The organism is Streptomyces silvae, assembly GCF_016745505.1.
GTDB lineage: Bacteria > Actinomycetota > Actinomycetes > Streptomycetales > Streptomycetaceae > Streptomyces > Streptomyces silvae.
In genome coordinates this window covers 1-46514 of record NZ_JAERUC010000083.1, presented here as the reverse complement: position 1 = coordinate 46514, position 46514 = coordinate 1, and the positions used below count along the sequence as shown (strand labels likewise).

Annotated in this window: 41 protein-coding genes and 1 pseudogene; 23 read left to right on the top strand and 19 right to left on the bottom strand. The window is 72.0% G+C overall.

From position 1 onward, the window contains the following. Positions 1–266: 266 nt before the first annotated feature. On the bottom strand, positions 267–1070 hold the full coding sequence (locus JKV81_RS36925) for an AraC family transcriptional regulator (RefSeq protein WP_129266558.1): 804 nt from the start codon (positions 1068–1070) through the stop codon (positions 267–269). A gap of 55 nt (positions 1071–1125) precedes the next feature. Between JKV81_RS36925 and JKV81_RS11965 the strand changes: the two genes are divergently transcribed. After that, complete coding sequence (locus tag JKV81_RS11965) at positions 1126–1716, top strand: class I SAM-dependent methyltransferase (RefSeq protein ID WP_202075785.1); 591 nt, start codon at positions 1126–1128, stop codon at positions 1714–1716. On the opposite strand, the gene JKV81_RS36700 is transcribed toward JKV81_RS11965, so the two are convergent. Beyond that, positions 1688–2329, bottom strand: a complete 642-nt coding sequence (locus tag JKV81_RS36700) for a TetR/AcrR family transcriptional regulator (protein WP_202075782.1) — start codon at positions 2327–2329, stop codon at positions 1688–1690. The genes JKV81_RS11965 and JKV81_RS36700 overlap by 29 nt on opposite strands. Positions 2330–2467: 138 nt before the next feature. Between JKV81_RS36700 and JKV81_RS11955 the strand changes: the two genes are divergently transcribed. The 5 genes from JKV81_RS11955 to JKV81_RS11935 all read left to right on the top strand — a co-directional run bounded on the left by JKV81_RS11955 (position 2468) and on the right by JKV81_RS11935 (position 5515). Further along, the gene (locus JKV81_RS11955; protein WP_164992736.1) at positions 2468–2623 is read left to right on the top strand and encodes a hypothetical protein; all 156 of its coding nucleotides are present in this window, start codon (positions 2468–2470) and stop codon (positions 2621–2623) included. 97 nt (positions 2624–2720) lie between these two features. Next, positions 2721–3158, top strand: a complete 438-nt coding sequence (locus JKV81_RS11950; RefSeq protein ID WP_202075767.1) for a hypothetical protein — start codon at positions 2721–2723, stop codon at positions 3156–3158. Continuing rightward, positions 3155–3943: an NAD(P)-binding domain-containing protein gene (locus JKV81_RS11945; RefSeq protein ID WP_202075764.1), complete on the top strand. Its 789-nt coding sequence runs from the start codon at positions 3155–3157 to the stop codon at positions 3941–3943. Before JKV81_RS11950 ends, JKV81_RS11945 begins: the two co-directional genes overlap by 4 nt. 192 nt (positions 3944–4135) lie before the next feature. Beyond that, positions 4136–4495 (top strand): UBP-type zinc finger domain-containing protein, encoded by a 360-nt coding sequence (locus JKV81_RS11940; protein ID WP_202075760.1) that lies wholly within the window; start codon positions 4136–4138, stop codon positions 4493–4495. A gap of 60 nt (positions 4496–4555) precedes the next feature. Continuing rightward, positions 4556–5515, top strand: coding sequence for a DUF5996 family protein (locus tag JKV81_RS11935; RefSeq protein ID WP_307820525.1), 960 nt, complete (start codon positions 4556–4558; stop codon positions 5513–5515). Between the two features lie 200 nt (positions 5516–5715). Here the strand turns inward: JKV81_RS11935 and JKV81_RS11930 are convergent, their stop codons facing one another. Continuing rightward, on the bottom strand, positions 5716–6366 hold the full coding sequence (locus JKV81_RS11930) for a TetR/AcrR family transcriptional regulator (RefSeq protein ID WP_202075755.1): 651 nt from the start codon (positions 6364–6366) through the stop codon (positions 5716–5718). A gap of 151 nt (positions 6367–6517) precedes the next feature. Here JKV81_RS11930 and JKV81_RS11925 point away from each other — a divergent pair, with 151 nt between their 5' ends. The 5 genes from JKV81_RS11925 to JKV81_RS11905 all read left to right on the top strand — a co-directional run bounded on the left by JKV81_RS11925 (position 6518) and on the right by JKV81_RS11905 (position 13381). Continuing rightward, positions 6518–7276: an SDR family NAD(P)-dependent oxidoreductase gene (locus JKV81_RS11925; protein WP_202075752.1), complete on the top strand. Its 759-nt coding sequence runs from the start codon at positions 6518–6520 to the stop codon at positions 7274–7276. A gap of 519 nt (positions 7277–7795) precedes the next feature. After that, positions 7796–8278: a DedA family protein gene (locus tag JKV81_RS11920; protein ID WP_202075749.1), complete on the top strand. Its 483-nt coding sequence runs from the start codon at positions 7796–7798 to the stop codon at positions 8276–8278. 295 nt (positions 8279–8573) lie between these two features. Continuing rightward, positions 8574–8909 carry a hypothetical protein gene (locus JKV81_RS11915; RefSeq protein WP_236056366.1) on the top strand — a complete coding sequence of 112 codons (336 nt, stop codon included), beginning with the start codon at positions 8574–8576 and terminating at the stop codon, positions 8907–8909. A 276-nt stretch (positions 8910–9185) separates the two neighbouring features. Further along, positions 9186–9608 carry a hypothetical protein gene (locus JKV81_RS11910; RefSeq protein WP_236056364.1) on the top strand — a complete coding sequence of 141 codons (423 nt, stop codon included), beginning with the start codon at positions 9186–9188 and terminating at the stop codon, positions 9606–9608. A 263-nt stretch (positions 9609–9871) separates the two neighbouring features. Then, on the top strand, positions 9872–13381 hold the full coding sequence (locus JKV81_RS11905; protein WP_202075743.1) for an ATP-binding protein: 3510 nt from the start codon (positions 9872–9874) through the stop codon (positions 13379–13381). A gap of 33 nt (positions 13382–13414) precedes the next feature. Here the strand turns inward: JKV81_RS11905 and JKV81_RS11900 are convergent, their stop codons facing one another. From JKV81_RS11900 to JKV81_RS11880, 5 genes are all read right to left on the bottom strand, one after another. Further along, the gene (locus JKV81_RS11900) at positions 13415–15127 is read right to left on the bottom strand and encodes an aldehyde dehydrogenase family protein (protein WP_202075742.1); all 1713 of its coding nucleotides are present in this window, start codon (positions 15125–15127) and stop codon (positions 13415–13417) included. 63 nt (positions 15128–15190) lie between these two features. After that, on the bottom strand, positions 15191–16492 hold the full coding sequence (locus JKV81_RS11895; protein WP_129266548.1) for an MFS transporter: 1302 nt from the start codon (positions 16490–16492) through the stop codon (positions 15191–15193). A 112-nt stretch (positions 16493–16604) separates the two neighbouring features. Further along, a complete protein-coding gene (locus tag JKV81_RS11890) occupies positions 16605–17534 on the bottom strand; it encodes a TauD/TfdA dioxygenase family protein (RefSeq protein ID WP_202075740.1) in 930 nt (309 codons plus the stop codon). A gap of 196 nt (positions 17535–17730) precedes the next feature. Beyond that, entirely contained in the window at positions 17731–18333 is a 603-nt protein-coding gene (locus JKV81_RS11885) for a TetR/AcrR family transcriptional regulator (RefSeq protein WP_129266546.1), read from the bottom strand. 86 nt (positions 18334–18419) lie between these two features. After that, the gene (locus tag JKV81_RS11880; protein WP_129266545.1) at positions 18420–19988 is read right to left on the bottom strand and encodes a class I adenylate-forming enzyme family protein; all 1569 of its coding nucleotides are present in this window, start codon (positions 19986–19988) and stop codon (positions 18420–18422) included. A gap of 73 nt (positions 19989–20061) precedes the next feature. Between JKV81_RS11880 and JKV81_RS11875 the strand changes: the two genes are divergently transcribed. Together JKV81_RS11875 and JKV81_RS11870 are read left to right on the top strand one after the other, a co-directional pair. Further along, positions 20062–20682: a TetR/AcrR family transcriptional regulator gene (locus JKV81_RS11875; RefSeq protein WP_129266544.1), complete on the top strand. Its 621-nt coding sequence runs from the start codon at positions 20062–20064 to the stop codon at positions 20680–20682. Between the two features lie 26 nt (positions 20683–20708). After that, a complete protein-coding gene (locus JKV81_RS11870; RefSeq protein WP_202075730.1) occupies positions 20709–22367 on the top strand; it encodes an acyl-CoA dehydrogenase family protein in 1659 nt (552 codons plus the stop codon). 59 nt (positions 22368–22426) lie between these two features. Here the strand turns inward: JKV81_RS11870 and JKV81_RS11865 are convergent, their stop codons facing one another. Genes JKV81_RS11865 through JKV81_RS36695 form a run of 3 tightly spaced genes read right to left on the bottom strand, consistent with a single transcriptional unit; the run spans position 22427 to position 25778 of the window. Beyond that, the gene (locus JKV81_RS11865; RefSeq protein ID WP_236056363.1) at positions 22427–23452 is read right to left on the bottom strand and encodes a DUF389 domain-containing protein; all 1026 of its coding nucleotides are present in this window, start codon (positions 23450–23452) and stop codon (positions 22427–22429) included. Between the two features lie 46 nt (positions 23453–23498). Further along, complete coding sequence (locus tag JKV81_RS11860; RefSeq protein ID WP_129266541.1) at positions 23499–25391, bottom strand: alkyl/aryl-sulfatase; 1893 nt, start codon at positions 25389–25391, stop codon at positions 23499–23501. Positions 25392–25412: 21 nt separating this feature from the next. Continuing rightward, complete coding sequence (locus JKV81_RS36695) at positions 25413–25778, bottom strand: DUF2254 family protein (RefSeq protein ID WP_241748648.1); 366 nt, start codon at positions 25776–25778, stop codon at positions 25413–25415. On the opposite strand from JKV81_RS36695, the pseudogene JKV81_RS36690 reads away from it, so the two are divergent. Continuing rightward, a pseudogene (locus JKV81_RS36690) lies at positions 25713–26081 on the top strand (SpoIIE family protein phosphatase); the annotation flags it as partial. The gene JKV81_RS36695 and the pseudogene JKV81_RS36690 sit on opposite strands and share 66 nt — an antisense overlap. Positions 26082–26403: 322 nt before the next feature. Here the strand turns inward: JKV81_RS36690 and JKV81_RS11850 are convergent. Continuing rightward, a complete protein-coding gene (locus JKV81_RS11850) occupies positions 26404–26796 on the bottom strand; it encodes an SHOCT domain-containing protein (RefSeq protein WP_202075728.1) in 393 nt (130 codons plus the stop codon). A gap of 147 nt (positions 26797–26943) precedes the next feature. Further along, positions 26944–27957, bottom strand: coding sequence for a LuxR family transcriptional regulator (locus JKV81_RS11845; RefSeq protein ID WP_307820524.1), 1014 nt, complete (start codon positions 27955–27957; stop codon positions 26944–26946). A 121-nt stretch (positions 27958–28078) separates the two neighbouring features. Between JKV81_RS11845 and JKV81_RS11840 the strand changes: the two genes are divergently transcribed. Continuing rightward, positions 28079–30949, top strand: a complete 2871-nt coding sequence (locus tag JKV81_RS11840) for a M4 family metallopeptidase (RefSeq protein ID WP_202075724.1) — start codon at positions 28079–28081, stop codon at positions 30947–30949. Between the two features lie 148 nt (positions 30950–31097). Further along, positions 31098–32321, top strand: a complete 1224-nt coding sequence (locus JKV81_RS11835) for a metallophosphoesterase (RefSeq protein ID WP_202075721.1) — start codon at positions 31098–31100, stop codon at positions 32319–32321. A gap of 101 nt (positions 32322–32422) precedes the next feature. Here JKV81_RS11835 and JKV81_RS11830 read toward each other — a convergent pair whose 3' ends face one another. Further along, a complete protein-coding gene (locus JKV81_RS11830) occupies positions 32423–32905 on the bottom strand; it encodes a MarR family winged helix-turn-helix transcriptional regulator (RefSeq protein WP_129266536.1) in 483 nt (160 codons plus the stop codon). An 83-nt stretch (positions 32906–32988) separates the two neighbouring features. Here JKV81_RS11830 and JKV81_RS11825 point away from each other — a divergent pair, with 83 nt between their 5' ends. Together JKV81_RS11825 and JKV81_RS11820 are read left to right on the top strand one after the other, a co-directional pair. Beyond that, positions 32989–33915 (top strand): quinone oxidoreductase family protein, encoded by a 927-nt coding sequence (locus JKV81_RS11825; RefSeq protein ID WP_202075719.1) that lies wholly within the window; start codon positions 32989–32991, stop codon positions 33913–33915. 88 nt (positions 33916–34003) lie between these two features. After that, positions 34004–35227, top strand: coding sequence for an FAD-dependent monooxygenase (locus JKV81_RS11820; protein ID WP_202075717.1), 1224 nt, complete (start codon positions 34004–34006; stop codon positions 35225–35227). Here the strand turns inward: JKV81_RS11820 and JKV81_RS11815 are convergent. After that, positions 35154–36029, bottom strand: a complete 876-nt coding sequence (locus JKV81_RS11815) for a helix-turn-helix transcriptional regulator (RefSeq protein ID WP_202075715.1) — start codon at positions 36027–36029, stop codon at positions 35154–35156. The genes JKV81_RS11820 and JKV81_RS11815 overlap by 74 nt on opposite strands. Positions 36030–36191: 162 nt before the next feature. Here JKV81_RS11815 and JKV81_RS11810 point away from each other — a divergent pair, with 162 nt between their 5' ends. Next, positions 36192–36971 (top strand): SDR family NAD(P)-dependent oxidoreductase, encoded by a 780-nt coding sequence (locus JKV81_RS11810; RefSeq protein WP_202075712.1) that lies wholly within the window; start codon positions 36192–36194, stop codon positions 36969–36971. Between the two features lie 95 nt (positions 36972–37066). On the opposite strand, the gene JKV81_RS11805 is transcribed toward JKV81_RS11810, so the two are convergent. After that, positions 37067–37948, bottom strand: coding sequence for an alpha/beta hydrolase fold domain-containing protein (locus JKV81_RS11805; RefSeq protein WP_202075709.1), 882 nt, complete (start codon positions 37946–37948; stop codon positions 37067–37069). 133 nt (positions 37949–38081) lie between these two features. Further along, a complete protein-coding gene (gene asnB / locus JKV81_RS11800) occupies positions 38082–39629 on the bottom strand; it encodes an asparagine synthase (glutamine-hydrolyzing) (protein WP_129266531.1) in 1548 nt (515 codons plus the stop codon). Positions 39630–39708: 79 nt separating this feature from the next. Between asnB and JKV81_RS11795 the strand changes: the two genes are divergently transcribed. After that, the gene (locus tag JKV81_RS11795; protein ID WP_202075707.1) at positions 39709–40479 is read left to right on the top strand and encodes an IclR family transcriptional regulator; all 771 of its coding nucleotides are present in this window, start codon (positions 39709–39711) and stop codon (positions 40477–40479) included. Positions 40480–40650: 171 nt separating this feature from the next. After that, positions 40651–41307, top strand: a complete 657-nt coding sequence (locus JKV81_RS11790) for a YceI family protein (RefSeq protein ID WP_129266529.1) — start codon at positions 40651–40653, stop codon at positions 41305–41307. A 33-nt stretch (positions 41308–41340) separates the two neighbouring features. Here the strand turns inward: JKV81_RS11790 and JKV81_RS11785 are convergent, their stop codons facing one another. After that, complete coding sequence (locus tag JKV81_RS11785) at positions 41341–42360, bottom strand: GlxA family transcriptional regulator (protein ID WP_202075705.1); 1020 nt, start codon at positions 42358–42360, stop codon at positions 41341–41343. Positions 42361–42431: 71 nt separating this feature from the next. On the opposite strand from JKV81_RS11785, the gene JKV81_RS11780 reads away from it, so the two are divergent. Then, positions 42432–43784: an MFS transporter gene (locus tag JKV81_RS11780; RefSeq protein ID WP_236056362.1), complete on the top strand. Its 1353-nt coding sequence runs from the start codon at positions 42432–42434 to the stop codon at positions 43782–43784. Here the strand turns inward: JKV81_RS11780 and JKV81_RS11775 are convergent. Then, complete coding sequence (locus tag JKV81_RS11775) at positions 43761–45080, bottom strand: aminotransferase class I/II-fold pyridoxal phosphate-dependent enzyme (RefSeq protein ID WP_202075701.1); 1320 nt, start codon at positions 45078–45080, stop codon at positions 43761–43763. The two genes, JKV81_RS11780 and JKV81_RS11775, sit on opposite strands and share 24 nt — an antisense overlap. Positions 45081–45127: 47 nt before the next feature. On the opposite strand from JKV81_RS11775, the gene JKV81_RS11770 reads away from it, so the two are divergent. Further along, the gene (locus JKV81_RS11770) at positions 45128–46429 is read left to right on the top strand and encodes an MFS transporter (RefSeq protein WP_202075698.1); all 1302 of its coding nucleotides are present in this window, start codon (positions 45128–45130) and stop codon (positions 46427–46429) included. Positions 46430–46514: the final 85 nt, after the last annotated feature.

The window sequence follows — 46514 nt, the reverse complement described above, 5'->3', positions numbered from 1 at the left end:
CCTCCTGGTCTCGTACAGCCCGAAGAAGCTCGGCTTCTTCCAGGGATGGAAAAGGGGCGCCGACACCGGTCCGTCGCCGGTCGACCGGCAGAAGGCGGGCAGCAAACACCAGCTGATCTGCGACGGACCCGGCACCCCGCACCGGCCTCCTCGTGGGGCGCAAGAAGCTCCGCTCCGCGGGCTGCGGCGGCCTGCCGGCGACCGCCGCCATGCTGGACTTCTACGCGGACCACGACATCACGGCGGACACGGAACTACTGCCGTCTTCACCGGTGCACGAGGCCCTGACGCGCCTGCGCCGCCACGGCAGCCTTCTGTCGGCCCACGCCGAAGTACGCTCCCGGCGTGGTGCCGGTCTCGCGCCGGAACGCCGCGACGAACGCACTGACCGTCTCGTATCCGACGGAGTGTGACACCCGCTGGAGCGGCTCACCCGCGGCCAGCGCGGGCAGCGCCGCCTGGAGGCGGACGAGGGTGCGCCAGCGGCCGAACGTCATGCCCGTGTCGGCCAGGAACAGTCTGGCGAGGGTACGCCGCGAGGTACCGACCCGGCGTCCCCACGCGTCCACCGCGAGTGCGCAGGCCGGATCGTCGAGGAGTTCCAGAGCGACCCGGCGGGCGCGAGGGTCGGCAGGGAGAGGGGTCTCCAAGGCGGTGGCCGTCACCGGCCGGAGCAGGTCGAGGAGCAGTGCCTCGCCGCGTGACCGAGATCCGGAGCCGAGGTCCGGATCTCCCAGATAGCCGATCAACTCCGCCAGCAATACCGGAACGTGAACTGCCTGGACCGCAGCCCACCGCCCCGTGTCCTCAGACGGGGACGTCGGCAGATAGAGCGAGGTCATCGTCGCGCGACTCGTCGAGACGACTTCGTGCGGCACCCCGAGTGGGATCCACAGGGCGCGCGTAGTGGGCAGTACCCACCGTCGCGCCTCCACGTCGACCGTCAACGTGCCGCATGAGGCCCAGGCCAGCTGATGGGTCGGGTGCGTGTGTTGCGTGAAACGAGTTCCCGCGGGCATGGCATACGTCCCGATGGAGACCAGCACACCGGCCTGTCTGTTTCTCGACATGGGTTGGAAGGCTACGGCCTGTCGGACAAGCGTGCCGCTCCCTAGCGTCTACGTCATGAACACAGACCACGCTGAACTGTGCGCGAGCCCCGGGTGGGCCGCCCATCTGCACGACGAGATGCTGCCGTTGGCCATCGGGCGGCCCGAGCTCGGTGAGGAGCTGCTCGAAGTCGGCCCCGGTCCCGGAGCGGCGACCGACTGGCTGCGCACCAGGGTCAGCCGCCTGGTGGCCGTGGAGATCGAGACGGAAGCAGCAGCACGCCTGTCCGAACGATTCGCGGGGACGAACGTGGAGGTCCGCCAAGGAAGCGGCACCGCCCTGGAGTTCGCCGACGACTCCTTCGACTCGGCGGCGTCGTTCACGATGCTGCATCACGTACCGACGACCGCTCTGCAAAACCTCCTCCTCGCGGAGATCCTCCGGGTGCTCAGACCGGGCGGAGTGCTCGTCGGGGCCGACAGTCTGCCCAGCCAGTCGCTGCATGCCTTCCACGAGGACGACGTCTACAACCCGGTCGAGCCGGCCGCATTCCTCGTACGCCTTCAGACGCTCGGCTATGTCGACATCACGCTCGGCGTGGGCAGCCGGCTGACGTTCTCCGCGCACAAGCCTCCCGTCAGGCTGAGCGAGCTGTCCGAGCCCTGATCCCGTCAAGCACGATGTCGAGCATCCGGTCGAACTCCTCGGCAGAACCGAAGTCGGTCCACCGGGGCGCCAGGGCGGCCATGCCGGGGTACGTATCGGAGTCGAACTCGGGCACGGGTGCGGGCCCTTCGGGTCCGCCTCCGGTGGATGCCAGCAAGTGCCCGTTGAGGAAGCCGAACAACACCATCGGGGCATCCGCTGCCACCCGGTCGGGCAGGCCGGCCATACGCATCGCGGAGACCAGTCGCTCCAGGGCGGTCACGGCCACCGGCGAGGTCTGAGCACGGGTGGCCAGCAGCGGGAACACCCGAGGGTGGCGGCAAGCCATGTCCCGGTAGGAGTGGGCTGTTCGCCGGGCGATCTCCTCCCAGTCGTCCGGCGCACCCTCGGTGGCATCCGCCACCTCGGCGAGCACGGCCTCGCAGACCACGTCGAGGAGCGCGGCCTTGCCCTTGACGTGGTGGTAGAGCGACATCGGGTCGACCCCGAGCTCCTCCGCGAGTCGCCGTACGCCGAAACACTCAAGGCCGTCCCGGTCCACGAGCGCGACGGCCGCGGACTTGATCTGCTCGCGGTCGAGTCCCGCCGACGTACCCCGCGCCCGTCTGGCCACGTCCACTCCCTCCCGTACCCCCTTGCCAAACCTACGTCGTAGAACTTAGCTTACCCAGCGAAACCTACGCCGTAGGTTTAGGAACGACTTGCCGAAGGACACGAGGAACACGGATGAGAGACACGAGCGATCACTGCCGTGGAACGGCCGGCACAACCCGACTGGTCGTCGGTGACGGCCGAGGGCCTGGCCGCCTACCGCGTCGCGGAGAACCACTGGCGGGCGTCCGACGCGGCCCGGCCCCTTCTGGGACACCCTGAGCTGGAATTCCTCCGCGCGGCCCTGGCCGAGTGAGCGACGGCCGATGAACCCCGGACCGCACACCCGGAAACCTCGTACACCCAAGGGGAAAACCATGTCGAGCGTCCGTCGGCGAGGAGTAATCGCCCTGATGTACACGGGACTTGGGCTCACCGTCATCGCGACCGTCACCCCGTACGCAGACCGTGCCACCACCCACCTGCTGGCCGACCACATTCGGGACGGCTATCCGGCGTACTCGCCGGCCCAGGTGGACTCGGCCGTCAACACCTACCTGGTCCTGTTGTCCGTCGTCGGGGCACTCGGCGTCCTTGCCTGGTTCGGGTCGACCTGGGCCGTCAAGGCCGGCAAGCGGTGGGCCCGCCTTGCCTCGACGATGGTGTTCGTCCTCGGGGCAGGCGTCGGGCTGACCGGGCTGCTCATCAAGGACACCTCCGGCGCGACCGGACTGCCACCGGCCCTGGGCTGGGCCGGGGTGGTTCCCTCTCTGGCAGGCGCCCTGGCGATCGCTCTGCTGTGGAGAAACCCACGACACGGCCACCACGCGTCCACGAGGACGGCACCGTGAAACGCATCGGCATCATCGGAGTGGGCGAGATCGGCCGGGCCCTCGTGCAGGGCCTGCGCGGCGCGGGCAGCCCGGCGCCCGAGGTGTTCCTCTCGCCGCGCGGCGCCCGCACCGCCACCGAACTCGCCGAGGGGTACGACGGCGTCCACGCCTGTGCCGACAACCAGCAAGTCGTGGACTGTGCCGAGCTGGTGATCGTCGCCGTACGCCGTCAGAACCGCCACGATGCGCTGGACGGCCTGCGGGTGGACAAGGCCGAAGTGGTGGTCAATGTGATGGCCGGAGTGGCGAACGACGACCTACGCAGCATCCTCGCCACCGACGCCCCGCTGGTGCGCGCCATCCCGCTGCCTTCTGTGCGTGAACGTCGCTCCGTCACCGTGACCTACCCGTCGCACCCGGCCGTCGATGCCCTCTTCGAGCAGCTCGGCGGAGCGCTGCCGGTCGCGACCGAGGAGGCCTTCGATGTCTTCTCGGCGCTCACCGGGACGCTCACCACCCACCACGCCTACCTCGCCGCGCTTACGTCGTGGGCCGCCGGGCACGGCGTCCCCGCTCAGGACGCGGAGCGCTACGTACGGGGTCTCTTCCAAGCCGTGGGCCACGCCTTGGGCGACGAGACCCGCACCCTGCAACAGCTCGCGGCCGACCACGAGACCCCCAAGGGCAACAATGAACGCATCCGGACCACCTGGTTCGACCAGGCCAATGCCTCCACCCTCGACAGCGCACTTGACGGCCTCCTCACCGACCTGCGGAGCATGACCACTTCGCCATCGGGATGACCGTCCCGCCGGCCTTCTCGAGCCCCCCGAGGGTCTGCTCCGCAGTGCTCGTGACCACCCCTCGTCGGCGAATACGCCGAGCGACTTCTCGCTCTCCCGGGTGTGCCGCAGCGGCGTCACCGCTCCCCCGGCAGTGGCGCGTGAAGCGGACCCGGGGGACGCTGGTCAGGGGGCCGGACCGAGGAGGGGCAGATGGCCGATGAGCGGATACCTGGCATCGATCCGGACGTCCCGCCGAGCAGTGACGGCTGCGTGGAGTGCCTGGCGGGCGCCGATCCCGGCTGGTGGTTCCACCTGCGCCGCTGCGCCGCCTGTGGGCACATCGGCTGCTGCGACTCGTCCCCGGCGCAGCACGCCTCACGACACGCCCGCGAGTCCGGGCACGCCTTCCTGACCAGCTTCGAACCGGGCGAGGACTGGTTCTGGAACGCCGAGACCCAGGAGTACTACGACGGCCCAGCCCTAGCTGCGCCCGGTTCGCACCCGACCGCCCAGCCCGCCCCCGGCCCCGTCGGCAAGGTTCCCGAGAACTGGGAACGGCTGCTGCACTGACCCGGTCCGTCGTCGGCTGCCGCCCAGGCCCGGGCCCCATCGCACACCGGGAGGCTCTCCGTGAGCGAACCTCGCCCTACGTGGCCGACGCTGGTCCACGAGGAGCTGGCGTCCATGGTCGGATACGTCAACCGGGTGGTACAGGTCGCAGGAAAGTACACCCTCGACGAGCCCTTCGAAGTCGGCTGGGGAAACGTCGTCCTCGACGTCACCCCCCGCGGGCTCAGGACACCGACGTTCCGGCAGCGAGGAGTGACCTTCACGGTGCACTGCCGCCTGCTCGACGGCGACGTGCTCATCGAGGCCGACACGGGCTCGCGGACAGTGCCCTTGTCGACGGGATCGGTCGCCACGTTCTATGCGGCGTTCCGCGACGCGGCGGCAGAGCTCGGCATCCACCGGCCGCGCTCCTCGCTGATCTGTGAGATTCCGGATTGCGCGCCGACTTTCGAGGCCGATCACGTCGAACGGAGCTGGGATCCTGGTGCGGCTCGGCTGATGTGGGAGGCGTTGAACCTCGCCGCCGGCGGGCTCGAAACGTGGCAGGCGCCCTTCCGCGGGCACCGCCCCCGGGTCGGTGTGATGTGGGGCGGCTTCGATCTGTCCGCCACCCGGCACCGGGTGCAGCCCACCGAGCCACCGCCCGGTCGTCCGATGTTCATGCAGAATGCCCAGCTCGCGGCGTACGTGGCGGTGGGATTCTCCTTCGGGGACGCCACGTCGCCCAGCGCCGGTATGTACGCCTACATCTGGCCTCAGCCAGACGGTCTCGAAGGCAGGTCCTGGGGTGTCGACGGCGCGGTCTGGAACGCCGACGCCGGTCTGGTCCTGCTGCCGTGGGACACACTCGGCGAGACTGCCGACCCGCATCAGGCCATCGTGGCGTTCGGTGACGCCGTTTACGACGCCGCCGTCGAGCTGGGAGGCTGGCCGTCCGGCCTCATCGGGCCCCGCGTCGACGGGTGGTACATGAGCAGGACACCGCCGGAGGTCGTTCGAGCCCAACACCACTCGGCTTGAAGGGGACCGCAAATCCACCCCCGCGGTGAACAGGCACACGGGCATCGCCGAGCAGGGACATTGCGCGGCGTCGGCGCCATAAAGCCGCGCCCGCGGTTACGCACGACGGAGCCCCCGAAGCCGACTCCGGGTCTTGGGATCCACGTTCCACGTCTCTGGCGGATCGCTGCCGCAGAAGACGCAGACGGGGGCCGGAGCCCTCAGGGCTGCTGCGGGTCGTCGTCGGCGCCGCGGCCGTAGCGGGCGAGCATCGTCGTGACCGCCTCGTCGACGGCGTGGCCGACGTCGGCGGGTGCGGGACTCCAGTCGGCGAGCAGCATCCGCGGCCACAGGACGTAGTTGGCGATCATCCCGAGGAACTGGTTGGTGGCGCTCTCCGCGTCCGGTACCACCGCAGTGCCCGCAGCGTGCTGGGCCTCCAGGTAGTCCTGGACGGAGACGAAGTAGGGCAGCTTGCCCAGCTCGAACTGAGCCCGCCCCAGTTCCGGGAAGCGCGGCAGTTCGGCGATGACGATGCGGAAGAGGGCCGCCATCGCGGGCCGGCCGATCAGGTCGGCGTACTGGCGGCCGATGGCGCTCAGGCCGGCGCGCAGGTCACCGGGGTGCGTCGCGGGGGCCGCCGGGTCCGGCCCGCCCTTCCAGTACTCGGTGACGATGGCCTCGAAGAGCGCCGCCTTGGTGGGGAACTGCTTGAACAGCGTGGACTTCGAGACGGCCGCTTCCTGCGCGATCTTCGCCAGCGAGGTCCCGTCATAGCCCCCTTCCAGGAACAGCTTCGTAGCCGCTGCGGTGATCGCCTCGCGCTTGCGCTGAGCGAGTCGTTGATGGTGCGCGGAGAGTCCTGCGGTCATGGGACCAGTATGACTCATGGCGAGGCGAGTCACTTGACTTACCACTGTGCGAGTGTTTACGTGGCCAGGGAGGCGAGTCGTACGACTCGCATCCGGTCGGCGGGAGTACTCCCCCGCCGGCGCCGTTCCGTTCCCACGGGGAGAAGCACTCATGGAATCAGGCAGGATCGCATTGGTGACCGGCGGCAATCGCGGGCTGGGCCGGGCCACGGCCCAGGCGCTGGCCCGGCACAGGCTGCGCGTCATCGTGACCTACCGCGGCGACGCGCAGGAGGCCGAGGAGACGGTCAGGAACGTTCAGGAAACCGGCGCCACGGCTGCCGCGCTGCGGCTGGACATCAGTGATGTGGCCTCCTTCCCTGCCTTCGTCTCCGAACTGGCCGCGCAGCTGGAGCGCTGGGACGCGACCCGGCTGGACGTCCTGGTCAACAATGCCGGGGTCGGGCTGTTCGGACCATTGGAAGCGGTCACGGTCGACGACTTCGACGCGGTGATGGACACCAACGTGCGCGGCACGTTCTTCCTCATCCAGGCGCTCGCGCCCGTGGTGGCCGACGGAGGGCGGATCATCAACGTCTCCTCCTCCCTCAGCCGCCACACCAGTGCCGGCACCTCGGTCTACTCGGCCTCCAAGGCGGCGGTCGAGGTCCTCAGCCGGACATTGGCCGTGGAGCTGGGAGCGCGCAAGATCCGCGTCAACGCCATCGCGCCGGGCCCGACAGCCACCGACTTCAACGGCGGCGCCATGCGGGACGATGCGCAGATGCGCGAGGGACTGGGCGCGCGGACCGCGCTCGGCCGCGTCGGTGAACCGCAGGAGATCGGCGACGCGATCGCCGCGCTCGCCTCCGAGGACCTGCGATGGGTCACCGCCCAGCGCCTCGAGGTGTCCGGCGGCGCCCTGTTGTAGGGGCACCCGCCCACACGGTGCGCCCCCGCGGCCCCGGTGGGTGGCGTAGCGGGCCGTGTCAGCCGCAGCGCCGGGTGCTCCGCCGCCCTCACGTACCGGCCGATGTTCGACACGTAGCCAGCCACCGCCTCCACCGCCCAGGGCATCCCGGTACGCCACCAGTGTTCCGATCCACCGCTGGATCTCGGCGGGCCTCGAACTCGGCCGTGTCTCCTTGGTCAGCCTCGGTCCTACCTGCTGGCGGGCCACCGGGCCATCCGACCACACCTGTCGCCCTCGGATGACCGGGCGCCCTATGTCCGCCGTATTCGCGTTCGGTTAGGCTGACCTTGCCTGGCGGGTACCGGGCGTGCGGGTTCCGGTGCCGCGGGTGGGAACCCGGTGGGCGATCAGGCAGAGGCAGGGCGCAGGTGGGAGACGGTGACCAGGCTCGTGCGCATCGCGCGTCCGGCGGGCCGGGAACGCTCACGCGGGTGACGCGGGATGTGGGTTCCGCCCTGGCGCCCGGGACGAGGCGTCGTGGATAAGCTCGCGCTCACGGCCGGGACCCTGTACGTCATCGTCCTGCTCCGCGCCGGAGGTACCTTCGCCATCGGGTGGCTCGCCGGCGCGGGCGCGCGGCGCAGAAGGTTCGCCGGGCGGATCTCCTCGGCGAAGTTCCGGCGTGCCGAGCAGGCGATCCAGCGGTGGGGCGCGCCGGTGGTCGCCGTCTCCTTCCTGACCGTCGGTTTCCAGACCGCCGCCAACTTTCTCGCGGGGAGCATGCGCATGCCGTTGCCGCGCTATCTCCCTGCCCTGCTCGTGGGCGGAGCCGCCTGGGCGCTGATCTACGCGACGGCCGGGCTCGGCGTGCTCGAAGTGCTGGCCAGACTCTTCGCCGAGCGGACGGCCCTCGGGGGATCCGCCGCGGCCGTCCTCCTGCTCGCGGTGTGCGGGGTGGTGGTGTACCGCAGGAGAAGGGCGGTCCCGTCCTCCGAGGGCACCGCCACCGACGAGGCGTGAACCGCTGACCGCGGGTCGCCTGGGCGAGGTTGCGCCCGCCCCGGCCTCCACCGATATCTCCCGGGTTATCGGGCCATGTGAAGCCGGGGATTGTTCGCCTGTACCCCTCGCCGCATCCTGAGTCACGCCTTTCCCGAGGAGACCCTGCGGCACTCGGCGCAGGCGCGCTGGGGACGTGCTCGATCGACGTGAGGATCACCGCGATGAAGAAGCGTACGGCGCTGGCCGGCGCCGCCGGTGCGGCCGTTCTGGCCGTGCTCCCCTGGCCGGCATCGCCTCCGCGGCCGCATACACCGTGACGTACACGTCAGGGCCGCACACCGGCGACAAGTGCACCTGGGCGAACAGCTGTGCCGGCTCGGCGTCGTCCGTCCATGACGGCGACCACCTCCTGGTCTGGGACAACGCCGGCGACGGGCACTCCGTGGTGCTGGAGTACGAGCGCTCCGATGTGGGCGGCAGCGACTACACCCGCGACTGGAACCACTACGGCAAGTACGCCAAGCTCGACGTCAACATGAACATCCCCGAGGACGGATGGATCACCTACCGGGTCTGCCTGGACGAGTACGGCAGTCGCCAGGCCCTGAGGGACACCTGCTCCTCCTTCTTCTGGGAGTCCGCGGGCTGATCGCCGCGCCATGACCGCCGCGCCCCCGCGGCGGAGGCCGGCTCGGCCTCCGCCGCGGGGGGCGTCGCCGTGTGCCCGCCCCCCGCCGTCGGTCGCGCGGCGCACAAGGATTCCGGGATCGCTTGGTACGTATGGAGCATGGAGCAACTTCGACGACTCAGCGACATCGGTCAAGTCACCCCCGCTCACGGCCTGTTGATATGGGCGGCGCAGGGACGGGACGGCGGGGGCCTGGGGCCGGGGGTACGGGCCTGGCGCCATGGAGCCGCGTGGGCGGTGGCCAGTCCGAGCCGGCAACAGAACCGGCTCGCGGTGGAGGGGGACGTCGCCGATGCCGCCGTGCTGGTGCGGCGGGTCCTGGCCGAGGCCGGCCCGTCCTACCGGGTCCTGGGAGGGGCCGGCCTGATCGATGCGATGGTGCGGCGACTGCCCGGTCTGGCGCCCGTCCACCACTTCTTCTGGATGGAGACCACGTCTCCTTCCGGTGTCGCCGCCGAGGGGGTGCGGTGGCTGGACGCCCGCGAGGAGAAACAGACGGCCTCGCTGTTCGATCGCTTCTTCCCCAACTCCTACGCGCGACCGGGGCGCGCCGGTGTGGGCCGCTGGGCCGGGATCGCCGGTGGAGCGGACTCGCCCTGGCCCTGGTCCTCCCCGGAATCCTGCGGCTCGTCCGGAATCTCGGCATCCCCGAGGACATGAACGACCGGGGCATATGGCGCGGGGTGCTCATCGTCGCGACGCTCGCCCTGAACGTGGGTGGCTGCGTGCATCTCCGGCGCACCAGGCGTCGTTGACCGGCTCCCGGCGGCGGGCGCGTCCGGTCACCCGCCGGTCGTCCTCCCACCCCGCGCACACGCTCCGGGCCCGTTCCTGCGCCGCCGTACGGAGCGGGCCTGCTCAGGCGATTTCGCCCTCCGGTCCCACCCGAGGGTTCACCGCGTGTTCGATTACAGTGCGCCTTGATGAACGTGCGAGAACCTGAAGGCACCGGTCCAGCGGCCCCGTTGCTGCGTCTGCGCCTTTTTGGTGGATTCCGGGCAACCCGCGACGGTGGCCCCCCGCTCGCGGAACGGTGGCCGCGCCCCGGTGCGAGTGCCCTGGTCAAGCTCCTCGCGGTCGTACCCGGGCACCGCCTCCACCGGCAGCAGATAGTCGCCGTCTGCTGGCCCGACGCCGATCAGCGCACCGCCGCGGGCAGCCTGCGCGTCGCCCTGCACAGCGCCCGCCACACCCTGGAACCGGAACTCCTCCCCCGCGCCGCCTCCTCGTACCTGGTCTCCGACGGGGCGTTCCTCCGCCTTGATCCGGCGACCGTGCGCATCGACGCGGACGAGGCCGAGTCGTCGGCCCGCGCGGCGCTGACCGACGGCGGAGTGGACGCGCTGACGGCCGCCCTCGACCTCTTCACCGGTGAGATCCTGCCGGAGGACCGTTACGCGCGCTGGGCCGACGACCGTCGCAGCCGACTCGCCCTGCTGCGCGAACAGTTGCTGCTCCGTCTCGGCAGGGAGCACCTGGACCGGGGGGCCGCGGCCGACGCGGTCTCCGTCGCCCAGCAGGTCCTCGCGGCAAGCCCCGCCGAGGAGCTGGCCCACCGCATCCTGATGGACGCCTGGCTGCGCCAGGGACTGCGCCGGCGCGCCGTGCACCAGTACCACGTGTGCCGCGAGGCGCTCGACACGGAACTGGGGGTGCGGCCGGGGCCGGAGACGGAGTGGCTGCACCGGGCGGCCCTCGCCTCCGCTCCCGCGCCCGGCCCCGCCACCCCGCTGCTGCCGGCCCCGCTCCGGGCCGGGGGCTCCGCGCCGCCGTTGCGTGGCCGCGACGCCGTGCTCGACCGGCTCCTCGCGGAGGCCGGTCCGCCGGTCACGCTGCTCACCGGTGAGGCGGGTGTGGGGAAGACCCGCCTGGTGGGCGAGGTGGCGCGGCGGGCCGTGGCGGCCGGGACGGCCGTGCTGTGGGGCGGCAGCCAGGACGCGGAGGGGCACACCCCGTACGGGGCCTTCGCGGAGGCGCTCGAAGGCTGGCTCGCCGAGCACACCGCCGCCGAGCGGGCCCGGGTCGGCGCCGAGTATCCCGAGCTGGCCGCGTTCCTGCCGTCGCTCGGGCAGGTGGGGGCGACCGGCGAACGCAGCCCGGAGGAGGAGCGGGACCGGTTGTTCCGGGCGAGTACGGCGCTGCTCGGCGACCTTGCCGCGGTGCGCCCGGTCCTGGTGGTCCTCGACGATCTGCACGCCGCCGACACCGGGTCGTACCAGTTGCTCGGCCATCTGGCCCGGCGGGCCGTGGAGCGGGGCACGGCGCTGCGGTTCCTCGTGACGTACCGCGAGGAGGAGCTCCCCGAGGGCGACCGGCGCCGCTCGGTCGTGGCGTCGCTGATCCGCCAACGCCTGTGCGTGCGCGAGGAGCTGGGCCGGCTCGACGAGGAGGCGTGTCTGGCGGTGGTGCGCGACGCCGCCGCGGACGTGTCCCGTCACGAGTACGACACCACCGCGGACCTGTCCCGTCACGAGTACGGCACCACCGCGGACCTGTCGCCCGACAAACACGACACCACCGCCGACGTCTCACATGACGTACGCGACGCCACCGCCGACGTGTCGCGCGACGAACACGACGCCGCCGCTGACCTGTCGCGCGACGAACGCGCCCGTCGCGTCTGGGAGCTTTCCCTCGGCAACCCGCTGTTCGCCGTCGAACTCGCCCGTGACCTGACCGCCGGCGGCACCGGCGACTTCGCTCCCGAGGGCATACGCGAACTGGTGTCGGACCGGCTCGTACGGATCGACGCGGACGCCCGTCGCATCGTCGAGGCGCTCTCCGTGGCCGGGGGCGAGGCCGCGCTGTCCGAACTGCTCGACGTCGCCGAACTCGGCCTGCGCCCGCCGGTGTCCGGCGCCGCGGCGGTCGATGCCCTGGAACGGGCCATCGCCGCCTCACTCGTCGAGGAGCGGCAGATCGTGGTGGCCGGGCGGCCCGTGGCGGGGGTGGCCTTCCGCCATCCGCTGGTCCGGCTGACGTGTTACGAACAGCTGACGGTGGTCCGGCGCAGACAGTTGCACGCCGCGTTCGCGCAGGCCGTACAGCGGCGCAGGCCCGACGCGGTGGACACCCTGGCCTCGCACTTCGCCCGCGCCGACGACCCGCGCGCGGCCGAATACCTGCGCCGGGCGGCCGAGCGGGCCGCCGCCCTGTACGCCAACGACACCGCCGACCGTTACTACCGGGATCTGGTCGACCGGCTGGACGTCGACGCGGCCCGCGCCCGGCTCGCCCACGCCCATGTCCTGCGGAGGATGGGCCACTTCGCCCAGGCGGCCGACACCGTGCGGCTCGCCCTGGCCGAGTTCGAGCGGCGCGGCGACCACGACGACGAGGTCCTCGCGGCGGCGCTGCTCGCCGAGACTCTCGTCAAGGCGAGCGCCCCCAGGTCCGGCCGCAGGGCTCTGCGGGAGCACCCGGTGACCGTGGACACCGCTCCGGAACCCGCCGCCGGCCACTACCTCGCGCTGTCCGTCGTCCGCTGCGTCGAGGGGCGGTACACGGCCGGAGCGGAGGCCGCGAGGAGCGCCCTGGCGGCGGCGCGCAGTGTGCCGGGAGTGCGGGGACAGGGGCTCGTGGCCCGGGCGTTCGCGCTGCAGGCCGCCAATCTGGGGCTCGCCGGCCGCTTCGACCAGGCTCGGGAGGCGGGCGACGAGGCACTGGCGCCGGCCGAGGCGTACGGGGATCCCACCTTGCTCGGCTCGGTCCTGTCGACGCTGCGTGAGAACGCCCGGCGGTCGGGGCGGCTGCGCCAGGCCGTCGAGATCGGGGCCCGTGCGCTCGGTCTGGCGGAGCAGTCCGGTGATCCGACGGCGGCCGCGTTCGAGCGGACGAACCTCGCCGAGCTGCGGCTCCTGCTGGAGGAGCCCGAGCCGGCCCGTGTCCTCGCCGAACAGGCGGTCGCCGGCGCGGAGGCGTACGACGCGTGGTGCTTCCCTTACACGCTCGCGACGATGGCGCGCGTGCGGCTCTTCTCGGGAGAGACGGCGGAGGGTGCGGCCCTCCTGGACCGTGCCGAACGGGCCGCGGCCGCGCACGGGGACCGGCAGGCGGAGCACGAGGTGCGCACGGCGCGTGCCGAACTGGCACTGCACGCACGCCGCCCGGACGAGGCCCTGCGCGCCCTGGAGGGGTACGCCGACGACGCCCCGGTTCCGATGGCCTGGGCGGAACTCCTGTCGGGGCGGGCCGAAGCCGCGGTGCGGCTCGCTCGCGCCGAGGTCGCGCGGGCCGAGCGCACTGGGGAGCGCCTCGCCGAGGTGGAGGCGCGGATCGTGCTGGGAGCGTCCCTGTCACGGCTCGCCCCGACTCCGGAGGGCACGACGGAGCTGTCCCGGGCCGAGTCGCTGGCGGAAGCGCTGCCCTATCCGGCCGGGACCCGCCGGGCGACGTGGGCACGGAATCTGCTGCACGAGACGCAGCAGCACTGAGTACCCCGAGGTCCGGCGGCGGTCGTGCGGAGCTCAGCCACGCAGCGCCGAGAGGAAGATGCCGGGCAGACGACGCCAGTTGGGCGCGGTGGTGTAGCCCGTCAGGCGCTCGACGGTCGTACGGGCTGTCCGGTTGGTGACGAAGTACGGCGGGCGGGGTGACAGCGAGGGCGAACCGGTGAACCACCCACGCGGGGCGGGGGCGAAGGGCGCGTTCAGCACGGTCTTCTCCACGTCCTCCAGCATGAAGGCGTTGTGTACGAAGCCGATGCCGCTGCCGATCTCCTGGCGTGTGTGCCCCGGGAAGGCGCCCCACGGCGTGTATCCCAGGAGGAATCCGAACGCCGACCAGCAGTTCACGCCCACGGTTCCGTACCGGAGTCCGGCGACGGCGGCGTCCACGGCCGTGGGGTGGGCCCGCCGGGTCCGGGGGTGCACCAGCAGGGTGGCGCCGAGGGTTCCGGGCAGCTTCTCGTTGGCGAACTCGGTCGCGTTGCGCAGGAATTCCTCCGGGCTCCCGCCGTCGAGGCGCACCACGCCCAGGGCCGCGGCGAAGATCTCCTGGGTGATCATCGGGTCGTCGTGGCGGGTGAGGTCGGACACGAGTATGGCGCCGGCGTCACCGGTGAAGGTCTCGGCCTGCGGGTGGAGCCGCAGCACCTCGCGCAGCCGCTCCGAGGCACCGGGGTAGTAGTCGCTGCGCTGCGGGAGGCCGCGCAGCACCCGGCGGATCTCGGTGAGCAGCCGCTCGGTGCCGTCCCAGTCGCGGGGCACCACGAGGATCTGGCTGGCGACGCAGTTGTGCCCCGCGTTGTTCATCTTGCTGGTGACGATGTGTTCGGCCTGGTGGCGGAAGTCCGCCCGGTTCCACGGCCCGGGGGTCACGATGCAGGGGCTGACGCCGCCCAGCTCGCTGGTGAACGGCCTGTCGTTGAGCGGTGCGTCGTCCTGCCTGCGCTGTGCGGACCGTGCGTCCGTGCCCCAGACGATGGCGTCGTGGGTACGTTCGCTCCCGGTGACGTGGATGGTGTCGACGTGCCGGTGGTCGGTCAGGTGGGCGCCCTCGGCGGCGCCGCCGTCGACGAAGCGGACCCATCCGCGCTCCACGAACTCGGTGAAGACCTTCTCGAAGTGGGGGCGGAGGTAGGCGTTGACCGGGTTCATCTTGGCGACGACGACCTGGCCCTCCACGTAGAGCTTGTGCAGGATGTCGAGCGGGGTGATCGCGGCGACGTTCCCGGCGCCCAGGACCAGCGCGACGGCCGGCGGACCGGGGCGGCCCCGGTACTCGCCGGCCGCGCGCGCGAGTACCTGCTCCCGGGTGGTGCCGGGCAGTGTCCACACCTGGGCGGAGAACCCGTTGAGCAGCAGGCGGTCCGACGCGGTGGCGGGGAAGACGTCGACGACGGTACGGCCGTCGTGCTCCCGGACGGCCCGGGCGTCGAGGGGCCCGCGGCCGTCGGCCAGCCTGCGCAGCACATGGAGGTAGGCGCTGACGGTCTGGGCCAGCGCCCAGGGGGCGGTCAACCAGTCCTCGGCGGCGGGCGGTGCGGTCGGGCCGTAGCCCTTGGCCCGTGCGGCGTCGGCGACCATGGCGTGGGCTCCGTGGGCGATCCGCGGCAGCATGCGTTCGAGCAGGGCGACGCGTTCCGCCGGCGGCGTACGGATCCAGGACGCGGCGTTGTCACGCAGCTCCCGTACGGCCTGGTCGAGTGGCGCGGTGGCAAGTGCCGGGGTGGTGCTCACAGGTGCAGCTCCTTCGGGTGTACGGGCGGTCGGTGCGGCAGTGCTCACGACCGGAGTGACGAATCAGCGGCCGAGCCGTGCGATGTCCCGGGCCGGGTCGACGAGCAGGAAGGACGCGGCTGCTCCGACGGCCAGCAGCAGGCCGGAGAGCAGCACCGCGGTGTGGTAACCGGTGTCGCCCTGGGCGTCCACCAGGGCGCCGACCACGGCGGGTGCGACGAGACCGGCGGAGGTGACCACCGCGTTCATGACGCCGAGTGAGCCGCCGCTCCTGCCGAGCGGGGCGAGTTCGGCGACCGTGGTGACGGCGATCGTCGCGTACGAGCCGCCGAGGCCGAACCCCAGGGCCACCAGCACGGTCTTGGCCGTGGACCCGTCGACCAGGGTCTGGGCGAGCAGGCAGGCGGCGCCGAGGGCCAGTATCCAGCCGCCGACCCGGCCCCGTGCCGTACGGCTGCCGACTCCCCGCCGCATCAGGCGACCGGTGAGGACGGCCTGTGCGAGCAGGACGACGGCGCCGATCGTCCAGGGGGCCACGACGAGGACGGCCGCCGTGTCCGCCGGGTGGTCCAGCGCGTTGCGCAGGTAGGACGGCAGCCAGACCAGCATGAGGGCGACCGTCCAGTAGCTGGTGAAGTAGGCGGCCGTGGCCCCGATCCAGGTGGGGCTGCCGAAGATCTTGCGGTAGGGCACCGCGGCCGGGGGTCCGGACGGGCCGGCGGTCCGTACGGCGGGCTCCCCGTCGGTGCGGTGCCGGCCGTCGGCCCCCAGCACGCTCCAGGCAAGGGCCCACACCAGGCCGGTGGCCGCGAGCACCCAGAGGGCCGATCGCCAGCCGTGGTTCCGGATCACCCATGACAGCCCGGGCGCGGAGACGATCACGCCGAGTGTGACACCGAGGGTGATCAGTGCGCTGGGCAGATTGCGGCGGTGGTCGGGGAACCACGACAGTGTGGCCTGCTGGGCCACGGGGAAGGCCGGGCCCTCCGCGGCCCCGAGGACGACGCGCGAGGTGACCAGCACGGCGAGGCCGCCCCCGATCGCCGCCGGAGCCTGGGCCACGGACCACAGGAGGGCCATGGCGAGGAGCAGCACCTTCGGCGGGACGCGGTCGGCCAGCAGCCCGACGAGGACCGCCGCGGCCGAGAAGAGCAGGAAGAACGCGCTGTTGGCGAGTCCGAACTCGGTGGCACTCAGGTGGAGGTCGGCGCGGATCTCGTCGGCGGCCAGGCCGAGGACCGACTTGTCCGCGAAGTTGACCATCATGAACACGACGAGCAGGGCGGTCACCGTCCAGGCACGGGCACTGCCGGTGGCCGCGGCGGTCCCAGGGGGGTGCTGGGGCAGGGTCGGGGCCGCGTTCATGGGTCCTCCTGAGGAGAAGACGGGGGCAAGGGATTGAGGGGGGTGGGCGCCGCGGGGCGCGTGTGCGGGGCAGGGCGCCGCACACGCGGCCCGGGCGGTGTCCCGAGCGGTGTCAGGAGAGCGGGACTCCGGCGACGGCGATGCGCTCCATCACGCGGCGGCGCGGGTAGTAGTCGCTGATCGCGTAGTGCTGCGTCGCGATGTTGTCCCAGATCGCGACGGAGTCGGGCTCCCAGTGGAAGCGGACCTGGAATTCGGGGACCCGTGCCTGGAGCACCAGTTCGTCGAGCAGTTCACGGCTCTCGGTGTCGGACAGGCCCACGATGCGCGTGGTGAACGGCTCGTTGACGTACAGCGTCCGGCGGCCGCTCCGGGGGTGGCACACCACGACCGGGTGCTCGACCGGCGGCAGGCTCGCGCGGAAGTGGGCGATCTGCTCCTCGGTCATGGTCGAGCCCCAGCTCGGCACCCAGTCGTGCACGGCCGTGAGGTTCTCGATCCGGGCCTTCAGCTCGTCGGAGAGGTTGTCGTAGGCGGCCCCCATGTCGGCCCACATGGTGTCACCGCCCGCAGAGGGGACCTCGATCGAGCGCAGGACGGAGCCGAGGGCCGGGGCGGCCATGAAGGAGTGGTCGCTGTGCCAGATGTTCTCGTTGCCGATGGCCGTCGCGTCCTTGGCGAGCCGCGAGACGCCCGTCGTCCCCGTCTTCGGGAAGAAGGGGTTCACCTCCGGCGGGCCCCAGACCGCGGCCAGGTCGAGGTGGTGTTCCTCGTCGAGTCCGGCCTGGTCACGGAAGAAGATCACCTTCCATTCGAGCAGCGCCTGCTTCAACTCCTCGGCGGCGGCCTGGCCGATGGGCTGCGCGAGGTCGGTGCCGCTGATCTCGGCGCCGATGTGCGGCGTCAGAGGCGTGACACCGAGGATCCGGTACTCCGGAGCCTCGGCGCCCGGCGCCAACCGGTCCAGGGTCCGGCGGCCGTAGCGCATCAGCGGCTTGTCGAGCACGGGGCGGGGGGTGTCGGTGGCGGCTGTGACGGTCATAGGGGTCCTCCCAGCGGCGAACACTTATTACGTAACCGGCAGTATCGATATTCGCCGACAGTGGGGCAAGGGGTCTGACCCAGGAAATTTCAGGGACGCCCCGACCTCGACGGGATCACCGCGGAAGCTCCGCACACCACAGCGCGGGAGGCTTCGAGGAGCACAGCTGACGGTCTGTCAGGAGCAGCCGTCCGGCTCACTCAGGGACACCGACCGCGCGGCTGATCAGGTCCACCACCGAATCGACGAGTGCCTCGTCCGGCAGCCGCTGTTCGCCGACCATCCGGAAGACCAGCGAGGCGGCGACCAGCGTCGCCGCGGCGGCCACGTCGACGTCCGCCCGTACGTCGCCCCGGGCGACGCCACGCTCCAGCAGGTGCCGCGTCTCGCTCATCACCCGCTCCGTGTAGGCGCGGTAGGCGCCGGGCTCCGCACCCGATTCCGCCGCGGAGCCGATGACCCCGGCGAGCAGGCGGTTCACACCGGGCTGCCGGTACGCCTCCATGCGCGCGGTCAGCACCGCCCGCAGCTCGGCACGGAAGTCCCCCGTGGCGGGCACGGACAGCGGGCCGATGCGCGACTCGGCAGCGGCGATGACGAGGTCCTGCTTGGTGGGCCAGCGCCGGTACATGGCCGGCTTGCTCACCCCGGCACGGGCGGCGACCGCGTCCATGGTCAGCGCGTTCATGCCGCTCTCGGCCACCAGCGCGACGACGGCGTCCAGCACCGCCCGGGTGACGCGCTCCTCCCGCGGCCGCCCCGGCCCTCTCCGCTCACGCTGCACCCGGTCCTCGGCCATGCCGCGACCCTACGCGGACCAGGGCCGCGCCTCGCCCATGGGGTGCCACGTGACGACGGACGCCGCTCCCCGGCAACGGGCCGCCATCAGACGCCGAGCTCGCCCCGCAGTACGTGCTTGGTCACCTTGCCCGAGGGGGTGCGGGGCAGCTCCGGCCGCAGGACCAGGTCCCGTGGGATCTTGTACCGCGCGATCCGTGGCTCCAGCCACTCCCGTACGCCCGCCAGGTCCAGCCGCGCCCCCTCGCGGGGCACCACCACGGCGACGACGCTCTCACCCCACTGTGCGTGCGGACGGCCGACGACGGCCACGTCCAGGACATCGGGGTGGCCGCGCAGGGCGCCTTCCACCTCCTGCGAGGCGACGTTCTCCCCGCCGGTGATGATCACGTCCTTGATCCGGTCGACGACGGTGACGAACCCGTCCTCGTCGATCCGGCCCAGGTCGCCGCTGCGGTACCAGTCGCCCGAGAACGCCTCGGCGGTGGCCTTCTCGTCGTCGAGGTACCCGGCCATCCGGGTGTCCGAGCGCAGCCAGATCTCCCCGGTCCGGCCGGCCTCGGCGTCGGAGCCGTCCGGCCGTACGACCCGCAGATCGACGCCCGGCATCCCGCCGCGTCCGATGGATCCCGCCTTCTTCACCTGCTCGGCGGGGGAGAGTGTGGCCCCGACCGGGCCCATCTCGCTCATCCCGTACACCTGGTGGAAGTGGTCGCTGCCGTACGCCGTCATCAGCCGGCGCGCGGTGCCGGCGTCCAGCGGGCCCGCCCCGTAGATCCAGGAGCGGACCGAGGAGAGGTCGAAGGAGGCGAAGTCGGGAACCGTCTGCACCGGGGCGATGAGCGCGACCGGCGCCCCGAACAGCGCGGTGATCCGCTCCCGCTGGATGGTCTCCAGCATGGCGCGGGGGGCGTACTCGCGCTGGAGCACGACCGTGCCGCCCAGCAGGAGGGTGCCCATCGTCCAGTTGTTGAGCGGCGAGGCGTGCCAGATCGGCATGCAGACCAGGAACCGCTCGTCGCGCCGGAGAGGGATCGCGGCCGCGGTGCAGGTGGCGGTCAGGGCGATGCCCCGGTGGGTGTGCACACAGCCCTTGGGCGTGCCCGACGTGCCCGAGGTGTAGAGGATCTGCGCGATGTCGTCGTCCGGGCCCGCCTCACCGGACCACCTCTCGGCCCGGGCGACCAGAGCCTCGAACGAGTCGGCCGGAAGCTGTTCCGCGAGGGCATCCGGGCCGGTGTCCGAGCCGGTGTCCCAGGCGGCGCCCGAGGTGGCGTCCGGGTGGCTCACCAGCCAGCGGACATCCGCGTCCGCCGCCGTCGCACGCTCACCGATCTCCTGGTCGACGACGGCCAGCCGGGCCCCGCAGTGGCGCAGTTGCTGCCGCACCTCGCCCGTCTGCAGCTTGTGGTTGACGGGCACCAGCGTGGCTCCGGCGTACCAGGCGCCGAACGCGGCGAACAGGAAGGCCGGGGTGTTGTACGTCATCACGGCGAGGCGGTCGCCGGGCCGCAGCCCGGCCTCCGTCAGCACGGTCGCCGCGCGGCGGGCCGCTTCCGCGAACTCCTCGTAGGTCCAGCGCCGGTCCCCGTACACCAGGGCTTCCTCGCGGCCGGCCGAGCGAACGACGCTGTCCAGCAGGGCAGTGAGATGCACACGTTCTCCAGGGGTTCCGAGCCGGGGGACACCGGCCCTGTCGGGAAACTATGAATGATGGTTCACTTCTTCCATGGCCTACCGCAAGACCCCTGCCGAGATCCGCCGCCTCGAAGCGGCCCGGGAGCACCTCGTCGCCCGCGCCACCGAGGTCGTCGCCGAGGTGGGCTGGGCCCACGCCTCCGTGACGGCGGTCGCCGACGCCGCGGGAATCGCCGCCGGCTCCGTCTACCAGCACTTTCCGTCCAAGGCGGCGCTCGCCGTCGAGGTGTTCCGACGCGCCGCGGGACGGGAGGTCGACGTCCTCAGCGATGTGCTCAAGGGCTCCGGCGACCCGGTCGAGCGGCTCGCCGACGGCGTCCAGGTCTTCGCCCGGCGGGCCCTGGAGAACCGAGGGCTGGCCCACGCGCTGCTCGTCTCCCCCGCCGAGCCGGCGGTCGGAGCCGAACGCCTCGACTTCCGCCTGCGCTACCGCACCCTGTTCGCCGAGGTCATCCACGAGGGCATGCGGGACGGCCTGCTACCGCCCCAGAACGGGGAGGTGACCGCGGCCGCCCTCACCGGCGCGATCGGTGAGGTCCTCGTCGCCCCGCTGGGGACGCCGGAGGAGGACGGCACCGGCGAACTGCTGGAAGAGCTCACCGCCATGGCGCTGCGCTGCGCCGGCGCCGCACCCGCGACGCCCCGTCCCTGACCCTGCCCTTCACATCGGAGAGATCCATGCCCGCAGACCAGGCACCGTACAGCCGCCCGGGTTCGACGACCCACGAAGTGACCAACCAGCCCCCGCCGCTGACCGGGCATGACGTCGCCGACGACCCGGTGCTGATCGAAGGCGTACGCCGCGAGGGCGCCGAGTGGCACCTCGACGCCCTGCACCGGCTCGGCCGCCGGGCCGGCAGCGAGGAAGTGCAGCGCTGGGCCGACGAGGCCAACCGCTACGAGCCGGTGCTGCGCAGCCACGACCGCTACGGGCATCGCGTCGACGAGGTCGACTTCCACCCCTCGTACCACGCCCTGCTGGACGTGGCGATCAGCGAGGGTCTCGCCGGTGCGGCCTGGGCGGACGAACGCCCGGGGGCCCATGTGGCCCGCGCCGCCGGGTTCATGGTGTGGAGCAGCGCCGAGGCCGGTCACGGCTGCCCCGTCTCCATGACGTACGCGGTCGTGCCGGCCCTGCGCCACACCCCGGATCTCGCCAAGACGTACGAGCCGCTGCTCACCAGCCGCGTTTACGATCCGGGCCTGCGCAGTCCCGCCGGCAAGCGCGGGCTCCTGGCCGGCATGGGGATGACCGAGAAGCAGGGCGGCACCGATGTGCGCGCCAACACGACCACCGCGTCGGAGCGTCCGGACGGCAGCTGGCGGCTGCACGGGCACAAGTGGTTCACCAGCGCCCCGATGAACGACCTCTTCCTCGTGCTGGCCCAGGCACCCGGCGGCCTCTCCTGCTTCCTTGTACCGCGGGTCCTCCCGGACGGCAGCCGGAACACCTTCCGCATCCAGCGGCTGAAGGACAAGCTGGGCAATCGCTCCAACGCCAGCAGCGAGCCCGAGTTCGACGACACCGTCGCCTGGCTCGTGGGTGCGGAGGGCAAGGGCGTACGGACCATCATCGAGATGGTCACCATGACGCGTCTGGACTGTGTGCTCGGCTCGGCCGCCGGCACCCGCGCCGCGCTCGCCCAGGCGGCACACCACGTGCGGCACCGCTCGGTCTTCGGCGCCAAGCTCATCGACCAGCCGCTGATGCGCAACGTGATCGCCGATCTCGGCCTGGAGTCCGAGGCCGCGACCACTCTCGCGCTGCGGCTGGCCGGGGCGGCGGACCGTGCCCGGCGTGGCGACGCACAGGAACGTGCCTTCCTCAGGCTCGCCACGGCCGTCGGCAAGTACTGGGTGTGCAAGCGCCAGCCCGCCGCTGTCGCCGAAGCCCTGGAATGCCTCGGCGGCAACGGCTACGACGAGGCGTCCGGCATGCCGCGCCTCTACCGTGAGGCCCCGCTCAACGGAATCTGGGAGGGCTCGGGGAACGTCAACGCCCTGGACATGCTCCGCGCGCTGACCCGGGAGCCCGAGTCCCTGGACGCCTTCCGTACGGAGGTCGAGTCGGCCGCCGGGGCGGACCGCAGGCTGGACACCGCCTGGCGCGAACTCCAGGCCGAACTCGTCCTGAGCGAGGACGCCCCGCTCCGGGCCCGCCGTGTCATCGAACGCGCGGCGCTGGTCCTCCAGGGTTCCCTGCTCGTCCGCCACGCCCCCGCGGCGGTGGCCGACGCGTTCTGTGCCTCTCGGCTCGCCGGCGACCGCGGCCTCGCTTTCGGGACGCTCCCGCCCGGGACGGATTTCGCGGCTCTGCTGGGGCGTCTGCCACGCTGAGCCGTGCGGGCGGGAGCGCGCCTGGCCCGGCCGACCCACGTGCAGGCATGGGCCGTTCGTCATCGCTGCCGGTCAGCCGTGCTTCGCGTTCCGCACCGTACAGGTGTCGGCCGGGCACCAGTGCGTCCGGCCGCCCACCAGGTGGAGTTCGAGGTCCGCGTCCGCCATTCCGTCACGGTCGAGGGCGGCGCGCAGCGAGCTGGGGGCGGGCTGCGGCGGGAGCCCCAGCACCCCGATGACGACAGTGCCGTTGCGCGCCTCGACCGAGGCGTCCTGCAATGGCGGGTCGCCGCCCACCGTTCGGCGACCGGTCTGGCGTCCGCCGCGAGTGCGCGATCCCGTGCCACGGTCACCGTGCCGCTCGTCAGGGGCACGGCGACCAGCACGACGACGCACGCGACCGCCGCGAGAGTCCATCCGCGGAACCTGCCCACCCGCAGTCCCGATTCCTGCGCCGCGCCCCGGATCCCGTACACGAGGAACACGACCGTTCCGGTCGCCACGATCGCGGCCACGTTCGTCCCGAAGAGCAGGGCCGACTCGGCCGCGTCGTGATAGCGGCCGACCGTGATCAGCAGCCCCGTCACCGCGAGGGGCGGCACCAGCGAGATCGCGATCGCCACCCCGGGCAAGGTGTCGGAGATGTCGGCGCGGACGAGCGCGAAGGCGCCGACCGTGCCCGTGGCCAGAGCGGCCAGCAGATCGATGAGACGGGGGGTGATCCGGGACGACACCTGGCTGTTGGAGGAGAAGGCGTCCGGCGGTGAGACGATCCAGCCGAGCAGCATGCCGATCGCCACCACCGCCAGCGCTCCTCCGAGCACCAGAAGCACGCACCGTACGACCTGTGACCGGTCGGCGAGGACGAGCGCGAGGGCGCTGCCGAGGATGGGGGTCATCAACGGAGCCACGATCATCGCGCCGATGACCGTGGCCGTCGAGTCCCCCACCACCCCGGCGCTCGCGATGACCGAGGCGAGCACGAGCAGCCCCCAGAACCGCGTCGAACTCGGGCTCCGCAGCCGCCGCTCGATGAACAGGGCCTCCGTCATCCGGTGGACCGCGGTCACATCGGCCGACGCCATGGCCGGCCCCCCTTCACTGATTCGGCATGCCCTCGGTGACGGTGGGTCAGGGGGTGACGATCGGGAAGTCCTGGTCACCCGGGTCGAGCACGGCCGCGAGCCGGCCGAGCACGGAGGCGTCGCCTTCGACCTGGATGCCTGCCTCGGTGAGACGCTCCGGTGACAGGCTGCCGAGGGCCAGTGCGGGCAGGGACCGGGCGTCGGTCCGCAGGGTGACGTCCGCCGTCCCCTTCTGCGGCGCCGCGGAGTACGTGAGGACCCCGTTGGTCAGCCGGAGCCGGTACCGCTCGCCGGAGTCGGTGAGGTGGACGTCGATGCTGAGCGTCTCCCCCCATGCCTTCGGGCCGTCGATCTGGACCGCGATCGCGTCGAAGAGCATGGGCGGCGTGAGGTTGGCGATGACGTCCGGGGACGCCGCGACCGTGGGGGTGCCGAACTGCCCCTGCCGCAGCTCGGTGGCACCGGACAGATAGAAGTTGCGCCAGGTGCCGTTCTCCGAGCCGTAGCCGAGCTGCTCGTAGGTGTCGGCGAGCAGCTCGCGCGCCGCAGCGTGGTCCGGCTGGGCGAACACGACGTGGCTCAGCACCTCGGCGGCCCACCGGAAGTCGCCCTCGCCGAAGGAGCCGCGCGCCTTGTCGACCACGGCGTCCGCCCCGCCCATGAACGCCACGTACCGCTTGCCGGCCTCGACGGGGGTGTGCTGCCACAGATGGGCCGGGTTGCCGTCGAACCATCCCATGTAACGCTGGTAGATGGCCTTGAGGTTGTGGCTCACCGAGCCGTAGTAGCCGTGGGTGCTCCACGCGTTCTCCAGCGCGGGCGGCAGCGGGAGGTGCTCGGCGATCTCGGTGCCGGTCCACCCCTTGTTGATCAGGCGCAGTGTCTGGTCGTGCAGGTAGCCGTACAGGTCCCGCTGGATGCCGAGGTAGCGCACCGCACGGTCCTGGCCCCAGGTGGGCCAGTGGTGGGAGGCGAACACCACGTCCGTCCTGTCGCCGAACAGGTCGATCGACTCGGTGAGGTAGTGCGACCACGCGTGCGGGTCACGGACCACCGCTCCGCGCAGGGTCAGCAGGTTGTGCAGCGTGTGCGTGGCGTCCTCGGCCGCACACAGGGCCTTGAAGTCGGGGAAGTAGATGAGCATCTCCGACGGCGCCTCCGTGTCGGGTGCCATCTGGAAGATCATGCGGACCCCGTCGACGACCTCTTCCTGGCCCGTCTCCGTGATGTCCACGGTCGGCGGGATCAGGGTGATGGTCCCGGTCGACGTGGTCTGCCCGAGCCCGGCACCGACCTGCCCCTGCGGGCCGCGGTCCAGTGCCGCCCCGTACATGTAGGCGGCCCTTCGCCCCATCGCGGTGCCGGCGTAGACGTTCTCGGACACGGCGTGGTGGATGAAGCCGACGGGCGCCAGGACGGGCAGCCGCCCGGCGTCGACGTCCTCCTGCGTGGTGACCCCCTTCACCCCGCCGAAGTGGTCGACGTGCGAATGGGTGTAGATGACGCCGGTGACCTGCCGGTCGCCCCGGTGCTCGCGGTAGAGCGCGAGGGCCGCCTCGGCCGTCTCCTGGGAGAGCAGCGGGTCGATCACGACGACGCCCGCGGTCCCTTCGACGAAGGTCACGTTCGACAGGTCGAAGCCGCGAACCTGGTAGATCCCCTCGACCACCTCGAACAGCCCCTGTGTGGCAACCAGTTGGGACTGACGCCACAGACTCGGGTTCACGGTGTCCGGCGCATCGCCCTCGAGGAACGCGTAGGTGTCGTTGTCCCACAGGGTGGTGCCGTCCCCGGCCGTGACGGCGTTCGGCTCACGCCGTCCGACGAGCCCCCGGTTCGCGTCGTCGAAGTCCTGCGTGTCGGAGAACGGGAAGCGCTGACGGATCTCCGCCTGCTGCTGAGCGGTGGACGGCTGGGCCGGCTTCGGCGTCGTAGTCATTCGACCAGATTGCCCGTTTTATCACAAAAACGCCTCGCGTCGGGGCGTGTCGATACGAATGTGCCGTCCGCTGCGGCCTCCCGCCAGGCGGTGGATCTGCACGGAGTCGGCGCCGTACTGGGTGATCTCGGAGAGGGCGAGGTCGAGCAGGGCGGCCCAGTCGGGGCGTACGACGGTGAGACGGGCGGTGCCGTCCTGGTCGTGCAGGGTGGCGGTGCCGAGCGGCCGGGTGGCGATGCGCAGCTCACGCGGGGTGCTGTCGGTCAGCTTGACGACGGCGAACGAGGCGGCCAGCAGGGCCAGCGCGGTGCGGAACATCGAGTGGCGCGGGCGCCCCCAGGAGGGAGTGGCCGCGGAGGAACCGGGCTGGATGAAGAAGATCGACACCTTCACCCCCCTGCACCGGTCCTCCTGGACCCCGACGGTTCTCCCCTTCCCCTGGACGTCCCGGAGGGACCGGCCCTCGGAGCAGGCGGCGGATCCGCCTACGCCCCTGCCACGGTCGAACTGCCCGCCGGCAGCCTGATCGCGCTCTACACCAACGGCCTGACAGCGGCGTGCGGCGGGGACACCGGCTCGCGGCTGTACCTCGAACGGGTCCTCGCTCCGGCCGAGCGACTGCTGCAGGAGCTCTGCGACACCGCCGTGCACCGCATGAAGCCCCCGCGTGACGACGACGCGGTCCTGCTGCTCGCCCGCACCCGCGCCCTGACCCACCACCAGGTCTCGGAGTGGACGCTGCCCGCCGACCCCTCCGTGGTGGCCACCGCCCGCCGGCTGGTGGACCAGCAGCTCACGGCCTGGGGTCTGGGCGAGGCCACGTTCACCACCGGGCTCGTCATCAGCGAACTCGTCACCAACGCCATCCGCTACGGCGAGGGCCCCATCCGCCTGCGCCTCATCCACGACGGAGACCGTCTGCGCCGCCTGGACCCGTGCGGTCGGCATGGCATCCGCGGGAGGGGCGCGTCGACGCGCCCGGCAGCCATCGGCACCGCTCAGGCGGAACCGCTCAGGCGAGGACCTTCGCCTTCGCCCTCTCGTACTCCTCCGCGCTCAGATCCCCGTTCCGCTTCATCTCGGCCAGCTTGGCCAGCTCGTCCACGTGCTCGCTGCCGCCCGGTCCGGCGGCCTTCCTCACGTACGAACGGAACGCCTGCTCCTGCTCCTTCGCCTCGGTGATGTCACGCTCCCGCATGCTCCGCCCCCGCAGCACGAGGTAGAGGAACACGCCGAGGTAGGGCAGCACCAGGACGACGATCAGCCAGCCCGCCTTGGCCCATCCGCTCAACGAGTGATCGCGGAACAGGTCCGTGATCACCTTGAAGAGCAGGAAGAACCACATCACCCACAGAAAGAAGTACAGCATCGTGAGAAACAGATTCAGCAGCGGGTAGTCGTCCATGCCGTGGTCCTTCCACATCATTCCGCGCCGTACGGAACCGAACCGGAACCGGATATCCCAGCGATACCGCCTCCGGACGGACCCCGCATCCCGGGCGCGGCTGACGAAGGGACCGGCCCGGCCTCACCACGGAGCGCCGTGCCGTCCTCACACGGTGAGCCAGCCCCGCAACGCCGCCTGCACGCCGGCCTGGAACCGGGTCTCCGCGTTCAGGGCGTGCATCAGGCGGGTGATGCGGCGGCGGACCGTGTGCACGTGGATGTCGAGGCGCCGGGCCATCGCCTCGTCCTTCAGGCCGGAGGCGAGCATGGTCAGCAGTTCGCGGTCCTCGTCCGTGATCCGGTCGTGCGTGACGGAGCCGATGGGCACGGCCCGCTCCCAGACCGCCTCGAACAGCGGCACCAGGGCGTTGCTCAGGAGTGAGTCGCTGACCACCAGGGCGGAGGCCGTCGGGTCCGCCGCGTCGGTCGGCGGCAGCAGGGTCACCCGCCGGTCCACCGTGATCAGTTTCGTCGGCAGGTCCGTTCCCACCCGTATCTGCACGCCCTGTACGGCCAGATCCCCCAGGCCACGGGCGCGCCCCTGGAAGCTCAGCCCCTCACGGTCCACCGCGACGCGCACCCGCACCCCGCGCCGGACCGGCTCGGCCACGTCGAGGGGTGCGGGCATCCCGTCCGGCTGGCTGGTCGCATAGGGCGGGCGGTCCAGGAGCGCCACCTCCTCACTCGCCGACACCAGCAGCGAAGCCACCCGCGCGCCGATCGCCGCACCGCCCCGGACCGTCTCGATCCCGATGGCCCGGGGGGTGTTCACGGAGCTCAGCAACTGGGCGGCGATCCGGTCGACGGAGCCCGTCAGCTCCTCCAACTCAGCTGATCTGTGCAGGATTTCGGCCTGCCGGAGGTGGATCAGACTGCGCAGCGCGGTGGAGGGGGCCACGGCGGCCGGCAGTCCGGCAGCACCTCGGGCCGGCTGGGTGAAGCCGTGCCCGGCCAGGTGGTCCAGCGCCTTCGCGACCCGGCGCGCGGTCAGCCCCAAGGACTGGGCGAGGGCCGTGCGGGTCGGGTGCCCGGGTGCGTCGAGGAGCGCCTCGTACACCCGGAGTTCGTCCGGTCCGAGCCCGAGCGCCTGCCATTGCGTGTCCCACCCGTTCAGCCCCACCTGCGGAATTCTCATCTGTCAACGCAGGCCACACAAGTGTGGACGTCCACAAGTGCGCACCCGGAACGCATTGTTCACACCGCTGTCCCAGCACTTGCATGTCCGTATCCGAAATCCGTTCATGCAGCGATGGCACCGGAGGGGCACCGTGCGGAGTTCAGCACGCAAGAGATCAGCCAGACCAGGACAGGGTTCCGGCAGTGTGATCATCGGCCGGGGAACGGCCGCGGGGCTGCTGGTGACGGCGGTACCGGCCGCCCAGGCGGACACCGCCACCGCGGCCGCCACGTCCGAGGTGACGCCGGGTTCGGAGACCGACACCCCGTCGCTCGTCACCGGACTCGACGAGGACACCACCGCCACCGGCACCGCGGCCGACGCCGCCCGCGGTCACCTCGGGTCCAGGAAGGGCCGCAACCACATCGCGGACACCTCGGCGAAGGAGCTGGCCTCGGCCGGGACCATGACCGACAAGGGCGGCAAGGAGACGGTCCGCCTCCAGCAGAAGTACCGGGGTGTCGAGGTCCTGGGCGGCCAGTACCTGGTCCGGATGGAGAAGAAGGGCGGCAGGCGCACCGTCACCGGGACGTCCGGCAACTACTTCACCCGGCTGAAGCCCGGCACGGTGACGCCCGAGATCTCCGAGAAGACCGCGATCGAGCGTGCGGTCGGCGCCGTCTCCTGGCAGTTGGGCGGAGGCCTGCTGCGCGCCCCGGCCAAGGGCGGGAAGCCGGGTGGGCACAAGCTCGCCGGCACGGCCGAGGGCGTGACGATCCTGCCGCAGGGCACCGGCGTGCTGACCCGGCGGATCACCGTCACCGGTGTCAGCCCGGTCGACGGGCAGCCGGTGAAGCAGCATGTGTACGTCGACGCGCACTCCGGCTTCCCGGTCCTGCAGTACAGCGACATCAAGACGTTCGGCGCGACGGGTACCTCCGCCGCCGGCACCGGCGGGACGGGCGCGGCTCCGGAAGCGCCGGCGGCCGCCGCCGATCAGCTCGTCGTGAAGGGCTCCGGCACGCGTTACGACGGCGAGAAGGTCGAGCTCAACCTGTACAAGGACATCAACGGCGAACTCCAGACGATCGACTACGGGCGTCGGGCCCCCGACTCCCCGTACGCCGGCCCCATGCTGTCGACGTACGACGCCCGCGGCCGCGAGGTCGCCTCGGCGTCCGGCAACTGGCCGTCCGGGATCAAGACGTTCCGCCCGGCCTCGCCCGAACTCGGCCAGGAGTACACCGACTCCGGCGCGGTGGACGCCCACTGGGCGGCCGGCCAGGTCTACGACTACTACAGGAACCACTTCGACCGGGCCGGCCTCGACGGCGACGACGGTTACATCTACTCGCTGGTCGGTGTGGTCGCCAACGGGCAGCCGTACAACAACGCCTTCTGGGACGGCGCCAAGATGGTGTACGGCCAGGGCGGCGGCGACTACCGGACGTTCTCCGCGGACACCGACGTCGTCGGCCACGAGATGACCCACGGCGTCGTCGAGCACACCGCCAACCTCGTCTACGCGGGCCAGTCGGGCGCCATGAACGAGGCGATCGCCGACTACTTCGGCAACGCCATCGATCTGGAGGCCAACCACCAGTCGATGGACGACCCGGACGCCGGGCTGCTCGGCGAGGACCTGTGCACCACGCTCGCGCCGCGCGAGTGCGCACTGCGCGACCTCAACGACGGCGCCACCACGTCGAAGAACTTCATAGGCACCACCTACCGCGGCGACAACGGCGGCGTCCACCTCAACTCCACGATCTTCTCCGGTGCGCTGTGGGACATGCGCCAGGACCTCGGCAGTGACCTCGCCGACAAGATCGTCTACCGTGCCCTGTCCGCGTACATGACCCCGCTGGACGGCTTCACCGAGGGCCGCGCCGCGGTCGTCGCCGCCGCGCGGGAGCTGGGTGCCACCAAGGCGCAGCTGAACACCGTGAAGAAGTCGTTCGACGCGCACGGCATCGTGCCGGGCTGGGAGAAGGCGCTCGGTGTGGACACCGACACCCTCCAGACAAAGGTCAACATCGCGGGGACGGGGGTCGGTGCGGGCGGCGGCAAGTACGCCGTGTCCAACTCCGACGAGGAGGGCGGCGAGCCCTACTCGGTGTGGCTGGGCAACACGTCCGGCAAGGGCGCGCCCAAGCTGATGAGCGCCAACAACGGGAACTACAACGTGTACCCGGACACCGACGGGAAGACCGTCGTGTGGACCGAGTTCGGCTCGTCCATCGTGTTCAAGGCGCGTCCCGTCGCCGGGGGTCCGGCGAGGACCATCGGCGGTCCCGGCGGCAACACCTCCGGCCTCACGGTCGACGGTGACCTCGCGATCTACTCGGTGACCGACCCCACCACCGGGGCCCAGCACGTCGGCTACATCAACATGAGGACGGGCGCCCGGAGCCTGGTCGACCCGGGGCTCCCGTACATCTCCACGGCGCTGCCGTCCGTCCGGGACGGGAAGATCGCGTACGCCAAGCTCTGGTACGAGGGCGACGGGCCGAAGCTCGGCGTGGAGGTCCTGGACACGGTCAAGGGCACCAGGACCCTGATGCCGATGGACAAGAGCACCACGGCCGGTGTCGGCCAGACCGCGATCACCGACGACGGTGTCTTCTGGATCGAGGACGCCGACGGCACCGACACCGGCCAGGCGGCCGTGCGTCGTGCGGACCTCGACGGCGCGAACGCGGTCACCCTCACCCCGGAGGCGGGAGAAGGCTCCCTCCACGCCTACTCGATGACCGCCTCGGACGACGCGGTGACCATCACCACGCTGCCCCCGGCCACGACGTGGGCCAACGACACGCTGCCGAAGCTGTTCCAGGTCTCCCCCGACGGCAAGGGCGGCGCACAGCGCATGTCCTGCAACCGCGGTGACCAGGTGTTCGGCTCGGCCGACGAGGGCAACCGGGTGCTGTGGCTCGACGGCACGACCGGCTACACGAACCTCGTGAAGCGGGACCGCCCCGCGGGCCGGTGCTGATCCGGCCGGACGCATGACGGGGAGGCGGCCGGGCTCCGGGGAGCCCGGCCGCCTCCCCGTCCCACGGTGGGGATGGGCGCTTCTGCGCGGGTACCGGGGCGACCGGTACAGTGCGCGCCGGCAGTCCCGTTGCTCGAGGAGGGGAAGCGTGACCGACACCAGCGAAGCCAGATCCGCGGACGGTGCGGCTCAGGGGGCCCGGCAGAGCGGGCTGAGCCGCCTGATGCGCTACGTCCCGATGATCGCCCCCGTCCTGCTGTGGGCCGTGCCCTGCGTGGTGCTCCTGTACGCAGGACAGCACTGGCCGCTCCCCGTGACGCTGGGCGGCACCGCGCTGTTCGTCATCGGTCTGGTCGTCATGCCGCTCGCGATGGTGCGCGGCCACGGCCGGCGGCAGCAGGACCGGGCGGCCGTCGTCGGGGACACGCTCCTCGGGGCGAGCTGGGTGCTGTTCACCTGGTCCGTCCTGCTCGGCGTCCTGCTGCGCCTGGCCCTGACCGTGGCCGGCGTGGGCGACGGGCAGAGCCGGGCCCGGATCGTGGGTTACGTGGTCCTCGGCGTGGCCGCCGCGCTGCTCGCCTGGGGGTACCACGAGGCCCGCCGGGTGCCGCGGGTGCGCCAGGTCGACGTACAACTCCCGCGTCTGGGGCCCGGGTTGGACGGCACCCGCGTCGCCCTCATCACGGACACCCACTACGGCCCGCTCGACCGCGCCCGCTGGTCGGAGCGGGTCTGCGAGACGGTGAACTCCCTGGAGGCGGACCTGGTCTGCCACACCGGCGACATCGCGGACGGCACGGCGGAACGCCGTCGCGCCCAGGCCGTCCCGCTGGGCACCGTGCGGGCGACCCGGGCCCGGGTCTACGTCACCGGTAACCACGAGTACTACAGCGAGGCCCAGGGCTGGGTCGACCTGATGGACGAGCTCGGCTGGGAGCCGCTGCGCAACCGTCACCTGCTGGTCGAACGCGGTGGCGACACGCTGGTGGTCGCCGGCGTGGACGACGTCACCGCGGAGTCCTCCGGGCTGGCCGGCCACCGCGCCCACCTCGCCGGGGCCCTGGACGGCGCCGACCCCGACCTGCCCGTCCTGCTCCTGGCCCACCAGCCCAAGTTCGTCGACCGGGCAGCGGCGGGCGGTGTCGACCTCCAGCTGTCGGGCCACACCCACGGCGGCCAGATCTGGCCGTTCCACCACCTCGTCCGCATCGACCAGCCCACCGTCGCCGGCCTGAGCCGCCACGGCACCCGCACGCTCCTCTACACCAGCCGGGGCACCGGCTTCTGGGGCCCGCCGTTCCGCGTCTTCGCCCCCAGCGAGATCACCCTGCTCGTCCTCCGCTCACCTCAGCAGCCTCCCGCACAGCCCTGACGAGCCGGCCCTGGCTCCAGCCGTCCGTGACGTGGTGACCCACCTCGCGGGCGGCTTCCGTCTGCCCGCGCGTGCCGAGGACGGCAGGCGGTCCCCCGGGTTCAGGCGGTGCCGCGCGCCGGGCGCTCGGGGCGCGGCACGGCCGGCAGGGGCGGGGAGAGGAGGGGCTCGAGCAGCTGAGTGAGCTGCGCCCGCTGCCCCGGATCGAGCCTGCCGGTGGCCGGCGCGAGGACGCGCCTGATCTCCTCGTTCAGGCGCTCGGTGAGCTCACGTCCGGCGTCGGTGATCAGGACGACGACCGCGCGCTTGTCCTCGGGGCTGGTGCCGCGTGTCAGCAGCCCACGCCGTTCGGCGCGGGCGATGAGACCGGACAGGGTCGACTTGTCCAGGCCCAGGAAAGCCGCGAGGTCGCTCATGCGGGGGCACCGGTCGCGCACGATGCCGAGCACACGGAGCTGGGTGAGGGACAGGTCGTGCTCGGCACCGATGCGGGTGAGCACGCCCATGACCTGGAAGGCGCTGCGGACCAGGCCGTCGATCAGGTCGTCCGTGGTGCCGTCGTCCGGGGAGTCGTGGGGAGCCATGCAGGCCACCCTACTTGACATTGTTTGCATTACCAACAACTCTAGTGGTGATTGGTAATGCAAACCATCTGGAGGAGTCCCTCATGCATGCTGCGGTCATCACGGCGTACGACGCACCGCCCGCCTACGGCGAGCACCCCGAACCTATGGCCCGGGGCGAGCACGAGATGGTCGTGGACGTCCTCGCGGCGGGCCTGCACCATCTGACCCGGTCCAAGGCGAACGGCACCCACTACTCCGCCACCGGCGTCTTCCCGCTGGTGCCCGGCGTCGACGCTGTCGTACGCGACTCCTCGGGCCGCCTGCGGTACGCGGTCCTGGACGACACGAACCTCGGCACCTTCGCGGAGCGCACGGTGATCGACGTACGCCGGAGCGTCGTCCTGCCCGACGAGGTGGATCCCGTACGGATCGCCGCCGCGATGAACCCGGGCATGTCCTCCTGGGTCGCCCTGCGGCGCCGCATCGCCTTCCGTGCGGGGCAACGGGTTCTCGTCCTCGGCGCCACCGGCAGCGCCGGACGCATGGCGGTCCAGGTCGCCAAGCGGTTCGGCGCCGCCCAGGTGTTCGCCGCCGGCCGCGACACCACGCGGCTCAAGGCGCTGCCCGGCCTCGGCGCGGACCGGGCACTCACCTTCGACGAGATCGCCGCCGCGGCGGACGTCGATGTCGTCCTCGACTTCGTGTGGGGCGCTCCCGCCGCCGACGCCATGCTCCCGATGCTCACCGCCCGGGCCGACCGCTCCGCCCCGCTGACCTGGGTCCAGATCGGCTCCATGGCGGGCGCGTCCGCCCCGATCCCCTCCGCGTCACTGCGCGCGGCCCGGCTGGAGATCGTGGGAAGCGGTATCGGCTCCGTCCCTCCCCGCGACTTCATCGCCGAACTGCCGGAACTGGCGCAGGCGGTGACCGAGGGCGCCCTCGACGTCCAGGCCCGTGCGGTGCCGCTGGCCCGGATCGCCGAGGCCTGGTCGCAGGGGACCGGCGAGCGCCTGGTCTTCGTCCCCTGATCCCCCGGCCGGCTTCCCACCTCATGGGGTCCGGCTGCCTGCCGCCCTTCCAGCCGGCGGGCAGCCGGCCGAAGACAAGGAGTGAGTCATGCGGAAACGGGCGCTGGTCGTGGGCCTCGGCATCGCGGGTATGTCCGCGGCCTCAGGTTTACGCCGGGCCGGATGGACGCCGGTGATCGTCGAACGGGCACCCGAGCGCCGCACCGGCGGCTACTTCATCAACCTGACCCCTGAGGGCATGCGGGCGGTCTACGACCTCGGGCTGGACACCCTGCACACCCGTAACCCGGAGCGCGGAACCACCTGGTCGCTGAACCGCCGGGGCCATCGCAGGCCCGCCCTGGGCTGGCTCGACCTGCCGGGACGCCCCACCGCGATGGTGCGGGGCGATGTCGAGGCCGCGCTCTGGCAGCGGATCCGGCCGGACGGCGGGAGCGGGGAGAGCGGGGTCGAGGTCCGCTTCTCGACGGCACCCGTGGAGATCGTCGACGACGGCACCGTGGTGGAGGTCGAGCTGGAGGACGTCTCCACCGGGCGGCGCTCCCGCGAATCCTTCGACCTGGTCGTGGGCGCGGACGGACTGCGCTCCACCGTACGGCGCCTCGCGTTCGGGCCCCATGAACGCTTCATGACCACGTGGAACGCGATGATCTGCGCTTTCCCGCTGCCCGGACAGGCCCCGTCGTTCGGTGCGCAGGACAGTGTCATCAGCGCCCGCTCCGGGCGCGCGGTGTGGGTGTTCGGCCTGGCGGACAGGGCGCCCACCGCGCTGCTGACGTACTGCACCAAGGACGTCGGCGCACAGTTCACCGGCGACCGCACCGAGCGGCTGCGCGACGTGTTCGCGGACATGGACCATCCCGCCGTGCGCCATGTCCTGGACGCGCTGACGACCACGACGGACTGCCTGTTCGACTCGGTGCACCAGGTGAAGATGGACCGGTGGAGCACCGGACGGGTGCTGCTCGCCGGCGACGCGGCGTGGTGCCTGAACCTGTTCTCGGGCATGGGCACCACCGCCGCCCTGAGGGGCGGAGCGGAACTCGGGCGCGTCCTCGCGGAGCACCCCGACGACCTTCCCGTCGCGCTGGCCGCGTGGGAAGCCCGCCTGCGCCCGTTCATCACCACCCATCAGCGCCTGGCACGGCTGAAGCACCAGTGGTTCGTACCGACCAACCGCGCCCTGACCGGAGTGCGTACGCTCGTACTGCATCTGGCGGTCAACGCCAGGCGTGCCGTCACCGAGGCGCGGCTCCTCCGGGCCGCCGCTCCGGCAGCGAGCGGCGTTCGACGAGGAGCTGCGTCCCCATGACGTCCAGGAGTGCCAGGCGTTCGGCGTCCTCCGTGCCGGGCCGGGCCGTGTAGACCATGATGCGTAGGTCGCTGCCGGCGGCGCTGAGGACGTCGCAGTCCAGGGTCAGGGGGCCGACGTCGGGGTGGTCGACGGTTTTACGGGCGGCGCTGTGCTCGCCGACTGCGCCTGACTCCCACAGGGTGTCGAAGTGGGCGCTGCGGTGGCGCAGTTCGTCGATGAGGGCGCGGAGGTTCGTGTCGTCGGGGTAGCGGCCGGCGGTGCGGCGCAGATCGGCGACGTACGCGGCCTGGAGTGCGCCCCTGGACTCCGGGGTGTGACGTACGCGGCTGTGCGGGTCGAGGAAGTTGCGCCGCACCGCGTTGAGGTCGGCGCCCTGCCACTCCCCCATGAGCGCGGTGTACAGGGGGTTGGCGAGCAGTTGGGTCCAGGCGGCGTCGAATACGGCGACGGGCGTGCCGGCCAGGCGGTCCAGCATGTGGTGGACGCCGGGGGTGATGTGCTGCGGGATCGTGCCGGGGCCCGGCGGGGCGAGGCCGGCCAGGCGGAAGAGGTGGGCGCGTTCGTCCTGGGTGAGGCGCAGGGCGCGGGCCAGGGCTTCGACGATCTGGGGCGAAGGGTGGGTGGCGCGTCCCTGTTCCAGCCGGACGATGTAGTCGGCGGAGACCCCGGCCAGCTGGGACAGCTCCTCGCGGCGCAGACCGGCGGCGCGCCTGCGCGCGCCCACGGGCAGGCCGACGACCTGGGCCGGGGTCTGATCACGCCAGTGGCGCAGGGCCGTGCCGAGTTCCGTGGTCGCCATGCCTCCGATTGTGGCAAGCGAGGGGTGGCCTGTCCTGGTACCGGCGTTCCCAGGACAGCGGGTCTGCTGGCTGAGCAGGCGTTTCCCGCCGACCATGGGGGCATGTGCCGGCGCGGTGTCGTCCCGGGCGCCCAGGCCGGCACCCGAAAGGAACGGACCCCCATGGACAAGCTCGCCCTCGTCACCGGCGCCACCTCCGGCATCGGCAGGGCCTTCGCCGACCGCCTCGCCGCCGACGGTCACGACCTGATCGTCGTCGGCCGCCGCAAGGAACGCCTCGATGAGTTCGCGGCCTCCCACCCGGACGTCACGGTCCGGGTCGTCGCCGCCGACCTCTCCACCGACGCCGGCATCGACACCGTGGCGGCCATCGCCGCCGCCGAGCCGCTGACCGTGCTGGTCAACAACGCCGGCGTCGCCCACTACATGCCCCTGGCCGAACTGCCCGCCGACAAGGCCCGTGAGCTGATCCACGTCAAGGTGCTCGCCCCCACCCTGCTCACGCGCGCCGTGGTCGCCGGTATGCAGGAGCGCGGCGAGGGAAAGATCATCAACGTGGCCGGAATGATCGCTTTCAGCGGTCCCGCCGACCCGTCCGTCATGCCTCCCCGCGCCGTCTACGCGGGCAGCCTGGCCCATCTGGTCGCGATGTCCCAGACGCTCAGCGCCGAACTGGAGGGCACGGGTGTCCAGGTCCAGGTGCTGTGCCCCGGCATCGTCGCCACCGAATTCCACGAGCGTCAGGGCCTCGACATGAGTGTGGTGCCGCGTATGAGCGCCGAGGACGTCGTCACCGCCGGCCTGCGCGGACTCGAACTCGGCGAGGTCGTGTGCGCCCCCGGCGTCGAGGACGCCCACCTCCTCGACGCCGTCTCCCGGGCCGACCTGGCCGCCTTCGGCGCGCAGAGCCCGGAACTCGCCTCCCGCTACCGGGCCGGCTGAACCGGGGCCCGTGCCGCGCGGCCTCGGCCCTTCGACGCCCGAACCGCGTCGAACGCTGACACCGGCAGCCGGCGAACCTCCCGGCACACCGCCCCTCACCCGGAGCCGGCGATCCACTCCGTGATGCGCTCCAGCACGCGCCTGCCCGTCGGGTTCTGCTCGGACAGGATCGTGACCTGGAAGACGTGCGGCATGGCCTCGTACACCTCGACGGAGACCTTCGTCCCGGCAGCGGAGGCCGCCTGCGCGTACCGCAGGGTGTCGTCCAGGAGCGCCTCGGCGGACCCGACCGTGAAAAGCAGGGGCGGAAGGCCGTCGAGGGCGCCGTGGATCGGTGACTGCGGGGCCCGGCCGGGGTCGGCGTCGCCCAGGTACTGGCCGATGAGGCGGGTGAGCAGGGCGCGGTCGACGCCCGAGTCGCCGGCGGCGTTGTCGTCGATGGACGGGCTGGACAGGGTGAGGTCGGTGATCGCGGAGTTGGCGACGACGGCGGCCGGGAGCGCGGTGCCGGAGTCCTTGAGGGCGAGCAGCGCGGAGAGCGTCAGCGTGGCACCGGAGGACTCGGAGAAGACGACGATCTTCGCAGCGGGCACCCCCTGGTCCAGCAGGCTCCGGTACACGGCGACCACGTCGTCCAGCGGCGCCGGGTAGGGGTGGGCCGGGGCCAGGCGGTAGTGCACGACGAGCACCGGACGGGCGGTCGCCCGGGAGATCCGGTGAGCCGTCAGGTTCATCAGCTCCGGCATGCGGTGCTCGAACCCGCCCCCGTGGACGTAGAGCACCACACCTTCCTCGACGGACGCCCCGCCCGCCGTCACCCAGACCGCGGGCACTCCCCCGCTCTCCGGCAGGACCGGGCTCAGGTCGGCGTCGGCGGGCAGCGCGAAGGACCGGCTCCCCAGGCTGGCCAGCTCTGCCATGACCGCCGCGGCGGCTGTGGTGGGGTCGGGCTCGGCGGGGATACGGGTGATGTCCATGAGGCAGAGACCTATCAGGGTCTCATCGGCGTCGGCAACGCATTTGACCGTCGCTCCGAGGACGGAGGAGACCTGTCCGACCGTCCATGAGGGGCACGTGGACGAGGAGTTGGAAGGCACCTCCGAGCGCCACTCAGCCCGTGGCGAACCGTGTGATCACAGCCTCCGGGCGGACGTCCGGCAGGGTGTTCCGGAACGTACGGTAGTAGCCGAGCTCCTCCTTGCTGCGCAGTTCCGGCACCCCGTCCCGCGCCACCTCCGCGGCGAACTCCCCGTCCGTGATCCGGCTGTTCCAGAGGGGGCTGAGCAGACTCTCCGCTCCGCTGCCCGTGCCGAACTGCTCCTTGCGGCGCCACAGCAGACGGTCCGGCAGCCGGCCTGCGAAGGAGCGGCGCAGGTGCCCTTTCTCCATGCCGTTCTCCTCGAGCAGCTTCATGTGCGGGGGCAGGGACATGGCGTGGGCCACGACGTCGTGGTCGAGGAAGGGGACCCGGGCCTCCAGGCCGTGGGCCATGGTGACGCGGTCGCAGCGCTGGAGGTTGAGCCCGTGCAGCGCGCCCACGGTCCGGCGGAGCTCCGCGTCCAACTGCTCCGGGGAGGTGTGCTGTTCGTGGTAGTAGCCGTAGCCGGCGAAGAGCTCGTCCGCGCCTTCCCCGGTCAGTACGACCTTGACGTGCCGTGAAGCCAGCTCGGACAGGAACCAGTTGGGGACGGCGCTGCGGATGAGGCTTGCGTCGAAGGACTCCACACACGCGACCACGTCGTCGAGCACCTTCTGTGCCGCCTCGGCGTCGAGCAGCGCCTCGTGGTGCTCGGTGTCCAGATACGCGGCGGTCTCCCGGGCGGCGAGCAGGTCCGGGGAGCTCTCGGTGCCCACGGCGAACGTCCGCAGTCTGCGTCCCTGCCGGGCGTACGCCTCGGCGGCGACGGAGGCCACGATGCCGGAGTCGAGGCCGCCGGAGAGGAACACACCGACCTCGACGTCCGCCATCAGGTGCCTGCGCACGGAGTCCGCGACGGACTCGAACGTGGCCTTCTCGACGACCTCCTGGGGAACGCCGCTCCAGTCCACCGTCCCGCTGTGCGCGGGGACCGGCTCGGCGAAGCGGTGCAGGCCGTGGTGCGGCGACCACCAGTGGCCGGGCGGGAAGGTCTCGGCGCGTGCCTGTGCCTCAGGGTCGAAGGCGCGCAGTTCGGAGGCGAAGTGGACGGCCGTGCCCGTACGCGCCCAGTACAGGGGCTTGATGCCGAGCGGATCGCGGGCGGCGACGAAGCGGCCGCCGGGTGTGGCCGCGCACAGCGCCCACATGCCGCGCAGCCGGTGCAGGCCCTCGGGGCCGTCGGTGCGCAGGACGGCCAGGGCGGCCGCGGAGTCGGAGGAGGAGCCGAAGGCATCCGCGGGCAGCTCGTCCCGCAGCGCCTGGTGGTTGTAGATCTCGCCGTTGCACACGAGCGACCAGTCGTCGGCTCCGTCCGTACCTCCGAGGGGCTGATGTCCGCCGTCGAGGTCGACTATCGAGAGCCGTCGGTGCCCGAGCCAGGTGTGGGCACCGACCGTCCGTGTCCCGCGGTCGTCAGGACCACGGTGGGCCAGCCGGTCGAGCATCTCCTCCGCGGCCGGGCAGGCGTCCTGGGTGCCGGTGTCTCCGCGGGGGCTGTGTATCGCTGCTATTCCGCACATGCCGTCGACCCTAGGGCGGCCGGGTGCGATGACGACAACGAGAGTTGCTGTATACGCACGGGTGCGCCAGGGTGGCGGCATGGTGAGCGAGAACCTGAGCAGTGTGCGCAGAGCACTGGACGTACTGCGCGCCCTGGGGCAGGGCCCCCTGGGGGTGCAGGAGGTGGCCGGGGCCGTGGGCCGGGAGAAGACGCAGGTGTCCCGGACCCTCAAGGTCCTGGCGGAGGAGGGGTTCATCGAGCGGGATCCGCGCACCCTGCGCTACCGCGTCGGCCCCCAGCTGCTGGCGCTCGCCGCGTCGGCGGGCGAGGACCGGTTGCAGCGCGAGGCCCCGTCCGTACTGCGCGAGCTGGTGCACCAGCTGGGCGAACCCGCGTACCTCACGGTGCTGTCCGGACACGGTGTGGTGACGGTGCTGACCGAGCGGAGCTCGCGCGGCCTCCAGGCGCACGAGTGGATCGGCCGCACCACTCCGCTGAACTGCACCGCCACCGGCCGCGCCCTGCTGTCCGGGCTGGCCGACGCGGAGGCCGAGGCCCTGCTGGCCACCGGGGGCGACGCGCGGCTGCCGGGGACGGACGCGGCACCCCGGGACGTACCGGCCGTGCTGGAGCGCCTGCGCACGGAGCGGGCGCGAGGGTACGCGGTGGCGGTCGAGGAGATGGAACCGGGGCTGATCGCGGTCGCCGCGCCCGTGCGCGATCACCGCGGCGATGTCGTGGCCGCGCTCAACGTGTCCGCGCCCGTGTTCAGGCTGCCGCCGGATGCGGTGCCGAAGGTGGTGGAGGCCGTCGTGGCCGCCTCGCACCGGCTGTCGGCCCGCCTCGGCGGAGGTGAGCCGGTGGCCTGAGTCCGGCCGGCGCCGCACGGCGGAGAACAGGAACGGAGAACGGGAGCAGAACGCGCCCGCCCACGCTCGGCTACCGCCGGCACGTCACCTTGTGAAGGTCTGACCAAGGATGTTCGGGTTCCTTGATCAGCTCTTGCGGGCGCCACTTACCTCAGAGTAACTAACTGTTTCATGAACCTCTTCAGCCGCAGCTCCCTCCTCCGTCGTCCGGAGCCCCGCACGGAGGAGACCTCCCCCGCCCCGGCGGCCGCAGGTACTGCTGTTCTGCCCGATCCTGGTCTGGCGGCCCTGACCGGGGAGTGGATGATCGACCCCGCCCACAGCCGGATCGGGTTCTCCGTGCGGCACGCCATGGTGACGACGGTGCGCGGCGCGTTCCTGGAGTACGAGAGCCGGCTGTACTTCGACGGGCGTAACCCGGCGCGTTCGCGGGCCGAGATCTCGCTCGCCACCGCCAGTGTCGACACCGGTGTCGAGCAGCGTGACGCACACTTGGTGGGGCGCGACTTCCTCAACGCCGCGAAGCACCCGCGCATCAGCTTCGTGAGCACCGCCGTACAGCTCATCGGCAAGGACGTCTACCGCATGAGCGGGGACCTCTCCATCCGCGGCATCACCCGTCCCGTGGTCCTGGACCTCACCTACATCGGTTACGTCACCGACCCGTTCGGCTACGAGCGCGTCGGGTTCGACGGGACCACCACCATCAACCGGTCCGACTGGGGTCTGACCTACAACGCCCGTCTGGCCGAGGGCGGCGCCATGGTGAGTGAGAGGCTCCGTCTGCAGTTCGACATCGCCGCCATCCGTACGCCGCCCGCCGCCTGACCTGTCCAGGGCCCGGGCCTCGGGCTACGGGCTTCAGGTGACCGTGCCGTCCGCCGTTCCCCTGAACGTGCAGCGGTAGGCGCGCGGTGACACCCCCAGGGCCGCGTGGAAGTGCTGGCGCAGGGCGGTGCCGGTCCCGAAGCCGGCTTCGGCGGCGATCCGGTCCACCGGCAGGTCGGTACGCTCCAGCAACTGCCGCGCTCTGTCGACGCGTTGCTGGGTGAGCCACTGCATGGGCGTGAGGCCGGCCTCCTGCCGGAAGCGCCGGTTGAACGTACGCACACTCATCGACGCGCGGTCGGCCAGCTCGTCGAGCTTCAGGGGCCGGTCCAGGTGCCGGAGCGCGTACTCCCGGGCCGGTCCCGTCGAGCACTGCTCGGGCGGGGTGACCGGGCGTTCGATGTACTGGGCCTGGCCGCCCTCCCGGTGCGGGGGTACGACGGTCCCCCGGGCCACCGCGTTGGCGACCTCCGCCCCGTGGTCGGTGCGGATCATGTGCAGGCAGATGTCGATGCCCGAGGCCACACCGGCCGAGGTGAGGACGCCCCCGTCGTCGGTGTACAGGACGTCGGCGTCCACCTCGATCTCCGGGTAGAGCGTCCGGAACTCCTCGCACGACTTCCAGTGCGTCGTCGCGCGCCGGCCCGCCAGGAGCCCCGCCGCCGCCAGGACGAACGAGCCCGTGCAGATGGACGCCACCCGCGCTCCTGCCGGGACGCGGGCCAGTGCCCGGGCCATGTCGGTGCTGATGCGGCCGCGTTCCTGCGGCTCGTAGTCCTCCTGGGCGGCCGGTACGACGACGGTGTCCGCGTTCTCCAGGGCCTCGGGGCCGACGGCCACGTTGAGGGTGAAGTCGGTGTCCGTCGGGATCACGCCCGGCCGGGGCGTGCACGTGACGACCTCGTACAGGGGTTCACCGGACGGTGAGACCGCCTGGCCGAAGAGCCGGTGCACGATCCCGAGCTCCATCGGGAGCAGGCCCGGTCGCACCAGCACCACCACCTGATGCCTGCCCCGGGGCGAAACCGTCGCCGTCGCCTTGGTCGGATCCATGGCCAGATTCTTGCAGAAGTCGTCCATCTCGCCAGTGGTTCGGCCCCGGGGCGGCGATGACGATCGAACGCATGGATGCAGTCAACGGAGTCAACGGCCTTCCGCACCGCAGCCGCCTCGGGCACCGTGCCTGGTGGGTGGCGGCTGCCGCGCTGCTCGCCATCGTCGTGGCCGGTGCCTTCTCGACCCTGCCCGGCCTGCTCACCGGGCCCCTGCACCAGGAGTTCGGCTGGTCCCGCGGGTCCATCGGGCTGGCGGCCTCGGTGAACATGGTCCTCTACGGTCTCACCGCACCGTTCGCCGCCGCGCTCATGGACCGCTTCGGCATGCGGCGCGTGGTGGTGGCCGCCCTCCTGGTCATCGCGTCGGGGGCCGGGCTCACCACCGTCATGGTCTCGGCCTGGCAGTTCACCCTGTACTGGGGCATGCTCGTCGGCCTGGGCACGGGCTCCATGGCCACGGCCTTCGGCGCCACCGTCACCCAGCGCTGGTTCGTACGGCGGCGCGGGCTGGTGACCGGGGTGCTCGCCTCCGGCAGCGTCTTCGGGCAGATGGTGTTCCTGCCCGCCCTGTCCTGGACCGTGGACCACCACGGCTGGCGCCCGTCCCTCGTCACCCTCGTGCTCGCCGCGTGCGCCACGGCGCCGCTGATGTGGCTCGTGCTGCGGGACCACCCCGCCGACGTCGGCCGCGAGCCCTACGGCGCCGACCGTGCCGCCCCGGGGCCCGTTCCCGACCCGAGCGCGGGCAGCGGTCGCGCGCCCACCGGCGGGGCGGCGCGCAGAGCGCTCGCCGTCCTGCGCGGTGCCGCGCGCACCGGCCCGTTCTGGCTGATGGCCGGCGCGTACGCGATCTGCGGGGCCTCGACCAACGGCATCATGTGGACGCACTTCACCCCGGCCGCCCACGACCACGGCATGCCCGCCACCACCGCGTCGTCCCTGCTCGCGGCGATCGGGGTCTTCAACGTGGCCGGCACAGTCGCCTCCGGCTGGGCCACGGACCGCCACGACCCGCGACGGCTGCTCGCTGTCTTCTTCGCCCTGCGCGGGCTGCTGCTGATGTGCCTGCCCCTGCTGATGAGCGCCACGGTGCAGCCGTCCATGATGGTCTTCGTCGTCGCCTTCGGCCTTCTCGATCTCGCGACCGTCCCGCCGGTCATCGCGCTGTGCCGTGAGTTCCACGGCGATGCCGGCGCCGTGGTCTTCGGCTGGGTCAGCGCCGCTCACCAGGTCGGCGCCGCCCTCGCCGCGTACGGAGGGGGCGCCGCCCGGGATGCCTTCGGGACGTACGCTCCGGTCTGGGTCACGCTCGGCGCACTCTGCGCGGCGGCCGCACTGCTGTCGTTGCTCGTCCGGCGCACCGCTGCGGCCGGGCAGGCGGGACTTTCAGAACACGCCCTAACCGCCGTAGACCGCCTGTGACTCGGCGAGGGCGTCCGCGAAGTCGGCTGCCAGGAGCGTGGATTCCTCCGGGGTGAGGGTGGCGGTGGTGACCCGCACCCCGGGCGGGGACGCGATACGGAAGCGGGTTCCCGCGGCGGTCCACCAGCCGCGGGTGCGCAGGGCGTTGACGACGGCGGACTCATCCCGGACGGGCACCCACACATTGAGGCCGCTGGCCCCGTGGGACGCGATGCCGTGCTCCTCCAGTGCCGAGCGCAGGGCGTCGCGGCGGGTGGTGTACGTACGGGACGCGTCCGCGACCAGCCGGGTCACCGCCGGGTCCGCCAGCAGGTCCGCGACGGTCACCTGGAGGATGTGGCTGACCCATCCGGAGGTGAGCAGCATCCGTCCGTCGTGACGCGCGAGGGTGGCGGGGTCGCAGGCGAGGGCGGCCCAGCGCAGGTCGATCCCCAGGTGTTTGGAGACCGTACGCACCTGGGCCCAGCGGGGCGGTCCGCCGGAGGCGAGGGTCACCGCGTCCGCGCCGGCGATCTCCGCGTTGTGGTCGTCCTCCACGACCAGGACGTCCGGAAAGTCACGCAGCACCGCGAGGAGTTCGTCCCTGCGGGCGGGGGTGAAGCGGGCGCCGAGCGGGCTCTGCCCGCGCGGGCTGCACACCAGGGCCCTGGCTCCGGCGCGCAGTGCGGTGCGCAGCCCTTCGGGGCGCAGGCCGTCGTCGTCGACCGTCACCGGCAGCATGCGCAGACCCAAGGCCGGTACGAGGTCGAGGAGATGGTGGAAGCCGGGGTCCTCCACGGCCACGGCGTCACCGGGCTTGAGCTCGGTGGAGAGCAGCCTGGCGATGCAGTCCAGGGCGCCGTGGGCGAACGTGACGGATCCGGTCGGTACGCCGTCGCGGGCGAACCAGGCGCGGACGGCGTCCTCCAGGACGGCGAACCGCGGTGCGGCACGGTGCGATCCGGACACGGGCCCCACGCTCGCGGGCGGGGTCAGCACCGGGAGGCAGGCGGGGTCGGGGTGCCCGCCGGCCAGATCGCGGAGCCCCTCGGGCACCTTGGGCGGCCGCCGCGAGGTGACGACGGGGGCGGACGCCACCACCGTGCCTCCGCGCCCTAGCGTCACGACCACCCCGCGCCCGCGCAGCTCCTTGTAGGCCGCGGCGACCGTCCCGGCACTCACGCCCAGCTCCTCGGCGAGGCGCCGCACGGGAGGCAGCGAGGCGCCCGGCCGCAGCGTGCCGTCGGACACCCGGCTTTCGACGGACGCCGAAATCTCTCTGGCCGTACCGCCCGCGATCCCATATTGTTCTGCCACAGATCACAGTTTGTACCGATACAAAAAATGTGTCAAGGGGGATTCCGATGGAACCGACGCGGAGCCGCGTGCCGTTCGTCCGGCGCCTGGCCGTTCCCGGCGGGCGTGACGGACGGCTGATGCTGGTGGTCGCCGTCATCGACAAGATCGGCACCGGCTTGTGGACCGGGGCTGCGACGCTCTACTTCCTCTACGTCGCCCATCTGTCGGTGGCTCAGATCGGCCTGCTGATGGGCCTGTCCGGCATTCTCGGCATAGCCGGGCCCCCGCTCGCGGGGCGGCTGGCCGACCGCTTCCCCGTGACACGCATCCTGCTGGGCGCCCAACTCGCCCGGGGAGCCGCGCTCCTGGCCCTGCTGACGACCGACGACTACGCGCTGCTGGTGCTGTTCTCGGCGCTGGGCGCCCTGCCGGACCGTGCGTCGAGCGTCCTGACCAAGCTCTTCGCCGCACGTGTCGCGGGACCCCACCGCATCCGCTACCAGGCGATCCAGCGCACCGCCGCGAACATCGGGTGGGCCGTCGGCGCGGCCGGGGCCGCCGCAGCGCTCACCGTGGGCACCACCGCCTCCTACCAGGCGCTCCTGCTCGCCAACGTCGCCTCGTACGTGGTCATCGGCGCCCTGACCCTGCGGTGCGCGGAACCGCCGGCCCCGAGCCGCGTCGTAGCGGGACAGTCCTCCCCCACCGGCACTCCCCGTACCCCGTCCGGTCCTTCCGGCGCCCCAGCCAAGGCGGCGACACCCTGGCGGGACCGCCGCTATCTGGCGTTCACCGGGTCGGAGATCTGGCTGTTCCTGGACGACAGCATCCTCCAGGTCGGGTTCCCGCTGTGGATCGTCCACGCCACCGACGCACCGGTCGGCCTGGCACCGCTGGTGCTCGTCCTCAACAGCGTGCTGGTCATCGCACTCCAGGTCCCGCTGTCCCGCTTCGGCGAGACGAGGACGGCCGCCCGCCGTCTGCTGGTCCCGATCGGCGCCGCGCTGTTGACAGGCGGGGTGGCGCTCGCCGTCTCGGCCGGCGGCGGTCCGTGGTTCGCCACCGGCGCCGTCGTCCTCGCGGCCGTCGCCTTCACGCTCGCCGAGATCCTCCACTCGATCGCGTCCTGGGAACTGTCCATCGCCCTCGCGCCCGGCGAGGCACAGGGCGCCTACCTCGGTGTGCACGGACTGGCGCAGTCCGCACAGCGCAGCCTCGGCCCCGTCGTCGTCGGAATCGCCGTCGGCGTCGGCCCGCTCGCCTGGCCGGTGCTCGGCGCCACCCTCGTGGCGGCCTGCCTGGCGCAGCACCGGCTGGTCCGGCCGACCGCCGTGGCCGAACCCCGCGTCGAGGCACCGGCGCACTGAACTGGCGTGCTGACAGGGAAACTTGGGGCGACCGGGTCCGCGACCGCCCGGGTCGTTCAGCCCGGGTCGTTCAGCCCGGGTCGTT

Excerpts from the sequence above, each read along its gene's own strand:
- JKV81_RS11815 (WP_202075715.1), bottom strand. The coding sequence starts at position 36,029 with ATGGCGACCACGGAACTCGGCACGGCCCTGCGCCACTGGCGTGATCAG.
- JKV81_RS11820 (WP_202075717.1), top strand. The coding sequence starts at position 34,004 with ATGCGGAAACGGGCGCTGGTCGTGGGCCTCGGCATCGCGGGTATGTCC.
- JKV81_RS11875 (WP_129266544.1), top strand. The coding sequence starts at position 20,062 with ATGGCCTACCGCAAGACCCCTGCCGAGATCCGCCGCCTCGAAGCGGCC.
- JKV81_RS11805 (WP_202075709.1), bottom strand. The coding sequence starts at position 37,948 with ATGGACATCACCCGTATCCCCGCCGAGCCCGACCCCACCACAGCCGCC.
- JKV81_RS11810 (WP_202075712.1), top strand. The coding sequence starts at position 36,192 with ATGGACAAGCTCGCCCTCGTCACCGGCGCCACCTCCGGCATCGGCAGG.
- JKV81_RS11885 (WP_129266546.1), bottom strand. The coding sequence starts at position 18,333 with ATGGCCGAGGACCGGGTGCAGCGTGAGCGGAGAGGGCCGGGGCGGCCG.
- JKV81_RS11865 (WP_236056363.1), bottom strand. The coding sequence starts at position 23,452 with ATGGCGTCGGCCGATGTGACCGCGGTCCACCGGATGACGGAGGCCCTG.
- JKV81_RS11830 (WP_129266536.1), bottom strand. The coding sequence starts at position 32,905 with ATGGCTCCCCACGACTCCCCGGACGACGGCACCACGGACGACCTGATC.
- JKV81_RS11850 (WP_202075728.1), bottom strand. The coding sequence starts at position 26,796 with ATGGACGACTACCCGCTGCTGAATCTGTTTCTCACGATGCTGTACTTC.
- JKV81_RS11930 (WP_202075755.1), bottom strand. The coding sequence starts at position 6,366 with ATGACCGCAGGACTCTCCGCGCACCATCAACGACTCGCTCAGCGCAAG.
- JKV81_RS11895 (WP_129266548.1), bottom strand. The coding sequence starts at position 16,492 with ATGAACGCGGCCCCGACCCTGCCCCAGCACCCCCCTGGGACCGCCGCG.
- JKV81_RS11890 (WP_202075740.1), bottom strand. The coding sequence starts at position 17,534 with ATGACCGTCACAGCCGCCACCGACACCCCCCGCCCCGTGCTCGACAAG.
- JKV81_RS11860 (WP_129266541.1), bottom strand. The coding sequence starts at position 25,391 with ATGACTACGACGCCGAAGCCGGCCCAGCCGTCCACCGCTCAGCAGCAG.
- JKV81_RS11950 (WP_202075767.1), top strand. The coding sequence starts at position 2,721 with ATGTACACGGGACTTGGGCTCACCGTCATCGCGACCGTCACCCCGTAC.
- JKV81_RS11940 (WP_202075760.1), top strand. The coding sequence starts at position 4,136 with ATGGCCGATGAGCGGATACCTGGCATCGATCCGGACGTCCCGCCGAGC.
- JKV81_RS11780 (WP_236056362.1), top strand. The coding sequence starts at position 42,432 with ATGGATGCAGTCAACGGAGTCAACGGCCTTCCGCACCGCAGCCGCCTC.
- JKV81_RS11925 (WP_202075752.1), top strand. The coding sequence starts at position 6,518 with ATGGAATCAGGCAGGATCGCATTGGTGACCGGCGGCAATCGCGGGCTG.
- JKV81_RS11785 (WP_202075705.1), bottom strand. The coding sequence starts at position 42,360 with ATGGATCCGACCAAGGCGACGGCGACGGTTTCGCCCCGGGGCAGGCAT.
- JKV81_RS11870 (WP_202075730.1), top strand. The coding sequence starts at position 20,709 with ATGCCCGCAGACCAGGCACCGTACAGCCGCCCGGGTTCGACGACCCAC.
- asnB (WP_129266531.1), bottom strand. The coding sequence starts at position 39,629 with ATGTGCGGAATAGCAGCGATACACAGCCCCCGCGGAGACACCGGCACC.
- JKV81_RS11790 (WP_129266529.1), top strand. The coding sequence starts at position 40,651 with ATGAACCTCTTCAGCCGCAGCTCCCTCCTCCGTCGTCCGGAGCCCCGC.
- JKV81_RS11905 (WP_202075743.1), top strand. The coding sequence starts at position 9,872 with ATGAACGTGCGAGAACCTGAAGGCACCGGTCCAGCGGCCCCGTTGCTG.
- JKV81_RS11825 (WP_202075719.1), top strand. The coding sequence starts at position 32,989 with ATGCATGCTGCGGTCATCACGGCGTACGACGCACCGCCCGCCTACGGC.
- JKV81_RS11795 (WP_202075707.1), top strand. The coding sequence starts at position 39,709 with ATGGTGAGCGAGAACCTGAGCAGTGTGCGCAGAGCACTGGACGTACTG.
- JKV81_RS11770 (WP_202075698.1), top strand. The coding sequence starts at position 45,128 with ATGGAACCGACGCGGAGCCGCGTGCCGTTCGTCCGGCGCCTGGCCGTT.
- JKV81_RS11840 (WP_202075724.1), top strand. The coding sequence starts at position 28,079 with ATGCAGCGATGGCACCGGAGGGGCACCGTGCGGAGTTCAGCACGCAAG.
- JKV81_RS36925 (WP_129266558.1), bottom strand. The coding sequence starts at position 1,070 with ATGTCGAGAAACAGACAGGCCGGTGTGCTGGTCTCCATCGGGACGTAT.
- JKV81_RS11965 (WP_202075785.1), top strand. The coding sequence starts at position 1,126 with ATGAACACAGACCACGCTGAACTGTGCGCGAGCCCCGGGTGGGCCGCC.